At 53.4% G+C, this 57,671-nt stretch carries 52 protein-coding genes and 3 tRNA genes (2 of these 55 only partly in view); 16 read left to right on the forward strand and 39 right to left on the reverse strand.

The genetic code is table 11. From position 1 onward, the window contains the following. On the forward strand, positions 1–136 hold the 3' portion of the coding sequence (locus D5085_16210; GenBank protein ID QEP44541.1) for a peptidylprolyl isomerase. The gene continues 275 nt to the left of window position 1, outside the view; 136 of the gene's 411 nt are visible here — the last part of the coding sequence; its start codon lies off the left edge, out of view; it ends in the stop codon at positions 134–136. Between the two features lie 60 nt (positions 137–196). Here D5085_16210 and htpG read toward each other — a convergent pair whose 3' ends face one another. Beyond that, complete coding sequence (gene htpG, locus D5085_16215; GenBank protein ID QEP44542.1) at positions 197–2,113, reverse strand: molecular chaperone HtpG; 1,917 nt, start codon at positions 2,111–2,113, stop codon at positions 197–199. 156 nt (positions 2,114–2,269) lie between these two features. Here htpG and D5085_16220 point away from each other — a divergent pair, with 156 nt between their 5' ends. The 3 genes from D5085_16220 to D5085_16230 all read left to right on the forward strand — a co-directional run bounded on the left by D5085_16220 (position 2,270) and on the right by D5085_16230 (position 5,146). Next, on the forward strand, positions 2,270–3,901 hold the full coding sequence (locus D5085_16220) for an alpha-D-glucose phosphate-specific phosphoglucomutase (GenBank protein QEP45196.1): 1,632 nt from the start codon (positions 2,270–2,272) through the stop codon (positions 3,899–3,901). Between the two features lie 24 nt (positions 3,902–3,925). Further along, positions 3,926–4,327, forward strand: a complete 402-nt coding sequence (locus D5085_16225; protein QEP44543.1) for a BLUF domain-containing protein — start codon at positions 3,926–3,928, stop codon at positions 4,325–4,327. A 99-nt stretch (positions 4,328–4,426) separates the two neighbouring features. Beyond that, complete coding sequence (locus D5085_16230; GenBank protein QEP44544.1) at positions 4,427–5,146, forward strand: hypothetical protein; 720 nt, start codon at positions 4,427–4,429, stop codon at positions 5,144–5,146. 3 nt (positions 5,147–5,149) lie between these two features. Here D5085_16230 and D5085_16235 read toward each other — a convergent pair whose 3' ends face one another. Then, positions 5,150–5,908 carry a hypothetical protein gene (locus D5085_16235; GenBank protein ID QEP44545.1) on the reverse strand — a complete coding sequence of 253 codons (759 nt, stop codon included), beginning with the start codon at positions 5,906–5,908 and terminating at the stop codon, positions 5,150–5,152. A 101-nt stretch (positions 5,909–6,009) separates the two neighbouring features. On the opposite strand from D5085_16235, the gene D5085_16240 reads away from it, so the two are divergent. Together D5085_16240 and D5085_16245 are read left to right on the forward strand one after the other, a co-directional pair. Further along, positions 6,010–6,453: a hypothetical protein gene (locus D5085_16240; protein QEP44546.1), complete on the forward strand. Its 444-nt coding sequence runs from the start codon at positions 6,010–6,012 to the stop codon at positions 6,451–6,453. Beyond that, positions 6,450–7,499 carry an IS3 family transposase gene (locus tag D5085_16245; protein QEP44547.1) on the forward strand — a complete coding sequence of 350 codons (1,050 nt, stop codon included), beginning with the start codon at positions 6,450–6,452 and terminating at the stop codon, positions 7,497–7,499. The genes D5085_16240 and D5085_16245 overlap by 4 nt, the downstream gene beginning before the upstream one ends. A gap of 341 nt (positions 7,500–7,840) precedes the next feature. Here the strand turns inward: D5085_16245 and D5085_16250 are convergent, their stop codons facing one another. The 7 genes from D5085_16250 to minC form a co-directional block, all read right to left on the reverse strand. After that, entirely contained in the window at positions 7,841–8,695 is an 855-nt protein-coding gene (locus D5085_16250; GenBank protein QEP44548.1) for a response regulator, read from the reverse strand. Next, positions 8,658–10,139: a PAS domain-containing protein gene (locus tag D5085_16255; GenBank protein QEP44549.1), complete on the reverse strand. Its 1,482-nt coding sequence runs from the start codon at positions 10,137–10,139 to the stop codon at positions 8,658–8,660. Before D5085_16255 ends, D5085_16250 begins: the two co-directional genes overlap by 38 nt. Positions 10,140–10,151: 12 nt before the next feature. Further along, entirely contained in the window at positions 10,152–11,645 is a 1,494-nt protein-coding gene (locus D5085_16260) for a response regulator (GenBank protein QEP44550.1), read from the reverse strand. A 58-nt stretch (positions 11,646–11,703) separates the two neighbouring features. After that, a complete protein-coding gene (gene plsY, locus D5085_16265; GenBank protein ID QEP44551.1) occupies positions 11,704–12,303 on the reverse strand; it encodes a glycerol-3-phosphate 1-O-acyltransferase in 600 nt (199 codons plus the stop codon). A 9-nt stretch (positions 12,304–12,312) separates the two neighbouring features. Beyond that, the gene (gene minE, locus D5085_16270; protein ID QEP44552.1) at positions 12,313–12,591 is read right to left on the reverse strand and encodes a cell division topological specificity factor MinE; all 279 of its coding nucleotides are present in this window, start codon (positions 12,589–12,591) and stop codon (positions 12,313–12,315) included. Further along, positions 12,592–13,401: a septum site-determining protein MinD gene (gene minD / locus D5085_16275; GenBank protein ID QEP44553.1), complete on the reverse strand. Its 810-nt coding sequence runs from the start codon at positions 13,399–13,401 to the stop codon at positions 12,592–12,594. It lies immediately after the preceding gene. Positions 13,402–13,566: 165 nt separating this feature from the next. Next, entirely contained in the window at positions 13,567–14,343 is a 777-nt protein-coding gene (gene minC / locus D5085_16280; protein QEP44554.1) for a septum site-determining protein MinC, read from the reverse strand. A 111-nt stretch (positions 14,344–14,454) separates the two neighbouring features. Here minC and thiS point away from each other — a divergent pair, with 111 nt between their 5' ends. The 3 genes from thiS to trmB are packed head-to-tail and all read left to right on the forward strand — an operon-like array spanning position 14,455 to position 16,142. After that, the gene (gene thiS / locus D5085_16285; GenBank protein ID QEP45197.1) at positions 14,455–14,655 is read left to right on the forward strand and encodes a sulfur carrier protein ThiS; all 201 of its coding nucleotides are present in this window, start codon (positions 14,455–14,457) and stop codon (positions 14,653–14,655) included. 17 nt (positions 14,656–14,672) lie between these two features. Continuing rightward, positions 14,673–15,455 carry a thiazole synthase gene (locus tag D5085_16290; GenBank protein ID QEP44555.1) on the forward strand — a complete coding sequence of 261 codons (783 nt, stop codon included), beginning with the start codon at positions 14,673–14,675 and terminating at the stop codon, positions 15,453–15,455. A 6-nt stretch (positions 15,456–15,461) separates the two neighbouring features. Then, positions 15,462–16,142, forward strand: a complete 681-nt coding sequence (trmB, locus tag D5085_16295; protein QEP44556.1) for a tRNA (guanosine(46)-N7)-methyltransferase TrmB — start codon at positions 15,462–15,464, stop codon at positions 16,140–16,142. Here the strand turns inward: trmB and D5085_16300 are convergent. The 4 genes from D5085_16300 to D5085_16315 all read right to left on the reverse strand — a co-directional run bounded on the left by D5085_16300 (position 16,139) and on the right by D5085_16315 (position 19,851). Next, positions 16,139–16,570 (reverse strand): hypothetical protein, encoded by a 432-nt coding sequence (locus D5085_16300; protein ID QEP44557.1) that lies wholly within the window; start codon positions 16,568–16,570, stop codon positions 16,139–16,141. The two genes, trmB and D5085_16300, sit on opposite strands and share 4 nt — an antisense overlap. 314 nt (positions 16,571–16,884) lie before the next feature. Beyond that, on the reverse strand, positions 16,885–17,457 hold the full coding sequence (locus D5085_16305) for a hypothetical protein (GenBank protein QEP44558.1): 573 nt from the start codon (positions 17,455–17,457) through the stop codon (positions 16,885–16,887). A gap of 10 nt (positions 17,458–17,467) precedes the next feature. Beyond that, entirely contained in the window at positions 17,468–18,961 is a 1,494-nt protein-coding gene (locus D5085_16310) for a hypothetical protein (protein QEP44559.1), read from the reverse strand. Positions 18,962–19,002: 41 nt separating this feature from the next. Next, positions 19,003–19,851 (reverse strand): flagellin, encoded by an 849-nt coding sequence (locus D5085_16315; GenBank protein ID QEP44560.1) that lies wholly within the window; start codon positions 19,849–19,851, stop codon positions 19,003–19,005. Positions 19,852–20,045: 194 nt separating this feature from the next. Here D5085_16315 and D5085_16320 point away from each other — a divergent pair, with 194 nt between their 5' ends. From D5085_16320 to D5085_16335, 4 genes are all read left to right on the forward strand, one after another. After that, entirely contained in the window at positions 20,046–20,885 is an 840-nt protein-coding gene (locus D5085_16320; GenBank protein ID QEP44561.1) for a cytochrome C biogenesis protein, read from the forward strand. Positions 20,886–20,957: 72 nt separating this feature from the next. Beyond that, positions 20,958–22,196 (forward strand): HlyC/CorC family transporter, encoded by a 1,239-nt coding sequence (locus D5085_16325; protein ID QEP45198.1) that lies wholly within the window; start codon positions 20,958–20,960, stop codon positions 22,194–22,196. A gap of 18 nt (positions 22,197–22,214) precedes the next feature. Beyond that, positions 22,215–22,850, forward strand: a complete 636-nt coding sequence (locus D5085_16330) for an FHA domain-containing protein (GenBank protein ID QEP44562.1) — start codon at positions 22,215–22,217, stop codon at positions 22,848–22,850. After that, a complete protein-coding gene (locus D5085_16335) occupies positions 22,850–23,209 on the forward strand; it encodes a PilZ domain-containing protein (protein QEP44563.1) in 360 nt (119 codons plus the stop codon). The genes D5085_16330 and D5085_16335 overlap by 1 nt, the downstream gene beginning before the upstream one ends. Positions 23,210–23,217: 8 nt before the next feature. Here the strand turns inward: D5085_16335 and D5085_16340 are convergent, their stop codons facing one another. The 4 genes from D5085_16340 to D5085_16355 form a co-directional block, all read right to left on the reverse strand. Continuing rightward, positions 23,218–24,147 (reverse strand): alpha-E domain-containing protein, encoded by a 930-nt coding sequence (locus tag D5085_16340; GenBank protein QEP45199.1) that lies wholly within the window; start codon positions 24,145–24,147, stop codon positions 23,218–23,220. A 2-nt stretch (positions 24,148–24,149) separates the two neighbouring features. After that, positions 24,150–25,610, reverse strand: a complete 1,461-nt coding sequence (locus D5085_16345; GenBank protein ID QEP44564.1) for a circularly permuted type 2 ATP-grasp protein — start codon at positions 25,608–25,610, stop codon at positions 24,150–24,152. Between the two features lie 116 nt (positions 25,611–25,726). Further along, complete coding sequence (locus D5085_16350) at positions 25,727–28,882, reverse strand: EAL domain-containing protein (GenBank protein ID QEP44565.1); 3,156 nt, start codon at positions 28,880–28,882, stop codon at positions 25,727–25,729. A gap of 7 nt (positions 28,883–28,889) precedes the next feature. Beyond that, entirely contained in the window at positions 28,890–29,777 is an 888-nt protein-coding gene (locus D5085_16355) for a phosphate/phosphite/phosphonate ABC transporter substrate-binding protein (GenBank protein ID QEP44566.1), read from the reverse strand. Positions 29,778–30,083: 306 nt separating this feature from the next. On the opposite strand from D5085_16355, the gene D5085_16360 reads away from it, so the two are divergent. Together D5085_16360 and D5085_16365 are read left to right on the forward strand one after the other, a co-directional pair. After that, the gene (locus D5085_16360) at positions 30,084–31,673 is read left to right on the forward strand and encodes a response regulator (GenBank protein QEP44567.1); all 1,590 of its coding nucleotides are present in this window, start codon (positions 30,084–30,086) and stop codon (positions 31,671–31,673) included. Between the two features lie 6 nt (positions 31,674–31,679). Continuing rightward, the gene (locus D5085_16365; GenBank protein ID QEP44568.1) at positions 31,680–32,432 is read left to right on the forward strand and encodes a hypothetical protein; all 753 of its coding nucleotides are present in this window, start codon (positions 31,680–31,682) and stop codon (positions 32,430–32,432) included. 4 nt (positions 32,433–32,436) lie between these two features. Here D5085_16365 and D5085_16370 read toward each other — a convergent pair whose 3' ends face one another. The 20 genes from D5085_16370 to D5085_16465 all read right to left on the reverse strand — a co-directional run bounded on the left by D5085_16370 (position 32,437) and on the right by D5085_16465 (position 55,581). Next, positions 32,437–35,097, reverse strand: a complete 2,661-nt coding sequence (locus D5085_16370; GenBank protein QEP44569.1) for a response regulator — start codon at positions 35,095–35,097, stop codon at positions 32,437–32,439. Between the two features lie 40 nt (positions 35,098–35,137). Next, positions 35,138–36,916 carry a hypothetical protein gene (locus D5085_16375; protein ID QEP44570.1) on the reverse strand — a complete coding sequence of 593 codons (1,779 nt, stop codon included), beginning with the start codon at positions 36,914–36,916 and terminating at the stop codon, positions 35,138–35,140. Between the two features lie 2 nt (positions 36,917–36,918). Next, positions 36,919–39,861: a PAS domain S-box protein gene (locus D5085_16380; GenBank protein ID QEP44571.1), complete on the reverse strand. Its 2,943-nt coding sequence runs from the start codon at positions 39,859–39,861 to the stop codon at positions 36,919–36,921. A gap of 2 nt (positions 39,862–39,863) precedes the next feature. Next, positions 39,864–40,898 (reverse strand): response regulator, encoded by a 1,035-nt coding sequence (locus tag D5085_16385; protein ID QEP44572.1) that lies wholly within the window; start codon positions 40,896–40,898, stop codon positions 39,864–39,866. A 75-nt stretch (positions 40,899–40,973) separates the two neighbouring features. Beyond that, on the reverse strand, positions 40,974–42,197 hold the full coding sequence (locus tag D5085_16390) for a diguanylate cyclase (protein ID QEP44573.1): 1,224 nt from the start codon (positions 42,195–42,197) through the stop codon (positions 40,974–40,976). Positions 42,198–42,293: 96 nt separating this feature from the next. Further along, positions 42,294–42,370 (reverse strand) — tRNA-Pro (locus D5085_16395). A gap of 45 nt (positions 42,371–42,415) precedes the next feature. Next, complete coding sequence (locus tag D5085_16400) at positions 42,416–43,453, reverse strand: hypothetical protein (protein QEP44574.1); 1,038 nt, start codon at positions 43,451–43,453, stop codon at positions 42,416–42,418. A gap of 12 nt (positions 43,454–43,465) precedes the next feature. Further along, positions 43,466–44,317 carry a phosphoesterase gene (locus tag D5085_16405; protein ID QEP44575.1) on the reverse strand — a complete coding sequence of 284 codons (852 nt, stop codon included), beginning with the start codon at positions 44,315–44,317 and terminating at the stop codon, positions 43,466–43,468. Positions 44,318–44,339: 22 nt separating this feature from the next. Beyond that, positions 44,340–46,199, reverse strand: a complete 1,860-nt coding sequence (locus D5085_16410) for a peptidylprolyl isomerase (GenBank protein QEP44576.1) — start codon at positions 46,197–46,199, stop codon at positions 44,340–44,342. A gap of 72 nt (positions 46,200–46,271) precedes the next feature. After that, a tRNA-Asp gene (locus D5085_16415) sits at positions 46,272–46,348 on the reverse strand. 12 nt (positions 46,349–46,360) lie between these two features. Beyond that, positions 46,361–46,436: transfer RNA gene (locus D5085_16420), tRNA-Val, on the reverse strand. A 25-nt stretch (positions 46,437–46,461) separates the two neighbouring features. After that, complete coding sequence (locus tag D5085_16425; protein ID QEP44577.1) at positions 46,462–46,734, reverse strand: HU family DNA-binding protein; 273 nt, start codon at positions 46,732–46,734, stop codon at positions 46,462–46,464. 124 nt (positions 46,735–46,858) lie between these two features. Then, on the reverse strand, positions 46,859–49,267 hold the full coding sequence (locus D5085_16430; protein ID QEP44578.1) for an endopeptidase La: 2,409 nt from the start codon (positions 49,265–49,267) through the stop codon (positions 46,859–46,861). A 37-nt stretch (positions 49,268–49,304) separates the two neighbouring features. Then, positions 49,305–50,591, reverse strand: a complete 1,287-nt coding sequence (gene clpX, locus D5085_16435; GenBank protein QEP44579.1) for an ATP-dependent Clp protease ATP-binding subunit ClpX — start codon at positions 50,589–50,591, stop codon at positions 49,305–49,307. Between the two features lie 72 nt (positions 50,592–50,663). After that, positions 50,664–51,311: an ATP-dependent Clp endopeptidase proteolytic subunit ClpP gene (gene clpP / locus D5085_16440; GenBank protein ID QEP44580.1), complete on the reverse strand. Its 648-nt coding sequence runs from the start codon at positions 51,309–51,311 to the stop codon at positions 50,664–50,666. A 10-nt stretch (positions 51,312–51,321) separates the two neighbouring features. Next, complete coding sequence (locus tag D5085_16445) at positions 51,322–52,614, reverse strand: trigger factor (GenBank protein ID QEP44581.1); 1,293 nt, start codon at positions 52,612–52,614, stop codon at positions 51,322–51,324. Between the two features lie 82 nt (positions 52,615–52,696). After that, positions 52,697–53,317, reverse strand: coding sequence for a hypothetical protein (locus tag D5085_16450; GenBank protein QEP44582.1), 621 nt, complete (start codon positions 53,315–53,317; stop codon positions 52,697–52,699). After that, the gene (locus tag D5085_16455; protein ID QEP44583.1) at positions 53,304–54,119 is read right to left on the reverse strand and encodes a type VI secretion system protein TssL; all 816 of its coding nucleotides are present in this window, start codon (positions 54,117–54,119) and stop codon (positions 53,304–53,306) included. Before D5085_16455 ends, D5085_16450 begins: the two co-directional genes overlap by 14 nt. Before the next feature lie 66 nt (positions 54,120–54,185). Beyond that, the gene (gene pomA, locus D5085_16460) at positions 54,186–54,944 is read right to left on the reverse strand and encodes a flagellar motor protein PomA (protein QEP44584.1); all 759 of its coding nucleotides are present in this window, start codon (positions 54,942–54,944) and stop codon (positions 54,186–54,188) included. 196 nt (positions 54,945–55,140) lie between these two features. Further along, positions 55,141–55,581, reverse strand: a complete 441-nt coding sequence (locus D5085_16465) for a cytochrome c5 family protein (GenBank protein ID QEP44585.1) — start codon at positions 55,579–55,581, stop codon at positions 55,141–55,143. 265 nt (positions 55,582–55,846) lie between these two features. On the opposite strand from D5085_16465, the gene D5085_16470 reads away from it, so the two are divergent. Then, entirely contained in the window at positions 55,847–56,377 is a 531-nt protein-coding gene (locus D5085_16470) for a hypothetical protein (protein ID QEP44586.1), read from the forward strand. A gap of 19 nt (positions 56,378–56,396) precedes the next feature. Here D5085_16470 and pyrB read toward each other — a convergent pair whose 3' ends face one another. Beyond that, positions 56,397–57,329, reverse strand: a complete 933-nt coding sequence (gene pyrB / locus D5085_16475; GenBank protein ID QEP44587.1) for an aspartate carbamoyltransferase — start codon at positions 57,327–57,329, stop codon at positions 56,397–56,399. Between the two features lie 11 nt (positions 57,330–57,340). Beyond that, positions 57,341–57,671: the 3' end of a CDP-diacylglycerol--serine O-phosphatidyltransferase gene (gene pssA / locus D5085_16480; GenBank protein QEP44588.1), read on the reverse strand. The gene runs 413 nt beyond the window's last position; 331 of the gene's 744 nt are visible here — the last part of the coding sequence; the start codon falls outside the window, past its right edge; it ends in the stop codon at positions 57,341–57,343.

The raw sequence follows: 57,671 nt of genomic DNA on the forward strand, positions 1-57,671 counted from the left end.
CCTCCCTGATGGCCAAACGGTGCCGGCAACGATTGTCGAGATCGTCTCAGAACAGGTGCGGGTCGATTTTAACCACCCCCTTGCCGGTCAGCCTCTGCTGTTGTGGCTGAGGGTAGTCGATAGAGAGTCTCGATAAGATCGGGGGCAGTGGCCACTAGGGCAGCAGCCACTTAAAGCCCCCCAACCGCTCGCCGTTTTAGGCCGACATCTCCAGCAGCATCTGATTCAGTTTAGAGACAAACAGCGCCGGATCATCAAGCTGCCCCCCTTCAGAGAGTAACGCCTGATCAAACAGAATGAGTGCTAAATCGCTAAAGCGCTCCCCCTGCTCCTTATCGAGCCGTTTCACTAACGGATGCTCTGGGTTAACCTCCATAATCGGCTTAATTGAGGGGGCCTCCTGCCCTACCTGCTTGAGAATGCGCTCTAGGTTGGCACTCATTTCGTGCTCTTCGGTCACCAGACAGGCGGGGGAGCTGGTCAGACGATGGGTCACCCGCACCTCTTTTACCCGCTCACCTAAGCTCTCTGATATCCGTTTAATTAGCGGTTCGGCCTCTTTAGCGACCCGCTCCTGCTCCTTTTTCTCCTCCTCACCATCGAGCTTGCCCAGATCGAGCTCCCCTTTAGTGACCGATTTAAGCTGCTTGCCGCTATACTCGGTCAGCGAGGTGGAGAGCCACTCATCGACGCGATCATACATTAGCAGCACTTCAATCCCCTTTTTGCGGAATATCTCCAGATGGGGCGAGTTTTTGGCGGCGGCAAAGCTATCGGCAGTAATGTAGTAGATAGGCTCTTGGCCCTCTTTCATGCGGCTAATATAGTCATCAAGGGAGATAGTCTGCTCATCGGTATCGTTGTGGGTTGAGGCAAAGCGCAGTAGTTTGCCAATCTGCTCCTTATTGCCATAATCCTCGCCCGGCCCCTCCTTCATTACCTTGCCAAACTCTGTCCAGAAGGTTTTGTAGTTATCGGGCTCCTCTTTGGCCATACTCTCTAACAGCCCTAGTACCTTTTTCACCGAACCCGATTTCATCGACTCAATCGCACGGTTGTGCTGCAAAATCTCACGCGAGATATTGAGCGGCAGATCGCTAGAGTCGATCACTCCGCGTACAAAGCGTAGATAGTTGGGCATGAGGTGCTCAGCATCATCCATGATAAAGACGCGCTTGACATAGAGCTTAATGCCGCTGCGCCGCTCTCTATCCCAGAGATCGAACGGTGCCCGCTTAGGGATATAGAGCAGGCTGGTATATTCGAGTTTACCCTCAACCCTATTGTGGCTGCGGGCGAGTGGCGCTTCAAAGTCGTGGGAGACATGTTTGTAGAACTCGTCATACTCCTCGTCACTAATCTCGTTTTTAGCACGAGTCCAGAGTGCTGAGGCCTTGTTGACCCGCTCCTCCTCTGGCACCACGGTCTCATCGGCCTCCTTCTCTTCATCGGCTGAGGGGAGCTCCTCTTTGAACATCACAATCGGCAGGGTAATGTGATCGGAGTATTTACGAATAATGGATCGTAGTCGCCAGCCATCGGCAAATTCGTGCCCCTCCTCTTTCAGGTGCAACACAATCGTGGTACCGCGTGCCCCCTTTTCGATATTCTCAATGGTATAGCTGCCATCGGCACTCGACTCCCAGCAGACGCCATGCTCGGCGGTTAAACCGGCTCGGCGGGTCATGACGGTCACTCTATCCGCCACAATAAAGCTGGAGTAGAAACCAACCCCAAACTGGCCAATTAGGTGGGCATCTTTCTGCTGATCGCCGGTGAGCTGCTCCAGAAATTGGCGCGTACCGGAACGGGCGATGGTGCCAAGGTTGGCGATCACCTCGTCGCGACTCATGCCGATGCCGTTATCGGTGAGGGTGATGGTATGCGCCTCTTTATCAAATTCGACCCGAATTTTCAGTTCATTATCGCCCTCGTAGAGAGCATCATCGGAGATCGCCTCAAACCGCAGCTTGTCACAGGCATCTGAGGCGTTGGAGATAAGCTCGCGTAAAAATATCTCCTTGTTGGAGTAGAGCGAATGGATCATCAGGTGAAGTAGTTGTTTGACCTCAGTTTCAAAACCTAAAGTCTCTTTTTGGGACTCAACGCTCATCGTAAATTGCTTCCTCTAAACATTTTTATCTGTAGAATATGGAACTGTTTACCGCCACAGATGCTGTTTGGGTTCTCTACAGCGGATAAACCCCGAAAAACAGCACTCTATCTGGGGTTACCCCTAACCGCTTTCAAGCTAACGGAGCCAGTTATGATTGAATGCACAACAGTTGCCACTCGTCCTTTTGATGACCAAAGGCCCGGAACCTCTGGGCTGCGAAAGAAGGTCTCTCGGTTTCAAATACCTCACTACTTGGAGAATTTTGTTCAGGCCGTCTTCGATACTCAACCCGCCCTCAAGGGGGCGACGCTGGTGGTTGGCGGCGATGGCCGCTTCTATAATCGCACAGCGATTCAGACTATTTTGCAACTAGCCATCGCTAATGGGGTGGCTAAAGTGATGGTCGGTAGGGGGGGCATACTCTCGACCCCCGCCGCCTCGGCCGTTATTCGCCACTACGGCGCTGCGGGGGGGTTGATCCTCTCCGCTAGCCACAACCCCGGCGGCCCCGATGGCGATTTCGGTATTAAGTTCAATGGTGCCAATGGCGGCCCCGCCACCGAGGCGGTGACGGAGGCTATCTACCAGCGCACCCTAACGCTCGACCACTACCGGCTAGCCGCCCTCTCAGCGGTCGATTTAGACCAACTGGCCAGCCTGACCCTCGGTGAGAGCACGATTGAGATTTTCGATCCGGTCGCCGACTACGCTAACTTGATGGAGCAGCTATTCGACTTTGAGGCGATTCGCCGCTGGCTAGCCGCCGGACACCGCCTCTGCTTCGATGCGATGCATGCCGTGACCGGCCCTTATGCGAAGGAGATCTTTGAAAACCGTCTCCAAGCGCCCGCAGGCAGTGTGATCAATGGTCAGCCGCTAGAGGATTTTGGCTCAGGCCACCCCGATCCCAATCTGGTGCATGCTAAAGAGCTGGTCGAAGCGATGTATGGCGATAACCCTCCCGCTCTCGGTGCCGCCTCCGATGGCGATGGCGATCGCAATATGATACTGGGGGCTAACTGTTTTGTGACCCCCTCCGATAGCCTAGCGATTTTAGCGGCCAATGCGACGCTCATTCCCGCCTATCGCGGCGGCATTATCGGCATTGCCCGCTCTATGCCCACTAGCAGTGCCGCCGATAAAGTCGCTAAACAGATGGGGCTACCCCTCTTTGAGACGCCGACCGGTTGGAAATTTTTTGGCAATCTGCTCGATGCCGATAAGATCACCTTCTGTGGTGAGGAGAGCTTCGGTACTAGTTCTGACCATGTGCGGGAAAAAGATGGCATCTGGGCGGTATTGGCGTGGCTCAATATCGTCGCGGTGCGCCAGCAGTCGGTGGCTGAGATTGTCAATGAGCACTGGCGGCAGTTCGGTCGTGTTTACTATACCCGCCACGACTATGAGGAGATCGATAGCGCCATCGCAAAACAGATAATGACCCATATTGAGGCGCAGCTACCGCTATTAAGCGGTCGTCAACTGGCCGGCATGGAGGTCGATTTTGCCAACTGCTACAGCTACACCGATCCGGTCGATCACTCGGTGAGTCAAAATCAGGGGCTGCGTATCGTCTTTAGTAACGGTGCTCGTATTGTCTATCGCCTCTCCGGCACCGGCACCGTGGGAGCGACACTGCGGATCTATATCGAAAAGTATGAGACCACGCCCGCCAAACAGCAGCAGGAGACCCAAGCCGCGCTATCTGGGCTAATTAAGGCGGCGACCGAACTGGCGCAACTGGCCAAGCTAACCGGCCGTAATGGCCCAACGGTCATCACCTAAGACAATATGTAAGGAGAAGGCTTTATGCTATACCAAATTATCTATGTCAGTACCGCTAGCCGTGAGATGCCTACCAATCAGTTAGCTGATATTTTGCAACAGGCGCGTGAAAAGAATAGCCGCTTGGGTATTAGTGGCATTCTACTCTACAATCGTGGCACCTTTATTCAGGTGCTAGAGGGAGAGAGAGCGGTCTTGAGCGAACTGCTGCGCACCATTGAGCACGATACGCGGCACTACAATCTGATTACTATTGATGAGGCCGAGATCGAACAGCGCGACTTTCCCGAGTGGAGTATGGGCTTTGGTCAGATTAGCGACTCGCAACTGGAGAGTCTGGAGGGGATAAACGACTTTATGCAGACCGGCGAGCTGCCTGCTACCGTCCATGGTGCGATTCGCGATATTTTGGACGACTTTCGTTAACTCAATCGATCCACTGGCGATAGGGTTAACGGGTAAATAGTGTTACCCTAACGCCTTCTGATTTAACTTCTGACTTGGTATAGAACATAGCTGCTACCTATGAATGATCCGCTACGCATAACCCTGATTATTATTGCCGTTCTGGTAATTTTGGCTCTGGTTATCCACGACAGGCTCAAGGCGCGTCGTCCCCACTCCATGGGGGCGAAACGGCGCCAGAAGGGACGCCGTCACGAAACGCCTGCCCCAACGGAGATCCCCTCCCCTCACGCTGAAGACGATTTTGATATTATCCTGCGGACTAAACCGGCAGCGGTGAGCCAGAGTCCCACTAAAGCTAATACTGAGACTACCTCTGAGGCTGTGGCAGCCCCTTCGCCGCCTCCCCCCTCCCCCTCCCCGCCGCCGCCTCAGCTACCCGAGGAGGTCTTAACGCTAACGATTCGCGCTAGTAGCGGCTACGCCTTCGCCGGCGAATCGCTACGGGAGATTATCGAACAGCTCGGGTTTCAGTTCGGTAAGATGAGTATCTTCCATCGTATGGACAGGGGCGAGCCGCTCATCAGTCTAGCCAACATGGTCAACCCCGGTACCTTTCCTGATGGTAATTGGGAGGAGTTCACCACCCCCGGGCTAGCTATTTTTGCCCAACTTCCAGCGACCCAACCGGGGAGTGAGTTAGTCGAGGAGCTACTACAGTTAGGCGAGGTGCTCGCTAATAGATTGCAAGCACACCTCTGCGATGGGCAGGGGCAGCCGCTAGCAGAGGATGTCAAACGGCAGATGCGGGCAGTGGCCGAACCCTATCCGCCACGATAGACGCTACTTCAGCCGCTGTAGCGCCAGATCGTAGTCGAAATGATCGACCGCTTCGGCCACCTGTCGTAGCTGCTGTCGCAGCGCCCCCTCCGGTAGCTGCTTTAACATCGACTCTAGGGTGTCGCTACTCTCAAAGCTGCTCTGCTGTAACTGCTGCCGCAATCTCTGTCGCAGCGCCTGCCACGCCTCGCTCTCAACGACAACCGGTTCGGTGATAGCTGGCGCTGGCGCTTCGGCTCGACACTTCGCCGCTACTTCGATCGCTAGCTCAGCTAGCGCGTTTTCGATGGTGTCGATTAAGGCGCTAATCACCGCTTGCCGTTGCGGTAGCTCACGACTTTCGCGCTCTAGCTCGCTTGCGGCAATCAATATCGACTCTAGCCCCAAATTACCGGCCAGCCCTTTAATGGTGTGGGCATAACGGATGGCCGCTTCGCTATCCTCACTCTGTTCAGCCTCTCGGTAGCGTGCACCAAAGTTAGCGCTATCTTGCTCGATAAATTGCCGTACAAGCTTACAAAACAGCTCCCAATTAGCCACAGTATTGGCCATGGCGGTATCGCGATTGACCCCCGCTAGCTGAGGAAAGTCGCCGTCCGCCTCCTCTGTGGCCGGTGCAGCGACGATCTGCCGCGGCTTAATCCACTCATTGAGTGTCGTCACCATCTGCTCTAGCACGATAGGTTTGGCGATGATGGCATCCATACCGGCCTCAAACGCCCGCTGCTGATCGCTCTCCATCACATTGGCGGTCATCGCCAAAATCGGCAGTCGTGACCACCGATCTAGACGGCGTATCTGTCGGGTCGCCTCGTAGCCATCCCCTGAGTGTCAAGATACCCTGAGACCACCCCTGATGAGAAATGAATGTAGAATCAGGGGGGCAACAGAGGAGATACACGATGCCCAAAGATACTACCGTTTTACCCTCCAACGAGGTTACCGACCCCGATGAAGAGAAGCGCTCCTACCGCAAATTTAGTGAGGAAGAGAAGCTTCGGATCCTAGCAGAAGCAGAGCAGTGCAAGGAGCCGGGTCAGCTAGGCGAGCTGCTGCGCAAAGAGCAGATCTACAGCTCCCATCTGACCAAATGGCGCCGACAACTGCAAGCACAGGGGCAGGCTGGCCTGAAAGGGAAACAGAGTGGTCGCAAACCGAGCCTAGACAAGCGAGATAAGGAGATAGAGCGTTTAAAGAAGGAAATTCAGCGTCTTAGCCAACGGTTACAGCAGACCGAAGGGGTGATTGCGCTCCAAAAAAAAGCCTTCAGCTTATTGGAGCAGATGAACACAGAGATAAGCTTATGAGATTAGTTGAAAAAGAGTGCCCCAGTTCGGTGAGCATAAGAGCCGCTTGCGATAGCCTAGCGCTCTCGCGTGCAGGCTACTACCGCCGACAGGCTCCGGTTGTCTCCCCCCGAGCGAGCCTTCCAAGACCCGTCGCAGCCAATGCGCTGAGTGAGGCAGAGAGGCAAGCCGTTCTGGGGCTTTTGAACAGCGAACGATTCTATGACCAACCTCCGGCAGAGATCTATGCTAGCCTGCTGGATGAAGGGAAATATTACTGTTCAATCAGTACGATGTATCGGATCCTTCGTGCTAATCAACAGACGGGAGAGCGGCGAGCTCAAAAACCGGCCAAATCACACGCTATCCCCCGATTACGGGCGACCCGCCCGAATGAGGTTTGGACATGGGATATCACTAAGCTTCCCACCACAGAGCAGGGTAACTTCTTGAATCTCTATGTGGTGATGGATCTCTACAGCCGTTTTATTGTGGCTTGGATGGTCTCAAGGAAGGAGAATAGTGAGCTCTCCAAGCTGTTAATCAGTGACGCAGCGGCTCGCTATCGGGTCGCGCTCAGTGGCTTAACACTGCATCAGGATAGAGGTGTGCCGATGACCGCCAGAGGCTATCTCGACTTGATGGCCGAACTGGGGATCACCTGCTCCCACAGCCGTCCACGAGTCAGTAACGACAATCCGTTTAGCGAGAGTCAATTTAAAACACTCAAGCAACAACCCGATTATCCTCAACGATTGACAGGAGTTGACCATGCCAGAATATGGTTTAGTGACTATGTTGACTGGTACTGTTTCCACCACCACCATCGAGGGATTGCGTGGTTCACTCCAGAGCAGGTATTTACCGGTCGTTACAAGGAGGTTAGCGAGCAGCGTGAACAGGCGCTGAAGCAGGCCTATCAGCAGCATCCGAAACGCTTTATTCATGGTGAGCCCAAGGTTAAGCAACCCCCTACTGAGGTATGGATTAACCCCGCTCTACCGGAGGAGGGGGTGGGGTCGCTGGAGGTCAACTATCCAACCCTGAATAGAGCGAAGGAGAGATGAGTGACGGTGCCGCTAGTGGGTCTATCGTCGATGGCTTTAGCCGGTTGTGGTGGCTGAATGACAGAGCGTTATCCATAGCCCGCCCCCCGGAGACCCCCTTATTATCGTAGGGGGGCGGGCTGTGGGTAACGCGGTGCAGGAGGGAGGTTCCTAGATTAGGGGTTGCAGTTCGCCTTGCAGCTCCCCCTTGCTGAAGGGCTTGGCTCTTGCGGCAAAGGGCCATGAGGGTCATGTTCGCTCCTTGTTGCGTCATGACTCAACATAGGCGAAATTTGCCGGTGAGGGCAGTGGCAATCACCGGCTAGATTTAGAGCTTTATTTTTTTAACAACTGGTCTCAAATTACTTGACAGCTTCCGCATCCATGAGCGGCATTTGGCAATCCATCAATACCCCATCAAAAGGCTCCCCTTGATTGAGCTGTGCAATCGCTTCAGCCCCGTTAGTCGCTATCGTTATCTCTGCGCCTAACTGTTGTAGCAAGGTGTGCGCGAGCTCTCTATTGGTGGCGTTATCCTCGACTAGTAGCAGATGGGCTCCGCCAAAAGTGGGTGCGACGGCCTGTGCCGATGCCAATTTAGGGTGCGGTTTGGTAGATCGTTGGGAGTGGAACAGCAGTTCGATCAGGGTGTCATAGAGCAGATTAGGGAGGACCGGTTTGGTGAGTACCGCCTGTAGTTCGAGATCGGCAGTCGCTTCGGTAAGCTCCGCCTCATTGTGGGCTGAGAGTAGAATCACCTGCGGCTGCTGACCCTCTCTTAACCGCTGCCGCATCAGGCGCACCGTCTCTAAGCCATCAATCGGCTCCATCCGCCAGTCGATAATCATCGCATCAAAGCGTCCCCCATCGGCTAGGTGGCGCAGCGCCTCTGTCCCTGAATCGACCGCTGTCACCTCACAGTCGTAGCTTTGTAGCAGGTTGAGTAAAATATTGCGCACGACAATGTTGTCATCGACAACCAGCAACCTCCGCCCCTGTAACCCCGGCGCGACAACCGAGCGCTTCTCTTCAACCATGCGCTCGGCACGAATGGTAAAGTAAAAGTTTGAACCCTCACCATAACGGCTGTTGACACCGATGGTGCCCCCCATCATCTCGCACAGCCGCTTACTAATGGTCAACCCTAGCCCCGTGCCGCCATAGTGGCGCGATACCGAGCTATCGCCTTGGGAGAAGGCCTGAAACAGATTGGCCAATCTGTGCTTCGGTCAGGCCGATACCGCTATCGATCACCTCAAACAGCAGTCCAATATCGCGCTCACTCTGCTCTAACCCGGGGTAGCGGCTAGTCTTTACCACCACACTCCCCTGCTCGGTAAATTTAATCGCATTACCGACTAGGTTGATCAATATCTGCCCTAAACGCATCGAGTCACCTAGCAGTCGCTGCGGCAGCTCTCGTTGGGTATCAAACAGTAGCTCTAGCTGCTTCTCCTGCGCCCGAATTCGGGTAATGGAGGCGAGACTATCGAGCAGCTCTTCGAGTGTAAAGGGCTGCGGATGGAGTTCTAGCTTGCCCGCTTCGATTTTAGAGAAGTCGAGAATATCGTTAATAATTCCCAGTAGCAGCTCTGCTGAGCTGTTGACCGTCTCGATATAGTGGCGCTGTCGGCTCGAAAGCTCCCCCTGTAGCGCCAGTCGGCTCATGCCTAAGATGGCATTCATGGGGGTACGGATCTCGTGGCTCATATTGGCCAAAAATTCGCTTTTAACTCGGGTAGCCTCCTCGGCTCGCTGCCGTAACTCCTTCTCCCGCAGCGCCATATCGCTTAACAGTTTGACTAGCTCGTCGGTTGAGTTATGAAAACTCTTCTCAATGCTCAGATCACGAACCACGGCGACACAGAGCTGCTCACCATGCAGTAGCATCGGCGAGAGGCGTAGCTCAACCGGAAAGGGCTCATCACGACCATACGCAACACCATTGGCACTTTTGAGCAGATAGTTCCCTTGGCTCAGAGAGGTGAGCTCTTGCCATAGCTGCGCAACATTCAGCTCGATACAGCTATCGATCTTTAGCGGCGCTGACCAACTCTGCTCTTCGGTAGCAAAGAGTCGCTGCGCTTCCTGATTACAGCTTAATAGCCGACCCTGCTGATCAAAGACCACAATCCCTTCTGGGCTGGAGTTTAATACCGCCTGATTAAAGTGGTACGCCTCACTTAGCTCTCTATCTTGCTGCTGTAGCACTTGGCGTAGATGCTTAAATCCGACCACGACTCGACCTAGGTGACCGATGGTGATACCGGGCAGTGGTGCATTGTAGTCGCCTAACTCTAACTTTTCGAACGCTTGGTAGAGCGCCATCAGTGGGTAAGTCACTAATTTGCGCAAAAAAAGCATCAGCACCAGCGAGACCAGAGCCATCATAAAGACTAACTGGAGCAGCCAGAACCATTTGCGCTGCGCTAGTACCTGCTCAAACTGCGTTTGAGAGAGCTGTTGAAAATCGTGCAGCAGCTCAAGATGGTTAAAGGGAAACCAGACCCACCAAAAAAAGAGCAAAATGGAGCTAGTAAGCGCGATTAGTGTTAGCAGCAGTCGCCCCCGCAAGGAGTTCAGCGGGCGTCGTAAAAACGGTTTTAACTCCTCTAAAGTTACCCGACGATGAGAGGGGGGCCGACTCTCACGGTAAAGCATGGTCGGTAGCGGTTAGTGGCGAGGCAGGGAGAGGGTAAAGGTTGTCGCGATCGCATCGCGAATCTCAAACTGTACCTCGCCTCTCAATAGGGTCGCAATCTGCCGAATCAGATAGCAGCCAAGCTTTGGGTGCGACTCAGTTCTCCCCCCCTGCGATCGCTCAAATAGCCGCTTATGCAGCGCTGCCGGAATCGCGCCTTGGTTGTCTATCTTAAGTTCTAGCTGCTGCTCTGTTCCTTGTAGCTGTAACGAGACTCGAGTTGAGTCTGGGGCGGCCTGAGCGGCATTGCGCAGGAGGTTCATTATCATGCCGTAGAGTAGCTGTCGATCACAGCTCATAGTGTAGTCGCTACCGTCGGCAACTTTAAACTCAAACCGCAACGCTTTGGACTCAAACTGCCGCTCTACAAAGCGCAGCGTATGCTGTACTACCCGTTTTAAGTCGATTCTCTCTCGCTGTAACGGAATTTTACCCTGTTCAAGTTTATAGAGATCTATCGTCCTTAGGGTCATATCAACCAGTTGAAAGATCGACTGCTCCACAATCCCTACCGCCGAGTCGGGGGTTAGGTCGATGAGCGCCCGCAGGGCATCTTTTAACAGCGGATTGGGGTTCGCCTCGGTCACATAGGCCATATCCCCCTTTAGGCGGGCGTTCTCTAACAGCATATCGAGCTGTTCGCGTCTATCTTCGTGGGCGCGACTAATACGCAGCTGGTTGCGCACCCGCGCTTTAAGCACCACCGGACTCACCGGTTTGGGAATATAGTCGGCAGCACCTATCTCTAGCCCTTGGGCTATGTCGGCGGAGGAGGTGCGGCTGGTAAGAAAGATTACCGGAATGGCGGCCCACTCCTCATTCGCCTTGAGCCGTTTGCAAAGTTCAAAACCGCTCATATTGGGCATCATGACATCAAGTAGAATGAGATCGGGAGTGGGTGGGGTGGCGACAACTCTTAGCACCTTACTCCCCTCATTCGTAGCACGAATATTAAACTCCTCTTTGAGGATATTGCCGATGAGCTTAATGTTGCTCGCAGCGTCATCGACTAGCAGAATCGTCGGCTTCTCACTCTTAGCGAGAGAGGGCGCTCTCTCCTCCGCCACGGCAGCAGCGGGTGCGAGTAGTTCCCCCTTAGTCAGCCCCTCCATTCGCACCACTTGCGCTATTTTTTGGGCAAACATTTTGGCGGTAAAAGGTTTGACCAAAAAGCCGTTCACGCCTAGTTTAACCATCTCGTTTAAGAGCTTACGACTCCCTTCTGAGGTCATAATCAGCACTTTCGCCTGCACCGACTCCGACTCCTCACGCAGGTAGCGCAGCAGCTCGATACCGGAGAGTTTTGGTAGGTAGAAGTCGATCACGACTAGATCGAACGGATGTTTGGCTAGTAGGTTCTTCGCCTCCTCGCCATCTGCCGCTAGCTGAGTCCCCTGTATCCCAAGACGGCTTAATGTCTGTTTTAGCAGACTTCGTAGCTGCTCATGCTCAGTAACCACTAGCATGTTCAAATTTTGTACCGACACTGTAATGCGACTATCCCTTAAGTTTTCATCGTGTTCATTATCGACCCAATGCCCCCTCCTGTCCAGAGAGGAGGTTACGAATATTTTGCCGGTGGCGCAGTAGTAGTAGTAGAGAGATCACGACAAAGAGCTGCCAGATGATGGCCGGCTGTTCGAACCACCAGCCGTAGAGGGGGGTTAGCAGGGCGGCAATGAGCGCCGCTAAAGAGGAGATACGAAACAGCTTCGCGACTACCAACCAAGTCAACAGCGCAGCGAGTGCCACCGGCCAGGCGAGCACTAGGATCACCCCAAACGCGGTTGCTACCCCTTTACCGCCCCGAAAACCGAAAAAGAGCGGCCACAGATGGCCGAGCAGGGCGGCTAGGCCGACGGCGGCGAGCTGGGGATCAGAGAGACCGAGCGCCAGCCCCACTCCGACCGGAATCACCCCTTTCACCATATCGCCTAATAGTGTCACCGCCGCCGCCTTTTTACCGCCAATGCGCAGCACATTGGTCGCCCCCGGATTGTGAGAGCCTTGGGTACGCGGATCGGGCAGACCCATGAGCCGACAGACGATAATCGCCGCCGATAGTGAGCCGATTAAATAGGCCGCTAGCGGCAGCAGCAGCACAATTGCTGAGAGTTCGACCACCCTTCCCTCCTAACGAGCTGGAGGATCATCGGGCAGAGTCACATTGACCTCCAGTACTTCATAGTTCTCTTTACGGCCCATATTAATCTGCACATCATTGTCGTTATCAAATTTGACATACTTTTTGATAACATCAATGATCTCTTGTTTAAGCTGCGGCATAAAGTCGAGATGTCGCGAGCTTCGCTCTACAGCAATCACCATCTGCAGCCGCTCTTTAGCGACTCTAGCGGTACTCGTCGGCGGCTGCTTGGAGCCAAATATAGCTTCAAATATTGGTAACGGCATCTATCGTCCCATCAGTTTTTGCAAAATGCTCTTCTTGGATGGAGTCAAAAAGCGCATTGGCCGATCTTCCCCCAAGTAGCGGGCGACAATATCGTGATAGGCCTGCCCCGCATCCGATTTGTCGTTTAAAATCACCGGTGTTCCAGAGTTGGAGGCGTTGAGTACCGCCTCCGACTCGGGAATAGCACCGAGCAGTGGAATACTTAAAATGTCGGTAATGTCGTCGGTGCTTAACATCTCCCCCTCTGCAACTCGGTCGGGGTTATAGCGAGTGACTAGCAGATGGGTCTTCACCCGCTCTCCCCGCTCGGCCTTGCGTGATTTGCTGTCAAGAATCCCCAAAATTCGATCTGAATCCCGCACTGAAGAGACCTCAGGGTTGGTCACGATGAGCGCCTCATCGGCAAAATAGAGCGCCATATAGGCCCCATGCTCAATCCCAGCCGGCGAGTCACAGACGATATAGTCAAACCCCTCATTTTCGAGATCGCGCATAGTTCTCTCGACCCCCTCCGGCTCAAGGGCCAGTTTATCCCGCGTCTGCGATGCCGGTAAGATGTAGAGATTCTCGACCCGTTTATCCTTAATCAGTGTCTGATGCAGATTGGCATCGCCTTGAATATAGTTAATAAAATCAAAGACAACTCGCCGTTCGCAGCCCATAATTAAGTCGAGGTTACGCAGGCCGACATCGAAATCGATAATGACCGTTTTATGCCCTTTCAGAGCCAGCCCAGTTCCAAAGGCGGCACTAGAGGTGGTTTTACCAACCCCCCCTTTACCGGAAGTCACCACTATTTTTTTGGCCAAACTAGATATCCTCCACTGTATAGACAGCACAAAATTGACACTGACGGGTTAACTGTCTCCAATTTTTGCCCGCTCTATCGATATAGTATATCAATTTGACGCCCGGGGTTAAAATGGCGAATGGAGAACCCAACCAAAATTGCTCCGCAGCCTTAGCTGTCGAGACTAAATCGATTTGACAATAATTCTATCATCTTCAAGAAAAACCTGAGTCGGTTCGGCCCGATGCTGGCTGTTATCTTCGAATAGCTGGTAACTTCCGGCAATGGAGACTAGTTCAGCCGCCATATTGTGGCAAAAGATACGCGCTAAGCTATCCCCCTTCACCCCAGCTAGCGCCCGTCCGCGCAACGCCCCATAGATGTGGATACAGCCATCGGCGAGCACTTCGGCACCCGCGCTGACCGAACCGACGATAATCAGATCCCGCCCCTGATCGGCGTAAACCTGCCGTCCAGAGTGAACCTGCTGCTCCACAATTTTGGCCGCATACTTAACCAGTGGCTCCTGAGCGGGTGGGGGGGCAATCGTCGCCTCTGTCTGCCCCTCGTTGCGTCCGATGCGCCCCTCTAGGACTCCTATACCGGCCGCAATTGCGCATCGGAGCTGATGCGGATTGCCATTACGCACCGCAATCGGGATCAATCCTTTCAGTTTTAACAGCGAAAAGAGCGCTGAGGCGTCAAAACTGGTCGCATCCTCCTCCTCGCTCACCGGCTGTAGATCGACGATCACTGGGGTGTTATTAAACATCTCCGGTGCCCTAGTTACCTTCTCTTCTAGGTGCGCCTCAATCGAACCGATATCGAGTCGATTGATTCGCAAAATAGTCATCGGTTCCAGCCCCCCCTTCAGGATAAACGGAACCTCGCTCTTCTCTGACATCATGACTCTAACTCTTCCAGTAGTTAAACGACAGGTTGGAGACTCGCTCCAGCCCATGACGGTGGCGCCGACTCACCTTTAGCGCACCGAAGCGCTGTTCATAGAGCAGCAGCTTTGTTATTCTTGCCGCCAGATTATAGCAACCCTCACCGACAGATAGTACCAATGATCACATTTCAGTTGAACGGACAACCCCATCAGTGTGAGGCAGAGACTAGCCTTGCGGCCCTACTGCAGCAGCTAGGCCTAGCCGAAAAACGGCTTGCAGTGGAGCTTAATGGCGATGTCGTGCCTCGCTCCCGCTTTGAGCAGACCCTACTTAAGGCCGATGCGGTGGTCGAAATTATTCATGCCATAGGCGGCGGTTAAACCTAAAGGAGTTCCCCATGCCATCTGATACGCTAACCATAGGCCAACGCCAATTTAGTTCACGGTTAATGACCGGTAGCGGCAAATATCGCGATCTCGAACAGACGCGAGAGGCGACCGAGGCGGCTGGTGCCGACATTGTCACCGTAGCGATTCGCCGTACCAATATCGGCCAAAACCCCGACGAGCCGAATCTACTCGATATCCTCCCCCCCGAACGCTATACCCTGCTCCCCAATACCGCCGGCTGTTTTAGTGTCGAAGAGGTGCTGCGCACCTGCCGTCTAGCACGAGAGCTACTCGATGGCCACACGCTAGTTAAGCTAGAGGTGCTCTCCGATCCCAAGACTCTCTATCCCGATATGTCGGCAACGCTAGTGGCCGCCGAGCAGCTAGTGGGCGAAGGCTTTGAGGTGATGGTCTATTGTACTGACGATCCGATTATGGCCAAACGGCTCGAACAGCTCGGCTGTGTCGCGGTGATGCCGCTCGCCGCCCCTATCGGCTCGGGTCTTGGTATTATTAACCCTTTTAATATTCGTACTATTGTCGAAAACGCCTCGGTGCCGATTATTATTGATGCAGGTTTAGGCACCGCCTCTGATGCGGCCCGAGCGATGGAGCTAGGGTGTGATGGGGTATTAATGAACAGCGCCATCGCCACCGCCGACAATCCGGTATTGATGGCCTCGGCGATGAGAAAGGCGGTAGAGGCGGGACGGGAGGCATTTCTCGCCGGCCGTATGGCCAAACGACGCTTCGCCTCCGCCTCCTCGCCGTTAACCGATCTCTTCTTTTGAGCTGTTTTGACGGTGCTGCGCCCCATTCGTTCGTTTGTGCGCCGTGAGGGGCGTTTTACTCCGGCGCAACAACGCGCCTTTCGCGACCACTGGGGGCAGTATGGGATCGATCCTACCGCCTCCCCCTTCGAACCGACACACTGGTTCGCTACCGAGCAGCCGCTAACGCTGGAGATCGGCTTCGGTCGGGGCGAGTCGCTGCTAGCGCAAGCCTTGGCAGAGCCTAAGGTCAACTTTATCGGTGTTGAGGTCTATCGCCCTGGAATGGGCAGACTACTCGCGCAGTTAGCCCAAGAAGAGGTTGAGAATGTGCGGCTCATTCATGCCGACGCGGCCGAACTACTAGCGCACTATTTTTTAGCGGGGTCGCTTCAGCGCTTGCAGCTCTTCTTTCCCGATCCTTGGCCTAAAAAACGCCACCATAAACGGCGCTTGGTGCAGCAGCCGTGGCTCTCGCTAGTACACCGAGTACTGGTCTCTGGCGGACTACTCCATCTAGCAACCGACTGGGAAGAGTATGCCCTGCAGATGCAGGCTGAAATAGCACGCCATGACGGATTTGAGAACAGCTACCCTGAGAGCGGCTTTGCCCCCCGTCCGCCATGGCGTCCTGTGACCAAATTTGAGCAGCGAGGTCTCAAACTTGGCCACCAGATCTACGATCTACTCGCTACAACACGAGACTAGGCAGCGATTGCTCTCTCGGCTATTGGAAAAAAGTCGTTCGATTCAGCCTCAATCCTTTTCAAGATGACGCTAAACATATCGGTGGTCTCCTGAATAAACTCCTCTCGGTTTTTATCCTTTACCTTAGAGATGCCGTTTTTACACCAGCGCTTCTCATACTGCATAAACAGCTTTTTAATTTCGCGCGAATTCTCCTTAAAGCGACCGGCGAGCTGCTGAATATCGTGATCAGAGTGAGCTAACATCTGCGCATAAAGAGAGCTCTCCTCTAAAGTCAGGTGGTTTTTAATGTTGTCACGAAAGCTATCAAACATCTCATGGCAGAGCGTAGTCTGACAGACACTCGGCTCCTTAATTAAGACATTTAATACTCGACACAACTCATCGATATGCTGACTCTGTTGTTGTAACTGCTGTAGTGTACCCATAGGATTGTTCCTCTACTGATTGTATAAAATTTAGAATATGTTCAAGTATTAACCGGCAACTATCAGTTGCAAAGTGATATTGGCCACTAAGACTATCCACTCTATGTGGCACTGTTATTTCAAACAGATGACGATTGCTGTCATCTTTGCGCTTGGTAAGCGACATCAGTTATAACGGGTATTTCCGTTAAATACAAGGAGTTTTTGGAAAGAGCTAGGGGAAATCGCACCAACGCTAGTTGAGCCTAATTCGTGGACTAAACAGCTTAAAAATAACAGACTAGCGGCTATGTGTTATTGGCACAGTAGGCCGCTCAATTATCGGCAGCCCCCTGGTTAATCCACTCTTTTAACAGGGCAATCTTACCGCTATCGTACAGAGCGTAGCGGTTAATATCGTGCAGATTGTAGCTCACCTCGCACCCTAGCTCACTGGCGATAGCATCAGCGACTTCGGCGACCATAACAGCGACGACTAAAGATCGATCGGCTCTGCCTGGGTGAATCAGCGCTAGCTGATGACAGTCGCCACTACGCACCGCTTGCCACGCCGGATAGTCCGCTGCCACGGTTTTAGCGACCGTTGCTGCATAGAAGCGCTCTTTGGTCTGCATATCTGGCCCTAATTCGCTAAAATCGCCCGCCATCGGGTTATGGCAACTAAAGCCACAGCCAGAGAAGAGCACCTGCCACATCTGTTCATAGCGCGGTTCGGTTAACTCCCTCTGACCAAACTCAACCTTAGCTGGCCGCTCAATTTTCGCCTCTGGGGCGAGCCACTCCTCATCACTCTCGGGCGGGGAGTCGCGCAATGTTTGGGTCACCACTATCGCCACGACCCCCACAGCAATCGCTACCCCTGCCCAAAGTGGAGCTAACCGACTCATGCAGATCTCCTCACCCCGAACCAAGTACCGCTTCGACTCTGCCGCGATAGTTAGGCATCGACTCCCCTACGCGGGCGTTAATATAGGTCGGATCACAGATCACAAACCGCTTGCCTTGGTGTTGCAGGCTATCTCCTGCCACCGAAGTGGTAAAGTGGACGGCCGTCGCCATGTGGCCGGGGTATTGAATCCCGACCACCTCAAGCCCTAATAGCCGAGTCACTAGATGGCGAAAGAGTACCGCTCGATCTTCGCAATCGGAGGCGGGGTAGCTGAGTGTCTGCTGCGCAAAGAGATAGCGCTCGCCACCAAACTGATCCTCATCGCGCATATAACGAAAGGCAGTTTGAACAAAGCGCAACAAAATATTAACCGCCTCGACTTCACTCTGGCCGGCGATAATCTCCTGTAGCCGAGTTAGCATCGACTGCTCCGCCTCCTGATCCACCGGTGCCTGAAATAGCACCGATAGCCCTACCTGCGGATAGGTATCGTAGTACTGCACTAGGCTAGCATTAAAGGCGACCGGAACCTCGTAACTGCGCTCCCCATAGCGAAAACTGAGCAGTCGAGCCATGGGCGTCTCTCCTAGCTGTGGTGGTTGGATGGTGGCAATGGTCATCTTTCGCTCTGCCTGACTAAAATGACCCTTGTAGATTCGCAACGACCCCGGCTCATCGAACACATCGAGCGTGGTTAGATTGTAGTAGCGCTCCCCCTCCAGCTTAAAGTAGGGGATGCCGTACACCTCATCGGTGACAACCGCTAGTAGATAGACAGTGTCACGGTTATAGCCAATTTTGACCTGATAACCGCTCTGATTTAGCAAAAACCAGCTCAACAGGCGCTGCTGTAGCGCGGCATCCTGTAGGGTTAGCGTGTACTGCTGTACCAGTAGATAGTAGCCCCAATCGTTCAAATCTAGCGCCTCAGCCTGCCGTTTCAGGCTAGCCACGATGGGAAGATAGTCGCTTCCCGATAGCTGTTGCCAGTAGCCTCCTAGGGTGCGATTATCGATCTCCCCGGTTAGCTGATAGCGATCTAGGCCGCGTTTTGGTAGTACCATCTCGGTACCGAAAAAGCGCACTCGCATCTCATCGGCGGTGACCGCCGTAGCGCTCTCTACCTTCCGCTGCGACTCAAGGGGCTCCGCCTCGGCCGACTCAAAGGCGCTAAAGTAGTCCCCTAACAGCCGCCGAAGGTCGATATCGTGCAGCTCCGTCGGTGCCTCTATCGCCGCCGCCACCTCACGCTCACGAGGTTCGGGTTCGGCGATCGGTGCCTCGGTCAATTTTGGTACAGTGTAGAGCTGCTCTGCCTTAAAGGCCTCAAACTGCCGCCACTCTTGCTGTAGTTGGTCGGCAAACTGCTGATTCACCGCAGCCAGATAGCTCTGAAACGCCCCCACCTGCCCCTGAAGGTAGCGCTCATAGTCGCTCTCCCCTCTTCCCACCATCGGCCATAAGGTGGCGACCATAGCGGCTACTGTCAACAAACGCAGCATGAACTACTCCTTAAGGATAAGAAAGTCTGTGATGAGAACGACTACCTTAGCAGTGATAGGGCGCTCTCCCGCGCCACATTGCCCTGCACTAGCATCGCGGTAGCGCTATCTTGCAAAATACCCGCCCGCACTAGCGCGGCGGTCTCGCTGCCATAGTCGGCATCGGCTAGCCGTCCACTCGCCGCTGCGTTAACCTCATTGGCGCTCACCCGCTGTTGGTAGGCCGAAGCGAGACGACTCTGATCGGCTCCGAACTGCGCCTGAAACGAGGAGATTAAATCGGTCGCCCCGTCACGACTCTCCATCGCCGTTGAGGCTCCGGTTAAGGTGCTGATATCGGCTGTCATTAACGCCACCATCTCCGCCCGAGCGGCAACATCAATGGTATTAACTCCTAGAGATTCGCCCCTATCGGCACCGGCCTGCACATCGACCGTCCCCTCATTCGCAAGGAGTGAGATGCCGTTAAATTCGGTACGACCGAAGATATCGCCGATATTTTGCTGCAACTGCTGAAACTCCGCCTGTAGATTGGCTCGATCGCTATCGTTCAGGCTCCCATTCGCCGCCTGCACCGCAAGCTCGCCCATCCGGCTAACCGACGCATTGACCTGCGCTAGGCTATTTTCCGCCACCTGAGTCAGCGAAATCGCATCATTAATGTTGCGCGTTGCCTGCGTATCACCGCCGAATTGAGCCGCCATACGGGCAACAATGGCGAGCGCCGCCGGATCATCGGCAGCTTGGTTAATACGGCGCCCTGAACCGATGCGCTCCATGGCGCTCCCCTGCTCTCTTTCGGCACGATAGAGCGGTGCAGTGGATGAGAGTGGGCTGTTTGGATTAATCATAGCGATAACTCCTCGCAATTGGTAATGACAAGATTGCATCAACGATCTCTACCGCTCATTATAGACCCTATTGCGCCAAAAAGTGCTAGAGAGTGACTACTCTTTGTCGATAGTGGCTAACTCGGCAATAAATGGATTGAGAAAAACGGGCACTGGCGGTAAACTTCCGCCTCGCTCCATAGAGCAATTAACAGACTATCACCGTTGCACTACTGACATTTAGGAACTACGATTTGCCAACCATTGCGATCACTGCTATTGCCGTGCTGGCCTATCTACTGGCCACTTTATCGCTCTACCTGCGTCTAGTGAACTCATCGACCGCTAGCGCTATCGCCCAGAGCCGCTATCGCGGACTACTCTCGCACCGCTTTGCGCTAACGACACTCCTCTTAGCGCTGCTGCTGCACGCCACCGCTCTTTGGCAGCAGATAGAGCCCTTAACCACGCTCAATTTAACCCTCTTCTACGCCCTCTCGCTCGCCGCTTGGTCGATTAACCTTTTAGCGCTCATCCCCCCCGTCTGTAGCCGTACCGATACCCCCGGGCTCATTACCTACCCCATCGCGATGCTCTCGCTACTGTTAGCCGCTACTTTGTCGGTTGAGGAGAGTCACCTAGCGTCGCTAGCGGCCGGCGTTAAACTGCATATCTTTCTCTCTATTTTGAGCTATAGTCTGCTTAGTCTGGCGGCACTACAGGCACTACTGCTCGCCTTTCAGGACTCGTTGCTGCGCCGTCGCCGCTTTTTACGCGCTATCTCCCTCTTCCCCCCCCTTGAACGGATGGAGTCGAGCCTATTTCGCACGATTGGACTAGGGTATATTCTGCTAACCGCCTCGCTCTTAAGTGGTGCTACCTATCTTGAAGATATGGTGCAGCAGCATCTGATCCATAAAACAGTGCTCTCAATCGTCGCTTGGCTCATTTTTGCCACCCTACTCTGGGGGCGGCTCAGTCGTGGCTGGCGTGGTGCTACGGCCATTCGTTGGACTCTGGCAGGCTTTATCGCTCTACTACTCGCCTATTTTGGCAGCAAATTTGTGCTAGAGTTACTGCTTAACCGCCCCTGAATAAAGGATCCCCAACTCTTGTTAAATGAAGTCTCCATCAGTACCCTACTCTCGGTTCTGGTCGTGCTAATTATGGTCTCAGCCTTCTTCTCCGGCTCCGAAACTAGCATCTTCAGTCTCAACCGTTATCGACTTAAACATCTGCGCAATAAAAATCACCCCGGTGCCACCCGCGCCTACGATCTATTGCAGCGCCCCGACCGCCTTATCGGTATTATTCTGCTCGGCAATAACTTTGTGAATATCCTCGCCTCCGCTATCGCTACCATTGTCGCTATACGGCTATTAGGTGAGAGCGGTGTCGCCGTCGCGACTCTGGTACTGACGGTGGTTATTCTACTCTTTGCTGAGGTCGCCCCCAAGACAGTCGCTGCGCTCTATCCAGAGCGATTTGCCTTTCCGGCCAGCTTTTTACTCAAACCGCTCCTTAAAATCTTCTATCCGTTAGTCTATGTCATTAATGCCATCGCCAATACCATGCTCAAGCTAGCTGGCCTAAGTGTGGAGCATGGCCAAAACCAGAGTCTAAATACCGAAGAGCTGCGCACAGTGGTGCATGAGGCGGGCAGCTCTATCTCCGGCAACCATCGCCGTATGCTACTCAATATCTTCGATCTGGAGAATGTCACTGTCGAAGATATTATGGTGCCCCGCAACGAGATTGTCGGTATCGATCTGGAGAGTTCGCTCGAAGAGATCCACCACCTGCTAATTAACTCACAACACACTCGCCTGCCGGTCTATCGCGGTGATATCGATAATATGGTCGGCTTTATCCACCTGCGTAAGGTGCTCTCACTGAGTAAACGCCAAGAGATTAGCAAAGAGGCAGTGGAGCAGATCGTCAGACCCACCTACTATATTCCCGAATCGACCCCGCTAAGCCGCCAGCTCCTCAATTTTCAGCGTGAGCACCACCGTATCGGGCTAGTGGTCGATGAGTTTGGCGATATTCAGGGATTGGCCACGCTAGATGATATTTTAGAGGAGATTGTCGGCGAATTTACCACCGATCCCTCCAGTAATATTCGTGAAGTGCATCAGCAGAGTGACGGCACGCTACTGATTGATGGTACAATTTCGATTCGGGAGCTCAACCGTCTGCTCCACTGGGAGCTCAATACCAGCGGCCCGAAAACCCTAAATGGCAAGATATTGGAGTATATGGAGACGATCCCTGAACCGGGCACTAGCCTGTTACTCGATGGCTACCCGATAGAGATCATTCAAACCAGTCACAATATTGTCAAGACTGTTCGTATCGATCCGGGGCTAGCTCGGGTTGTCTCGCCTGTGACCCTAGGTCACTAACCTGTCTGGAGAGTCCTCTTGAGAAAGTTAACCCTCTATTTTAAAGATAAGAAGCTGGAATCCCATCCAGTTCATGATGGTACTCTGATAGGACGAGACAGTCGCTGCGATATTGTTATCGACAGTCTCGCTATCAATAAGCAGCACGCGCGGCTCGATTTTATCGGCAAAACCGTCTCGATCGTCAATCTCGGTAGCGGCTTTCAGATCAACGGTACGCAGCAGCAGACTAGCGCTCTGCTACAGCCGGGGGATGAGATCGGTATCGGCAAGCATACCCTCCTCTATCAGGAGGAGGAGTCGTTCAACGACGAGCTATCCGAGCCACAGCACGATCCGACGGCTAACAGCGATGATAATGAGAGTGGCGTGCTACATCGCACAAAGCCGCAGGAGGCCTTTTTACAAATTATGAATGGTGCTAATGTAGGCAAGACCATTACCCTCAATCGCAATATGACCAATATCGGTAAGGCCGGAGTCCAGGCGGCGGTGATTATTCGTCGCGATTCGGGCTTCTATCTCTCCCACCTCGAAGGGAAGAGTTCGCCGCAGGTCAATGGGAGGGCGATTGGCGACAACAGCCATCAGCTCGAAAATGGCGATCAACTACAGCTTGGCAACATTAAACTGCTCTTTACTCTAGGAAGTTAATGATCGAAAAACGCAATTTTAGCCGCATTAAGGTCGATGCCGACGCCGTGCTGAGCGTTGCCACCCACCACTACCGCTGCCACATTATCGATATTTCGTTAAAAGGGGCGCTGCTAGAGCTAACCGATGAGGCTGCCGCTCTTAAGCCACAGATGGGCTGCACCCTACAGCTACAGCTCGCCGATAGCGATATTGTGATCGAGATGGCAGGCCACCTCGCCCACATTCATGCCCCCACCGTGGGTATCTGCTGCGAGAATATCGATCTCGACAGCATTACCCACCTAAAACGGATCGTTGAGCTCAATTTAGGTAGCACCGAGCTACTAGAGCGGGAGTTAAAAGAGCTGATTGCCTAGTCAGCCAGCTACTTCAAAAAATAGGTCTCGCTAATGGCCTGATTGATCTTAATTAGCGCCAGCTCTAACTCATCAATAAACTGGTGTAGCTGCGCCTGATCCATCAGATCGGGGTGGGAGATCTGAATCATCTCCAGCATCTGTGCCACTCGTAACAGTGGCCTATCCCGCTTCGGCAGCCGCTGCAGACAGCCGTTGACCTCAGAGACGGTATGGTAGAGCGCTCGCGGAAAGAGCCGCTCTTTAAACAGAAACTTTAGCACATCAAAGCGCCGCACCCGTGACTGCATCGCCCGCCGATAGGCCTGATAGGCAGAGAGCGACTTTAACAGCGTCATCCACTGAATATTCTCAAAAGTCGCTAGCTCCTCCTGCCCGGTCTCAGGGAGTGTCGTTACCGAGCGAACATCGATAATTCGTAGTGTCATATCGGTGCGCTCTAAATTGCGCCCCATCTTTAAAAACTCATACCCCTCATCGTGAATCATCGTACCGGCTAGCAGTCCGGTAATCTGCTGCACCCGACTGATAATCTGATTTAAGTAGTCGTGACGATAGCGACGCTCAATACCGCGATAGGCGCTATCGCGAGCATAGATCCGTAGTTCGTTAATCTGCTCCCACGCCTCCTTAGGCAGATAGTCGCGCACGGTACGAATATCCTCTCGCGCCGCCTCTAGTGACGATAGCATGGAGCCGGGATTCTCGGGATCGTTAAGTAAGAAGGTGATCACCGAACGCTCATCGTACTGCTCATAGCGCTGGCAGTAGAGCTCATCTGCACTGCCGATGGTGATCATCGGCTTCCACCCCGGGCGCAGCTTCAGTGGCAGATCCATGAGTAGATTGCTATTGACCAAGATCAGTCTAGCCCCATTTTCGACCCGCTCCAGATAACGCGCCATCCAGTAGAGGTTCTCTGCAACACGAGACAGCATCATCACTCACTCTCCTCCACAATCCAAGTATCCTTGCTTCCCCCCCCCTGCGAGGAGTTCACTACCGTTGAGCCGCGACGCATCGCTACTCGGGTTAAGCCCCCGGTGGTAATGGCCACACTCCCCTCCATACCGCTCAAAATAAAGGGGCGCAGATCGATGTGTCGCGCCTCAAAACGGTTCTCAATCACCGTCGGGGTGGTCGAGAGACAGAGCATCGGTTGGGCGATATAGTTGCGCGGGTTTTTATTGATTAGCTGCCGAAACTGCTCTCTCTCCGCCTGCTCGGCATGGGGTCCGATGAGCATGCCATAGCCACCCGACTCGTTAGCCGGTTTTACCACTAACTGCTCTAAGTGGTGCAGCACATAGTCGCGCTGTTCAACATCGTCACAGAGGTAGGTCGGTACATTATCGATTAGCGGCTCTTCGTTCAGATAGTAGCGCACCATGTCGGGAACATAGGCATAGACGACCTTATCATCGGCCACTCCCGCCCCAGGGGCGTTCACTAGCGTCACCCGACCCGCCTTCCAAGCCCGCATCAGCCCCGGCACCCCGAGCACCGAGTCGGGGTGAAACAGCTCCGGGTCGAGAAAGAGATCATCGATGCGGCGATAGATCACATCGACCCGCGCATGGCCGCTAATGGTGCGCATATAGACGCAGTCATCGTCACCGACCACTAAATCGCGCCCCTCTACTAGCTCTGTCCCCATCTGTTGGGCCAAATAGGCGTGTTCGAAATAGGCCGAGTTGTAGATGCCGGGGGTGAGCACCACAATTTCGGGTCTCTCCTGCCCCTCCGGTGCCATCGAACAGAGCATATCATAGAGCTGTGAGGGGTAGTCATCGACTGGCAAAATGGTATGCTGCTCAAACAGCTCTGGGAAGGTGCGCTTCATAAGGTGGCGATTTTCGAGCATATAGGAGACGCCGGAGGGGACACGCAGATTATCCTCCAGCACATAGACCTTGCCCTGATCGTCTCGTACCAGATCGCTGCCACAGATATGGGCCCAAATATGGCCCGGGGGGGAGACGCCGACACACTCAGGGCGAAAGTTACTAGAGCTATCGAGAATATGGCGCGGGACAATTCCCTCATTCACAATCTGCTGCTGGTGGTAGAGATCGTCGATAAAGTGGTTCAGCGCCCTAACCCGCTGCCGCAATCCCGCCTCAATCTGACGCCACTCAGAGGCGGCAATAATGCGTGGAATGACATCGAACGGCCAGGCACGGTCAATACTGCGCCCCTCATCTTCTGAGTAGAGGGTAAAGGAGATCCCCATCACCTGAATCGCTAAGTTAGCGGCATTAATTCGCTCACTCAGCTCGATATCGGTCAGACGGTTAAAGTACTCTCCTACCTGCCTAGCCGCAGAACGAAACCGCCCCTGAGTATCAATTAACTCATCAAAACAGCCGTTACTACGGTAGTGGTGCCATCGCTCGTTCATGGGGGTAAAACTCCTTTAACCGCTCTTAAACGGCTGCCAATATCAAACATGTCGTGGGAGTTTCAAATCATAACCCCGATTTATGCTTTTGTCATTATCGATAACGACTTTGGAGGCTATCGCAGTAACTTCTCCAGCGCTGCTAAGAGTTGATCTCGCTGCTGTTGTAGCTGTTGTAGCTGCTGCACCTGTTCGACCTCTCCCTCTCCTTTTTGATGCGACACCTGTTGCAATAGCGCTATCGCCCGCTGGTGGATAGCGGTATGCAGTTTTATGATATGGGCAGTCGTTGCAGCATCGGTATCGGTGTAGGGTGCTAGCCCCTGTGCGGCCACCCATTTACCAAAACGGCACTGGTGCGGCTCCAGAGCTGGGGGGGACGGCTGCTGCTCTAGCAGATGGCGCTCTAGGGCGCTTATCCAAGCGCGATGCTCTACCATCGCAAACAGCAGAGGTAGTTCGTGACGCTCTACCCGTCTTATCTGAGCACAAGCGGCATCGTGCTGCCACTGCGCTAGCCACTGCGCTACTGCTGCAGCTGGCATCGGTCGAGAGATCGCATACCCCTGCCCTAATAGACAGCCTAGCCTTAGCAACATCTCGCCATGGGCACGAGTCTCCACCCCTTCAGCAATTAGCTGGCGCTGAAACGACTCGGCTAGGCCAACAATCCCCTCCAAAATCGCCAAGTCATCGACACTCTCCAACATATCGCGCACAAAGCTCTGATCGATTTTAAGGAGCTGCGCCGGTAGCCGCTTCAAATAGGTTAACGAGGCGTATCCGGTTCCAAAATCGTCCAGCGCAAAGGTGACCCCAAGCGCCTGGCAGGCGTCAATCGTCGCTGAAACGAGCGAGATATCCTCCAACGCACTCGACTCCAACACCTCTAGCTCTAGCTGGATGGCGACATCTGGATGGCGTGTAAGTGCTAATTCGAGCTTATCGACAAAGTCGCGTTCCAGAAAGTGGCGTCCGGCAATATTGACACTAACCGGTAGCTTGATCCCCTGCCTCTGCCACTGCTCCATCTGCGATAGCGCACTCTCCACCACCCACTCACCGACCTCAATAATTAACGAATGGTTCTCTATCTGTGGTAAGAAGGCGGCCGGTGGCAGTAATCCCCGCTGCGGGTTCTGCCACCGAATGAGCGCCTCAAAACCGATCACTTCCCCGCTGTGCATATTCACCTTCGGCTGATAGAAGAGCACAAACTCCTGCCGCTCTAGCCCTTGGCGAATCCTCTCTATCGACTCATGCCGTCCTCGCATTTGGCGGTCGTGCTCGGCATCAAAGAGATGGTAGCGATTTTTGCCCTGCTGTTTGGCGATATACATCGCCTGATCGGCCTGTCGCAACAAGAGATCCGCATCGACCTCTTCGTTCTGCGGATAGTAGGTCACCCCTAGGCTGGCCGATATCTGTAGCCGACTCCCCTCAATCTGCATAGGCTTAGCTGCAGCGTGCAGCACACGCTGCAATAGCGGCAGACAGTCATCACATGGCTCGACCTCCAGCAGCACCGCAATAAACTCATCGCCACCGATACGGGCGAGTGTGTCCCCCTCTCGTAACGCCGATTTCATCCGCTGTGATAGCTCGACTAACACCCTATCGCCGATAGCGTGGCCGTAGTTATCGTTAATCTGCTTAAAACCATCCAGATCAAGATAGACCACCGCTAACCGACTCTGATGGCGCTGTGAGTGCGCAAGCGCCTGTGCCATGCGATCGTTGAGGAGGACTCGGTTCGGCAGGTGGGTTAACGCATCGTAGTGGGCGATATGCTCTAGCTGCTGCTGATGCTGCTTTAGTAAGGAGATATCGGAAAAGAGCGCCACATAACGACTAATCTGACCATGGTCATCATAGATGGCACTAATCGTCAGCAGCTCTGGATAGACATCACCGCTCTTACGCCGATTCCATATCTCGCCACTCCACCGCCCCTGCTCTATTAAAGAGCACCACATCGCCTGATAGAAGCGATGGCTATGGCGACCGGAGGCAAGAATGTGGTGAGTTTGACCGAGCACCTCTTGGCGCGAATAGCCGGTAATACGGCTAAAGGCGCGGTTGACATCGATAATAGTCCCCCTCGCATCGGTAATCGAAATTCCTTCGCTCGCATGTTCAAACACACTCGCCGACTGCCGTAGCTGCTCCTCTATCTGCTTGCGTTCAGTAATATCACGCACCAGCGCCACGATCTGCTCTCCTCGATTGAGCACCATCTGTCTTAGATTGACCTCAACCCAAAATAGGGTGCCCTCTAGCCGCCGCGCCTGCCAATCGAAGCTCTGCGGCCCGTCAGTTCGCACGCGAGCGATATGCGCTAGCGCCTCTTTAAGTGAGTAGGGCGGATGGTTGCTGCTCATCTCCGCTAGAGTGAGAGTTAACGCCTGCTGCCGACTACAGCCATACATTTCACACATACGACGATTGACATCCAGCACCGCCCCGGTATCGGCATCAAGGATAAAGATAGCATCGCCTGCGGCATCAAAAATGGCGCGAAAGCGGTTCTCACTCTCGGCTAGCGCCTCAACCCGCTCGCGCACCATGCTGGTCATCGCGTTAAAATTATCGGCCAAGATACCGATCTCATCCTGTGTCGGCACCTCAATTGGCTGACTATAGTTCCCAGCACTAACGCGGCGAGTTGCCGCAAGTAGCTGAGCAAGGTGGCGCGTGAGTAGATAGCCCGCTGAGGTCAGCAGCAGTAGCGAGAGAAATATTTCCAGCGCTGCAATTATCAGACTCTGTGTTAAGACCCGCCCCCGCAGCGTCAACAGCGCCTGTAGCGAGAGCCCGAAAGCCACCCGACCTACTTCGGTATCTCCCGAAAGGGTCAGGGGCGTGACGGTATCATAGGTTAGATCGTCTAGCGCCTCGGCCACGGAGCTATCAATATCCCCCACCTCATGCCGCGCGATGCTACCGCTATGAGCTAGCAGCCGACCGCGCATATCGTAGAGAGTGAGATAGCGAAACTCACTCCTCTCGCCCCCTGAGAGCTGCGATAAAATCGCCTCAATCTCGCTATGATCGCGCTGAAACACCAGCCCCGCTAGCGAAGCGTTCAACAGCGGCGTCAGCGACTCTAAGCGCATCCGCGTCTGCGAGTCGAGCGCCTCGCTAACTAGCCGATAACTGTTCGCTAGCAGCAGCGACAACATTATCGCCTCAATGATAAGCGCGGTAACGACCAGTTTAAGGCGAATAGATCGCTGCCACGGCAGCTTCTCATCATGGTTAACCTCTGCCATGATCGCGTCAGTGCGGTAACGCTTTAAACAGGCGAAGTACGCCGGTAAATGGGTCGAGTGAGCGCATCGTCTCCTCGTCTAACGGGCGAAAATCGATCTGCCCCGTCGTACTAAAATAGCGCTGCCCCGCGGCACTCGTGGCAAAAGAGAGCAGCGCCTGCCGTAGCTGCCGATAACGAGCCTCCCCTAGACGGGGATGGGAGAGGAGTAGAAATCCGGGCACCGACTCGGAGCGATAGATCTCCTTGAGCGCCGCCCTCTGAGCCTCTGGGGCTCGTTGCCATAAGATAGTACCGGTCGCCCCCGCATCGGCCTCGCCGCGCACGACCGCCTCAATGACATTAGAGAAGCTGGCGGTCTGAATAAACTCCACCTCCCGCTCCAGTTGCAAACCACGCAGCGCCAAGGCGTGGTTAACTAGCTGATAGGTCATAGAGAGCTTCGCGCCAATAGCCAGTGAGTGGTGTTTCAGATCATCTAGCTGCTGCAGCGCCCCCTCTTTACGAGTCACGACCAGCACCTCAATCCTCCATCCGCTCTGCGCTAGCGGCTGAAAGGCGCTCTGCTTCTGCGCCAGCCGCCCTAGGTGGGGGGCGGTAAAGATCAGATCATAGTCGCCCCCTCGTGTCCTATCGATAAAAGCGTTAAAGTCGGGGGCAGAACGCAACTCCACTTCTCGACCTAACTGCTGCTGTAGGTAGTCGGCCAGTGGCGAGAAGTAGGTCACAATCTCACTCGGTGAGAGATAGGGGTAGATCCCAAAGACCAACGACTCACCCGGCGGCTCTGTCGCGGCCCATGCCGACGACCCCCACCCCAAACCCAACAACAGCCAAAGCAGCGCTAGGCTGCGGCGCAGATACGGCTCCATCTCCCCCCTCCTTCGTAATGCCATTCACTCGTGCCCCCCTTTGTGCTCAGATGGCCAAACGATAAGCACAGCCCCCTGCGGTAATGCGGGGACAAACTTTTTTTCAATCCTCCAATATTGCCACACCGACGCGATAATGACTACAGCCCCAGCTATCAATTTTATCCGTAAATAAAAATTATTTTTAACCCCAGATAAGTCAAGAGGGCTAACCCTCCCTCCAGCGTCGAAAAGCTCTTTTGACAGTGAAAGCCCGATTAGTTACCATTGGCTACCCCTAAAGGTTGACACAATTTCAATGTTATAACACTTTAACTATACGAAAACGACATGAGTGATTCTCCGCTGAATGAGACCCCGAGCACCTCTCACAATATCGAACTAAATCAGTTACATATCTTGCTGATAGAGACCCACCAGACGACTCGAATCAGCATTAAAAACCAGCTCTATAAGATGGGTATTCGTGATATCTCCCAAGCTCAGAGCTACGATGAGGCTAAAAAAGTGATTAACCGTCAGGAGTTCGAACTTAGTGCCATCGTCTGCGACTGGGATCTGGGCAATACCACCGGCCTAGAGCTCCTCAAAGAGCTGCGTGGCGGTGAGCGATACCGCTCGATTCCCTTTCTACTCATGGCCGCCACCAAAGTCAAAAGTGATATTATTCGCGCCATACAGGCGGGGGTCAGCGGGGTTATGCTCAAACCCTTTAATGGCAAAACCCTGCAAGAGAAGCTACACCAACTCATCTATAGCCCCGAAAAGCGCCCCCTTTCGACCCGCTCCCCACAAGCAAAAGCTGACACAAACACCGCCCCCTCCCCCCGCTCCCCCCAAGAGAAGCGGAGCAAAATTTTGGTAGTCGATGATCAGCCCGACAATATTATGCTTATCGGCGATATTCTACAGGCTGACTACCGAGTTGTCGCCGCCACCGATGGCGAGAAATTTCTGCAAACAGTACAAAAAAATCCCGATATTGAGCTCATCCTACTCGATATCATGATGCCGAAAATCAATGGTATCGATGCCTGCCGCGCCCTAAAGAGAAGACCAGAGTTTGAACACATTCCGGTGATTTTTGTGAGCGCACTCTCTGATGTCATTGATCTACAAAAAGGTTTTGCCGCCGGCGCGGTTGACTACATAACTAAGCCGATTGAGCCATCGATTCTACTCGCTCGGGTCAAGGCCCATATCCACCTCAAACAGAGTATGGATAGCATGAAAAACGAGGTCGATACCCTAGCAGAGACCGCGCGGCTACAGCTCGAAATGGAGCAGCTACACCACATCAACATGAAAAAACCGATCGCCGATCTACTAACCCGCACCCTCCGTCTTAGCAAAAGTCGCGGTATCGATGAGGAGGCGCGACGGGAGCTAGAGCAAATCGGCCAAGACGCTAAACAGCTAATGCGTCAAGTCAACCGCACCCTAGTCCTGACCCAAATCGAAAATAACAGCTACCAACCCGACTGCAACTTAGTCAACTTGCGTGAAGTCATCGAGACGGTAAGTAGCGAACTAGCCAAATCGTCCCCCCTCAAACCCCAACTGAGCTGCCAAGGAGAGGGGATCATTCGGGCAGAGCAGCTACTGTGCCAATCCATCATCGAAAATATACTCCTTAGCGCCCTGACCATCGCGCCCAATCCAGCGACGATAACGATGCAGCTACAGGGGCTAAAAAAAGGGCAGCAGTTTACGGTGACAGTGCCAATCCTGCTCCACCGCACCCTAGTGGAGGAGTTTTTCCAGAAATTTACCCACGAAAAGGATGGCCTGCCGGGAAAAGCCTACTCCGCCCAACAGATGGCCAGACTACACGGTGGCGATCTAATCCTAGAGCAGCAGGGTGAGACGACACAGCTACGGCTAACACTGCTAAATAACCCCACGATCTGCCGCGATTAACCCGACATGAGCCCCACCCCCTCCAACTACTATTCGGTGCAGGTGACTAAAGTTAACCCGTACCACCTCGACATTCTCACTATTCAGCTCGAAAGCGAGCTACAGTTACCCCCTAAAGAGCTAAGAGAGGGCTTAGAGCATCCACCCTATCTCCTCCCCATTGAGTTTGACTCCCTCGCCCAAGTCCGGCAGATCTGTCGCAAGATCAAAAATCACGGCTGTAAAGTAGCGGTAGAGCAGCACTACGATTTCGATAGTTTAGATATCGACAGCGATACCGAAGGGGACGGCTCGGAACCCTCCCCCTCACCGTGGCCAGATCGACTCTGGCGCTGGATGAGGTGGCTGATAGCGGCACTTATCATTGTAGCCGTTGGGGTTGGAAGTTGGCTGCTGCTACCAGACGATCCGCAGGAGGACTCGACAGCACAACCGCAGAGTAGCCCCCGCGCCCCCCCTCAGCCTCCGCCATTTTTATCCCAATCCGATACCGATCTCTCGCTATCAGAGCTCTTTACTCGAATCGACGAGCAGCAGCTCTCCATCACTGAGCGCCAAAACTACTCAGAGCACTATCAACATCAGGCAGAGGAGAGTATGCAGCAGATGGTTGGTTTTCTCACTTTTGCAATCGCCTTTAACCCCAATAACTACCGCGCTTGGAAAAAATTACACCACACCTATCTCACCATGGGCATGAGCGTTAAAGCCGATGAAGCCGATGAGATAGTCAGCCGCTTTCCGGTGGTTCCTGAGTAGCTCTTTATCGTGACAATAGCTGCTCAACCCCCACCAGCGCCTCCGCTAGCGCCTGCTGTAGCTGCTGCTGCATAGGTTCGATCTCGGCCCACGCCTGCCGGCGCAGCGCCTGCTCTAACTGCTCTGCTGCTAGGGAGAGCTTAACCGCGCCTAGTGTCGCCGCTAGCCCTTTCAGAGTATGGGCAGCGCGTACCGCCCCCTGCAGCTCCCCTCGCTGATAGTCACTCAAACAGCTTAGCCGCAGCTCCTCTGCTCTCGGTTTAAACTTCGCTAGCAGTTTAAGATAGCGCTGCTGTTTACCGCCTAAATAGCGCAACCCCGCCTCAATATCGAGCCCGGTGACTGCGTTAGGCAGCGGTTCAGCATCCAGAACAGACTCCACAACAGCAGGCGCTAGCCCCCGACTCGCTAAGTCGGGCAGCCATTTGGCCAGCATGCTATAGAGCTCTACCGGTGCTATCGGCTTGGTTAAATAGTCGTTCATACCAACCGCCATAGCTCGCTCATAGTCACTTCGCATCGCGTTTGCCGTCATCGCGATCACCGGTAGGTTGTCCCATCTAGGATGGCGTCGAATCTCCTCTGTGGCACTGTAGCCATCCATTACCGGCATCTGACAATCCATTAACACAATATCAAAAGAGTGCTGTTGTAGCTGCTGCAGCGCCACGGCACCCTGTTCGGCGATCACGACATCGACCCCCACCTCAACCAAAATATCGGTCGCTAGCTCCCGATTGAGCTCATTATCCTCCACTAACAGCGCCTTCGCCCCTTGTAGGTTACGAAACAGGGCCTCCTCCCCTAAGGCTAACTGCGATCGTCGGGGCGAGAGCTCCCCCATCTGCCGCTGTAACACCACGGTAAAGTGGAACTTAGAGCCCACCCCTAGCTCACTCTCTACCCCGATCTCGCCTCCCATCAACTCAGTTAGCCGTTTACAGATCGCCAGCCCAAGCCCTGTACCCCCATAGCGGCGGGTGGTACTGTTATCGGCCTGTTGAAACGGCTGAAATAGCTCGCTCAACTGCTCCGCACTTATACCGATACCGCTATCGGTGACACTAAAACGCAGCCTCACCTGCGTCTCACTCGCCTCCCCATCTAACGCCACCTCCACTTCGACCACGCCGCCGCGAGGGCAAAATTTAACCCCATTGCCTCCTAAGTTATTGAGAATCTGCAACAGCCGCAGCGAGTCTCCCACCAAACCTACCGGCACCTCCTCGGCTAGAGTCACCGTGAGGATCACCCCCGCCTCCTCAGCCCTAAAGCCGATAATCTCCTTAAAATCCTCCAGCAGATCTTCTAGCCTAAAGGGTATCTGCTCTAGCTGTAACTTACCCGCTTCGGTTTTAGAGAAGTCGAGAATATCGTTCAAAATGCCCAACAGGTTAATGCCGGCGCGGTGGACTTTGGCCATATAGCTCTGCTGTTTGACCCTATCGCGACTTTTGCAGGCCAGATCGGCCATGCCAATAATCGCATTCATCGGGGTGCGAATTTCATGGCTCATATTGGCTAAAAAGAGGCTTTTGGCCCGACTCGCGCTTTTGGCCTGCTCTATTGCAACCATTTTTTGCTGCAGTAGCTCCCCTAAGTCGTGATTAAGTGCCGAAATCTGCTGCTGTTTGTCCAATATCTCCTCTTCGTAGGCTAAAAAGGCCTGCTCCAGAGCAGCTAGCTCATCGCCCCCTCCATAGGAGACAACCCGTTTGGTTTTTGAAAGGATGAGCGTCGTGGTTCGCTCTAATCTGCGGGTTAAGTAGCGGGTAAAGATAACGGTGATAGCTAGTAACAGTATCAGCGTCAGTAGCACTAGTAGCTGCAACTCTTGACTTAACTTGGTTAACTCCTGATCAAAGTAGCGTTGTGGCACCATTTTATAGAGCTGGGCATCAAAGGTTTTATAGTGTACCGGCTCAACAAAGTTCCAGAACCGTTGCCCATCAAGTGTTAGCTGTGTCGCGCTGCGCCACTGCGGCTGCTGCAGTAGCTGTGTTGTCAGCGTCTGCTGGCTTAGCTCAACATGTTGGGTCTCAAATGCCAACAGAATAGTCGTCTCAACTGGCGAGCTGATGATCATCTTGCTCTGGACTTGCTGCAATAGAAAGGTTGCTAGTAGCACCCCCTGATACGACCCCACTCGATCAGCGCGGTAGGGGAGCGATAGATCGATAACTAGCTGTTCGGTAGAGTGATCAAAATAGGGCAAGCTAAAGTAGATCCCCCCATTTAGCAGCGGATGGCGAAAACGGGGATCATTAAAATAGGAGAGCTGCTGTTGTTGCCGCAATAGGGCATCGGGGTGCACCTCCGAGACAGTTAGCCACGCCCGACCTTGCAGGGAGAGCGCCTGTAACTGAATCAGCGCCTCATCGGCACCAATAAAGGAGAGAAAGTCGGCGCGATTGGCAAGGTGGTCTGCCTCATTTAGACGGGTAAAGGTCGTTAACAGCTTGAGCGACTGTTCAAATCGCTTCAATTCGGTTAGTAACTCGTCTCGGTGAAGGCGATTTTGCACCTCAACACTATTGGTCAGCTCCCTAAAACTCTCTTGTTGATAACTCTGTCGCAAAAAACCGAGTAGCATCAAAAACACGAGAAATAGCGGCAGTACAATACACAGCAGAATTTGGTGACTAAGTCTTAAGCCGCGACTCACCCTTCCCCTGCTCCCATTGAACACAGCACCACTCTCAAAGTTATTGGTTGATAATGATGTGTAGTTTTTCGCTCACCGTATCGGGCAACTTAACTCCCATCCGTTGGGCGCTCTCTAAATTAATCAGATAGTCAGCTTTGAGATAGCGATTATTGAGCTGCTGAGGCGGTATCTTCTTGAGCAGTATGGCGTTACTCATCTCGACTAGGATATCCATCATTCGTTGCAAATCTGGAACCACGCCATAGAGTAGCCCCTGCTCAACATCGTGCCGAGTTTGGGCCACGACGGGAGTACGGTGCTGCCACTGCCACGCCACTAGCTTCTGAATATCGGCCCGTGGCAGGGAGGAGGGAAAGAGCAGTAGCAGATCGACCCGCTGGGTTAGCTGCTCTAGTAGGGGGTCGATATCGTGCTGATAGTGGACAATCTCTAGCGCCATCTGCTGCGCCTGAAATAGCTGCCGAGACTCGATACAGTCAAGACGGGAGGCTAACGCCTCATCTGCGTGAATAATCCCCACCACCCGTTTAGTCTCCGGTTTGACGCTATGGATAAACTCAGCTAGCGCCTTAAACGATGAACGATAGAGATAGACAATCGCCTTTTCATCCTCCTCACCCTTTGTAGCTGGAGAGTACAGAGTGACCCCCACCGCGGGTTGTGACCCCAAATCGGGCAACATCCCCTCAAGGACATTCCCAGTCAACAGAATTAAATCGGCCGTTACCGTCTCTATCTCATCAAAGTAGTCGAGGGTGAGATTCTCTTTGATACGATAACCGCTCTGTGCCATCTGTTGCAGATAGGCGTCAACCAACCATTGAGGAGAGCGGTTCGCAAGCGCCACCCGATAGTGCCCCTCAATAAGGGGAGCCGCCGCCTCCGCCGCCAGCGCAGTCTCAAGCGGCTGGCTAGCGATCCCGATAATGTGCGAACTCTCTACAAACTCGGGATTTAATTTGATCTGTAGCGCATCAGCCGCCCTCAAATTGACCCAATTGTCGGCCGAAAAGTAGCTCAGTGGTAGATCTTTGGCCGCTCTACCGTTAAGCATACTCTCCATGTAGTCAACCAGTTGTACTGCGATCTGTTGATAGTTGGTGGTATAACCGGCCACCAGCCCCATCTCGACATGTGTGGCAACTTGGGTTATCACCGGTATCCGATAGCGGTGCTGTAGCTCGACAAGCAGCGGGATTAGCGGCGTCGGTACTGAGGGGGGAAAGAGAAACACCACCTCGTAATGGGTTGCAATCTGCGCCATCAGCCGCTCTAAATCGGCCGCATCGCGATAGGTCTCAACCGCCATATTTAGCTTAATCTCCTCTGCCGCCTGTAGATATTGCTGGGTGTGTTGAGTTAGTCCTGACGAGTCGTTATAGATAAGCACCGCGCGGGTGACCCCCTCCACAATACGGCTCATATCGTCAAAAGCCTTCTTTAGATGGGCGGTACGATAGACTCCGGTCACCCTCTCCTGCATCTCCTTAGGGATGGCATAGGAGCCTTGCATAGTCAAAAAGAGAATCGGTACTTGAGGCTGAATCTCGTAGAGTTGGGTAATTCGATCACCGGAGGAGTAGAAGATATCGACGCCCGCCTCAATCGCCTCTGCCGTTGTGTTATTGAGATCAAACGCAATCGTGGTGAGGTTCTCCCCCTCAATATAGCCGCGCTTGCGCAGCTCAATGGCTATCTGGTCGTAGATAGGTGCCGAATGCTGTTTGGGTATCCCTAACCGAAACGGTGCCTCGGCCCAAAGCGGCGGCGACAGCAGCCCCACTATCAAACAGAGTAGGGTCATCAATCTATCCATTCTCAGCCTGCCCCTAAGTTGTCAAGGTATAAAGTTGCCATGGCCTCATTTTTGTACAGCGCATGGCTCAGCTCGCCGATAATCGCCAACGCCTGCTCAAATTCAAACTCCTCCACTGCCCGCTCTAGCCGCCGATAGTCGCTAAAATCGAGACTCGATTTGAGTGTCGCCAAGGCCTGATCATCGACATCGGCACGCAGTAGCACCGTCTCAAGCTGCTGTAGCGCAGCCACAATGTCGCGCTGGTCGATGGTTGGGGAGGTGGTTAATGTCGTCGCTACAGCAGGAGTGGCCTCAGCGAGCCACGACTGTAGCTGCTGCCACTGCTGCTGCCATAGCTGATAGTGATCAGGTTGTGGTGGTCGCGCCGCTGCTGCCCGCTGCTGTAGGCGGTTAAACAGCTCGTTGAGACTATCGAGAGCTAAGTTAGCGCTCACCCCTTTGAGGGTGTGGCAGAGAGCGGCCAGCTCATCCCACCGTTGCAGCTCACTTAGCTGCTGCAACTGTTGTGGCAGCGGTTGGTAGTCACGACAGAAGCTAGAGAGCGCCCGACAGTAGGCCACCTCATCACCCCATAGCGCTAATCCGCGCTGATAGTCGAGCCCCGCCATTGGGGGCTGTTTCTCCCCGCCACCATCTTCGGTCTCTAGCGGCTGCCGGCAGTAGCGCTGTAGTAGCCGATTTAGGCAGCTAAAATCGATAGGTTTGGTCAAAAACTCATCGGCACCGGCTGCCTGCGATAGCGCTCTTTGTTCCGGCATCGCATTAGCCGTTAGCATCACAATCGGGGTTTTAGGTCGCGTTAACTGCGACTCTAGTTGGCGAATGCGCCGCACTGCCTGTAACCCATCCATTTTCGGCATCAACATATCCATTAAGATCAGATCGACCGGCTGCTGCTGCCACAGCTCGACAGCCTGCTCGCCATCATTAGCGATCACAATCTGGTGCTGTTTTAGGCGTCGGATTATCAGTTCGCGATTGACGGCAATATCCTCCGCTAACAGCAGGGTGAGTGGGTATGATGTCTCACACGCTGCCCCGTCAATATCGCTATTCGGCAGAGAGAGCACATCGGTTTCCGCCCTCGGTAGCGGTAGCTCAAACTGAAAGCAGCTCCCCTTGCCCAGCTCACTCTCAACCCAAATCCGTCCCCCCATCAGTTCGACTAGATCGCGCGAGATGGTCGTGCCAAGACCACTGCCCCCATATTGGCGGCTAATCGACTCATCGGCTTGGGCAAAGCGTTCAAATATTCGCTCTAGCCGCTTCGAGTCAATACCGATGCCGGTATCGCTCACACTAAAATAGAGTCTATCCGCCACCTGTGTCGGTTTGACACCAATGATCACCCCGCCTTTGGTGGTAAATTTGACCGCATTCACTGCTAAGTTAAGGATAATCTGCCGCAAACGGGTCGGATCTCCCACCACACAGTCACTCACAGCGTGATCGATCCACAGTTCAAAATAGAGCCCCTTCTCTTGCGCTTGAATGGCTGCGATACTCCGCACCTCGTCGAGTAGCTGTTGCAGGCTAAAGGGGAGCTGCTCTAACTCCAGCTTGCCCCCCTCTAGTTTGGAGAGATCGAGCACATCATTCAGCAGTGTTAACATCAGTTTGGCCGCTGTCGCGATGGTCGTAAGCTGTTTATGCTGCTTTGGCCGCAGCGGCTCCTCTAGTAGTAGATCGGTTAGGCCGATAATCGCATTCATCGGAGTCCGAATTTCGTGGCTCATATTGGCAATAAAGGTCGATTTAGCTCGATTAGCCTCCTCTGCCGCCTCTTTTGCCAGCGCTAGCTGCTGCTCTACCTGCTGCCGTTCGGTCACATCCTGTACGGTGCCGATAAGACGCACCATCTCGCCGTTCGCCGAAAATTGCGCCTCGCCCCGCTCATGTACATAGCGGACTTCGCCATCAGGACGAAGGATGCGGTGAACGACCTCATGTACCCCGCACTGCTGCGCAGCGCTCTCGCTACTAGAGACTAGCGCTCTATCATCGGGGTGGATCGACTGCTCAAACAGCTCTATTGAGGGGGTAATCGCGTAGGGCTCATACCCAAAGATGCGGTAGATTTCGGCCGACCACTCTAGCTCCCCCGTCACTAAATTGGCCTGCCAGTGGCCCAAATGGGCCATCTCTTCTGCCTGTAGTAGCGCTAGCTCGGCCATTTTCCGTTCGTGGATATCAAGCACCACCCCGAGCATATTTTGCGCCTCGCCAGCACGGTTACGGATCACATCGCCCCGCTCTTGTACCCAGTACACCTCGCCACTAGGCCAGAGCACTCGGTGCTCGATATTATAGATCGCCCCCTCGCTAATGCAGCGATTAACCGCCTTTACCACTCGGTCACGATCTTCGGGGTGAATCGCCTGCAAAAAGTTCTCATAGCTAGTCTCCAGCTCGCCGGAAGGGTAACCAAATAGTGAGGCGATTCGCTCCGACCAGTAGAGCTCGCCGGTAGCGATATTCCAGTCCCAGGTGCCGATATTGGCAAATATCTGGCTTCGTCTAAGCCTATCGGAGAGCTTTCGTGCCTGCTGCTCCATCTGTTTAATGCGGGTGACATCGGTTCGAATCGAGATGTAGCGGTAGGGGGTACCCTCCTCGGTGACAAACGGTACGATAGTCGATTCGACCCAGTAGAGTTGACCATTTTTAGCTCGGTTACAGATCTCCCCTTGCCAAATCTGGCCACGACTGATGGTCTGCCACATCTGACGATAGAAGTCGCTATCGTGGGTGTTCGATTTGATTAGGCGATGGTTCTGTCCTAATAGCTCCTGGCGACTATAGCCGGAGATTTGGCAAAAGAGTTCGTTAACCTGCACAATGGTGCCGCCAGCATCGGCGACACTGACAATGGTATGGTGGTTAAGCGCCTGTAGCTCCTGCTCCCACTCTTCACTAGCCTGCTGACGGGAGGAGAGGTTCAAGGCTATCTCTCCACCCCTTCAATCCAGCGCGAACGGATCTCGATAACCTCTGGTAGATGGTCAAGCAATCGTTTAACTAATTGAGGATCAAAGTGCTCCCCCGCCTGATCCTGTAGCAGCTCGACTGCCTTCTCTAACGGCCACGGCTCCTTGTAGGGGCGACGGGTGGTGAGGGCATCAAAGACATCGGCCACTGCGACAATGCGCCCCTCTAGTGGAATAGCCTCTGCCGCTAGCTGCCGCGGATAGCCTTTACCGTTCCACTTTTCGTGGTGAGTTAGGGCGATATTTTTCGCCATTGCAAACAGCTCTGAGTCGGAACCGACCTGTTCGATAATCTCCGCCCCAATCTGCGGGTGCTCTTGAATCACTGCAAACTCCTCGGCCGTCAAACGCCCCGGCTTTTGCAAAATATGGTCAGGAATACCAATTTTACCAATATCGTGCATCGCGGCGGCGTTAAGCATCAGTTCGCAGCTATCGCTGTTCCAGCCAGAGACCCGCGCTAATAGCTCACTATAGCGTGACATCCGTTGTACATGCATACCGGTCTCGTTATCTTTAAACTCAGCCGCTTTGCCGAGCATAATGAGGCTCTTAAAACGGGTATCGCGCAGTTCGTGGTGCTGATTACGCAGCTGCTGCCGACACTGCTGCTGCTGCTGGAGCAGCGCTAAATGGGTTTCGACCCGCCGCCGCACAATCGCCGGTCGTAGCGGTTTGGTAATGTAATCGACGGCACCGAGCTCAAAACCGCGCGCCTCATCGCCAATATCGTCTAACGCTGTGACGAAGATGATGCCAATCTCTGAGGTACGGTGATCGTGTTTAAGTCTATCGCAGACGGTAAAACCATCCATCTCCGGCATCATCACATCGAGCAGAATTAGATCTGGCTGCTGCTCCAGCGCATTATGGATCGCTTCACTACCCGATTTGGCAAACATTAGCGTATATTGATCTTTTAATATCTGTCGTAATAGGTGTAGATTGCGTGATTCATCATCCACGACCAATATTTTACTGCTGGTGCTCATAGCTGTTAAATGCTCTCTCTACTGATCTTGACTTGCCAAAACGCATGGTAACGCTTTTATTGCCTTTACCATAGTCTAAATCGCCTCTATGATCTGATTTTTACCACCCTTTTTCGCATCGTACATCATATTATCAGCACTGGTTAGAATGTCGTCAAATGTAGCTCCATTATGAGGGTAATAGGCGATACCGATCGACACACCCACTTGACACGCGATACCCTGCTCCTCTAGGCAAATCGGCCGGTTAATAACTGCCAATATCTTTTTTGCAACGGTAAGTGCTGCCCTATCCTCTTTGGAGATATCAGCCACAAACAGGGTAAACTCATCCCCACCGAGGCGGGAGACCATATCTTCGCTACGAATCATTGCTTTCAGTCGATTGGCAATTTCGAGTAAAACCCGATCCCCAGCCTGGTGACCATAGTTATCATTCACCGCTTTAAATCCATCTAAATCGAGAAAAAAGAGCGCCGCCGATCCCCCTTTTCGCTGTAGATGAGATAACCTTTGGGTCACATAGGTGGTAAACATTGAGCGGTTAGGCAGTGCGGTTAGCGTGTCGTGAGAGGCCAGAAAGTCGAGCTCACGGGTGCGTTCAGCCACCCGCTGCTCTAACTCCTGCTCAAATTGATCGCGCCGGTTAATCTCTAGTTTTAGATGCTTAGTGACCCATAGCGCTAGGGCAATACTGCTTAAAATCCCACTCGCTAGCAGTAGCAGCAACTCAATCGTCGCCGTCATTATCTGGCTACGCATTGACTCCGCCACTTCGCTAATTAGCTGCCGCTGTAGCGCAATAAACTCCTCCATCAGCGCCATCGCCCGCTCCTGAGAGGGGAGTGACTGTTGCCAAAAGAGGGTGTAGGCGGCCGCAAACTCCTCTCCTAGCAGCAGTTCAGAGATTTGAGACTGAACTCTGCCGGTATTGAGTGTTTGGGTATGTTGCCGCTCTAGGAGCTCTCGCTCCCGCAGGCTAAGTGGCATCGACAAGAGCCGCTCGCGGTTGGCAAAATAGTTGGCCATCACAGTGCCCATATCCATTAGTAGCTGATCGAGTGCAAAGGGATCTTTGACCAACAACATATTTTGTATCGCTAGCGAGCGCTCGCGGGCCATCTTTAGCTGCGACCCCATTAAATCGATCTTAGTGTAGTGATCGTGAATCACCACCTCCACCTGTCTATCGAGCCGGTTAATGACCCAAAGAGAGATAACCGTTAGGCAGAGAAAGAGCGTCACCAACCAGACAAAGACCAGATTAATCGATCTAATTGTCGCTTGAGTAGTGCTCATGCAACTAGCCGCTTTGTGATCTCAAGCCGAGAAGCCAACAGAGGAGTGTATGGCATAGCATGGTGGTTAACTATGTTATTTAAATTATATTGTAAATGGTCGGGGTGGAGGGATTCGAACCCCCGACCCACTGCTCCCAAAGCAGTTGCGCTACCAGGCTGCGCTACACCCCGAAAAAGAGCCGCAATTCTAACTAACCTCCCCGCTATTAGCAAGATTTAATTGCGTTTTTGAGCGCTAAGTTCAGCCGCTATCATGACGGGGGTTAAAGATTGAACATCGTCACGATTAAAACAGACCACACCACCACATAACTCATACCAAGCCGCCCCCCCACTCCACTTCGCTAGCGGGCGTGTTCCCTGATAGCGGCGAGGGAACAGATATAGCCTATCAGGTCGGTAGAGTAGGTTGTAACTGACCCCCTGTTCATGAAGGTGTGCAATCGCTCGCCACCCCTCCTCGGCGCCACTGAAACTCATCACCTCTGTCGGGTAGGGATCGCTGCCGCCATGATGGCACCACTGCCTTGACTCAACAGGTAACGGCGCTTGGCGCACAAAGAGCTGAACATGGAGGTGATTGACCGAAGCAAAGGCTCCATAGCTGTTATATCCCCCCCCTATGCCGGTGATCCTCTCTCCTAGCCATCGCATGACCCCCCACAGATAGTTATGATCGGCCTCGGTCAAATATTGTGCCGCCTCTCGTTGCCGTTCAGGCACTAGCAGCAGGTGGTAATCGATAAAAGGAAATTTGTTATAGAGCAGATCGACCGCTCGCCCCTGTAGCTCCCCCTGCCATAGAGTTTCGGCGCGTAAGAAGGGTCGGTTAAAGTGGAACCCTTGCGCATCAAACGGCTTGTGGTTGGTCACGACTCTCTCTTTGGCCGCACGAGGCGGACGCAACGCCCGTAACGGGTTAAACTGTAGCTCCCACCGACCACACTGGTGCGTTTGAGCCGGCTGCAAAGCCGTCAGACCGATAGCCATGAGCTTTAAAAATACCAACACATCGTCCTCACTCTCGCTCAAAGAGAGGCCCCGACGCAACTGCTGGCGCAGGGTATCGGCCTGGCGCTCAAACAGCGGCACGAGGGAGGGGCTTAAGGAGCGCCACAACGCCGGCTGTTGAATCGCATTAGCTAACACCAAAATCGTGGCACCAAGGCTCTGCTGCTCGGCTACTCGCTGTAGCTCTGCGGCAAAGGTGGCACTCAGTTGGGCTAAATCAGCAAATAGCTGCTCCTCGGTCACAAAGAGGCCCGTTTAAGTGGGGTTGAGCGGAAACGGTAGCGTGACAGCGGTCGAAAATCCGGCCGCATTACGGTGCCCTCCGCCACCAAAACGGGTGGCGATTTCGGCCACATTCACCCCCTGTTTGCCGTTTGAGCGCAGTGACCAGCTACGCTTATCAACCATATCCTGATAGCTAGCCGCAAAGGGGCGCTGCTGCGACAGCTCGCCTAACAGTTCGCTAGTAATCTCAGACGGGGCATTGACTACCGGCACTCGATAGCCGCAAATGTCGGCCTCAAACGCCCGCCGTTTGTATCGTTCAACCATCTGGCTGCGAAAGCGATTGATCACCGCCCCCTCCTGCTGTAGCTGTTGGCGCATGGCGGGCTGCGCCATCCACTGCTGCCAACGGGCGATTTCAAACGGGTAGGAGCTGAGCGCGGTAGTCACATCGATACTCTCTGGTCGCGTAAAGCGCCATAGATCTCGATCCTCAATATCGAGCAGTAGCTCCGGTACTGCGCTATGCGGATGAAAATAGCGCCAACTGAGCGTAGCGCCCGACTGCTCCATATCGAAATGGAGCCGCAGGTTATCGATCTCAGACTCTAATCCAGCCAAATCCTCTGCTGCGCTAAGGTGGTGATCGATAATCACCACCTGCTGGCTCTGCTGGCATAGCGTTCGCAACACCTCTCGCTTGTAGCTAAAGTCGAGCAGATAGAGAGTTCGATTGGCGACATCGGGCGGCAGATCACCATGCCGACCCTCAAATAGTTCACACCCTTCGGTGCCAAAATGGGCGACAGCAGCGCAGGCCGCCCCAAAACCATCGAGGCAGTTAGCGTGGTAGATAAGTAGGGGGGAGATGGTAGATAACATGCTATTTCGACTAGAGTTAACGCTACTGCGGAATCACCACTTCCGCTTGGCTACGGAGATAGTCGAGCGTTGCTTGCAGATCGTACTCACTCAGCGCCTGCTGCAATCGTGTCAGCTGCGACGGCCCCTCTGCCGGCAGTTCGGGAGTGATCACACGGTAGAGCGCCACTACCGCCTGACGCCCATCGGCCAGTTCGATATGGTCAAACAGCGGCGCCTGCTCTGGGTGCGGTAGTTTAAATAGCGCCCGAACTAGTTCCGGATCGGGTTCAGTAGCGCTACGCTTGAGCGCCTCAATCCGCTCCCAACTCAGCGTAGGATCAAGCTCACCGCCCTGCGCTAACTGCTGCTGTAGCTTAAGCGCCTCCTTTTGGGCCGTCTCAACCGCCTGCTGCTGACGCAACTGCTCTAGGATTGTGGTTCGCACCTCCTCTAGCGGCTGCTGCTGTTCGGCGATGCGCTCATTCACTCTCACCACAACAATATGATTTTTATCTAGCTCCACCACTTCGCTGTTATAGCCGTTGAGCAGTACCTCATCATTAAAGGCCGCTTGGCGCACCGCGCCAATATCGGTGATCCCGCCGCCCCCCCGATGACGGGAGAAGAGTTCGCTAGTTTGAATCTTTAAACCGATCTCTTCAGCGGCAAGCACCAGTGAATCGGGGTGTTCATAGGCCAAATTGGCCAGCTTATCGGCCAAATCGTAGAACTTCTCATCGGATCGTTGCTGCTGAATCTCCTGCTTAAGTTGATCTTTCACTTCAGCAAAGGATTTACTCTCCCCGCCGCGAATCTCATTTAGCTTGATAAGGTGGTAACCAAAACTGCTCCGTATCGGTTGACTAATCTCACCCGCTTGCAGGGTAAAAACTGCCTCTTCAAAGGCATCATCCATCACCCCACGACCAAAAAAACCCAGCTCACCCCCTTGAGAGGCGGAGCCTGGATCTTGTGAATGGGTTTGAGCTAGGGCGGCAAAATCGGCCCCCTGCTGTAGCTGCTGATAGAGCTCTTCAGCCTGTGCTTTCACAGCAGCCTCATCGCCTCCTACCTCTAGCAGAATATGGGCGGCAGAGCGCTCCTCTTCGGTACGGTAGTTGAGCTTTTGCGCCTCATAGCGGCTCTGTAGCTCCGCCTCTTCCACTGCGATATCGACAGCGAGATCGGCCTGATTAAGCTCCAGATAGTTGATCGAGATCCGCTCTGGCGTGCGATAGGTGGGCAGATTCTGCTGATAGAAGGCCTCAATATCGGCTTCAGCCACCTCTGTCTGCTCTAAGTAGCTCTGTGGCTGCAACAGTAGATAGCCGACATCGCGCTGCTGATGCTGTAACTGGTAATAGGCGGCCGCTTCGGTGGGGGTAATAAAGGCGCTAGCGTGGATGCTGTTACGAAACTGCTGCTGCAACATATCTTGAGCCATCTGCCCCTCAAAATAGGCCGGCGACATCCCTTGTCGAGCTAACAGGGTCTCATACTGCTGTGGATCAAATTGACCCTCGTTATGAAATAGCTCAATCGCACGAATCTCCTGCGCTAACTGTACCGCCCCGATCCGCATCTGCTGTTTAGCAGCCTGCTGTAATACGATCTCATCCTCAATCAGTCGTTGCAAAATTTGCTGTTTCATCGCCTGCTCAGAGAAGAGATTAGCCGGCAGCTCGCCACCGAACATCTCCTGCAGCCGAGTGCGCTGGCGATAGTAGGCGCTCTCTAGCTGGCGTTTGGTAATCTCACTTCCATTGACTGTCGCAGCCGGCAGATCTTTCCCGCCACCCATATATTGATTGAGTCCAAACAGCGCGAACGGAATAATAATTAACCCCACAATCACCCAGGCGATCCAGCTCTGTGCCCGATTACGAATAAAGTTCAGCATATAGGTTACACTCTCTGACTCTGCGTTTTTTTGAGACAAAAAAAAGGGCGCAACAGATGCGCCCTTTGAGTTTGGCGGAGCGGACGGGACTCGAACCCGCGACCCTCGGCGTGACAGGCCGATATTCTAACCAACTGAACTACCGCTCCAAAACATTAACTTGGTGGGTGCTGCAGGGATCGAACCTGCGACCCTCGCCTTGTAAGGGCGATGCTCTCCCAGCTGAGCTAAGCACCCAATCTTTACTCCAACTCAATGACGGCTATTTTACCGCATCCTTTAACAGTTTACCAGCTTTAAATGCAGGAATTTTTGCTTCGGGTATATTAATCGTCTCCCCACTAGACGGATTGCGGCCAGTACGGGCCGCACGAGTACGAACTAAGAAGGTTCCGAAGCCAACCAGACGGACTTCATCCCCCTCTTTTAAGGCCGATATAACGGCGGCCGTCATGCCATCAATCGCTTTACCGGCTGCCTCTTTTGATATATCGGCATGTTTGGCAATGGCGTCAGCGAGTTCAGATTTATTCACAGATAATCCCCCTGTTTTAGTAATAAAATTTCAGTAATCAAATAGGGTGTACCGCAGCCGCACCCCAGTTATGAGGCCATTTTATACCAAGTCGGCTAAAAATGTGTCAAGAAGTTTGCCCATCTCAGTGAGTCTGTATCGGCAGGGAGGCATGTTCTCTGCGTGTCATCTCAGCCCCCTCCTGCACAGCCATATCGATATCATCGAGTGGAATCGGCTCGCGGGTCAGCGCTAAGCGAATGACCTCATCGATCCAGCGTACAGGGGTAATCGTTAGTGAGCCTTTGACATTGTCGGGCACATCTTTCAGGTTACGCCGGTTCTCCTCTGGAATAATAACGGTTTTAATACCACCCCGATGGGCCGCTAGCAGCTTCTCTTTTAATCCCCCAATCGGCAACACTTCGCCACGAAGGGTAATTTCGCCGGTCATGGCCACATCCGCTTTAACGGTAATGCCCGCTAGCGCCGAAATTAGCGCGGTGCACATACCGATACCGGCACTCGGCCCATCCTTAGGGATCGCTCCCTCTGGGACATGGATATGGATATCGCGATTTTCGTAGAAATCGGCCGCAATACCGAGTGCTGCCGCACGGCTCCTAACGACACTAATCGCGGCCTGAATCGACTCTTTCATGACATCGCCTAGCTGTCCGGTGATGGTATGTTTGCCTTTACCAGGCATCACCGCAGTCTCAATCCGTAACAGCTCGCCACCGACTTCAGTCCAAGCTAAACCGGTCACTTGGCCGATCTGATCGTGCTCATCGGCTAGGCCGTATCGGTGGCGCTTAACCCCCAGATATTCCTCCAGATCGGCCACCGCAATCACCGCTGTCTCAGAGCTCTTCTGCTGCAATACCCTACGAACGACTTTACGACAGAGTTTAGCGAGCTCCCGTTGCAGATTGCGCACCCCCGCCTCACGGGTATAGTGGCGAATAACGGCCATCACCGCCTCGTCGGTAATCTCCATCTCCCCCTGCTTGAGGCCGTTAGCCTGCTGCTCTTTGGGAATCAGATAGCGACGAGCGATATTTAGCTTCTCATCTTCGGTGTAACCGGCAAGACGAATCACCTCCATTCTATCGAGTAGCGGCGCGGGAATTTTCATCGAATTAGAGGTGGCGATAAACATCACATCAGAGAGATCATAATCTATCTCCAGATAGTGATCGCTAAAAGTGTGGTTCTGCTCCGGATCAAGTACCTCTAGCAGTGCTGAGGCTGGATCTCCACGAAAATCAGCCGACATTTTGTCGATCTCATCTAGCAAAAACAGCGGGTTACGAGTACCAACTTTGGTAAGATTGTGAATAATTTTGCCGGGCATGGAGCCAATGTAAGTACGGCGATGGCCACGAATCTCTGACTCATCCCGCACCCCACCGAGTGCCATACGGACAAATTTACGGTTTGTCGCTCGCGCAATCGATTCGCCAAGCGAGGTCTTACCAACCCCAGGCGGCCCGACCAAGCATAAAATTGGCCCTTTAAGCCGCTTCACCCGCTGCTGTACCGCCAGATACTCTAAAATGCGCTCTTTCACCTTCTCCAGACCGTAGTGATCCTCGTCTAAAATCGCCTCAGCACGATTGAGATCGTGGCGCACCTTGGTTTTTTTGCGCCACGGCAGCGAGACTAGGGTATCGAGATAGTTACGCACCACGGTCGCTTCAGCCGACATAGGGGCCATCATCTTCAGCTTGTTAAGCTCAGAGTTAGCTCTCTTTTTCGCCTCGTCACTTAGGCCACCCTTCTCGATCTTCTCCTGAAACTCCTCGACTTCACTAGTTCCCCCCTCATCGAGATCGCCCAGCTCTTTCTGAATCGCCTTAATCTGCTCATTCAGATAGTACTCGCGCTGGCTCTTCTCCATCTGCTTGCGGGTTCGACCATGAATCCGTTTGACCATCTGTAGCTTATCAAGCTCCTGCTCAATCAGATCGAGCAGTTCAGAGAAGCGCTGCTCAATATCGACAATTTCTAAAAGGCGCTGTTTCGCATCAATATCGAGCTCCATGTGGGCAGCAGCGCTATCAATGAGACGACCCACTTCGTGAATCCCCTCTAAGGTGGTAAGAACTTCAGCGGGAATCTTCTTATTAAGCTTCAGATACTCTTCAAACTGAGATAGAACCGCCTTAATCATCCCCTGCGCATCGCCACGGATCGGGCCGCTCTCCCCCATCTCAGCCACAGTCGCTTGATAGAAGCTCGCGGTCACATCAAAGTTGAGAACTTCAATCCGCTGTTTACCCTCGACTAGCACCTTAACCGTCCCATCGGGCAGACGCAGTAGCTGCAAAATATTGGCTAGCGTTCCGACACCATAGACCTCACTCTCCGATCTCGGGCTCTCCTCAGAGGCGCTCTTTTGAGCCACCAACAGCAGTTTTTTATCGGCAGCCATCGCTGCCTCTAGTGCTCGAACCGACTTATCCCTACCGACAAAGAGGGGAATAACCATGTGGGGAAAGACGACGACATCTCGTAGCGGCAACACGGGCAAAGTACGGGAGTGGGGCATGGATTCTACTCTCTTATCAACTCTCTATTACAAAACATTATCCGGAGTGGGCAATCGCGGCTAAATTACTCTCTTTAGATTCATAGATTAACAGCGGCTCTGACTCACCCTCGACCACCGACTCATCGACCACAACTCGAGTCACATCGTTAGCTGAAGGGAGCTCATACATCACATCAAGTAGAATCGCCTCCAGTATCGACCGCAATCCACGGGCACCGGTTTTGCGCTTAATCGCCTTTCGCGCAACCGCCGTCAGTGCCGCTTCACGAAACTCAAGTTCAGCATTTTCCATCGAAAAGAGTTTGTGATACTGCTTAGTTAAGGCATTTTTCGGCTCGGTGAGAATACGAATTAGCGCCTCCTCGTCGAGCTCTTCGAGCGTCGCGTGTACCGGTAAGCGGCCAACAAACTCTGGAATGAGGCCATAACGAACTAAATCTTCGGTTTCGACCTCGTAGATCACATCCGATAGCTGCTTCGACTCCTGTTTGGTCTTGACATCCGCCGAGAAGCCGATCCCCCCCGTCTCGGTTCGAGCACGAATCACTCGCTCCAGACCGGCAAAGGCACCGCCACAGATAAACAGAATATTAGAGGTATCGACCTGCAGATAGTCCTGCTGCGGATGTTTGCGCCCCCCCTGAGGCGGAACAGATGCGACAGTCCCCTCAATTAGCTTCAGTAGCGCCTGCTGCACCCCCTCACCAGAGACATCGCGTGTAATCGATGGGTTATCGGAGCGGCGGGAGATTTTGTCAATTTCATCGATATAGACAATCCCCGTCTGCGCCTTTTCGACATCATAATCACACTTTTGTAGCAGTTTTAGAATAATGTTTTCAACATCTTCGCCTACATAGCCGGCCTCGGTTAGTGTGGTGGCATCGGCAATGGTAAAGGGGACATTAAGCATTCTCGCTAGTGTCTCTGCGAGTAAGGTTTTGCCGCAGCCGGTCGGGCCGATGAGCAGAATATTGCTCTTAGAGAGCTCTACCTCATCTCTTCTACCCTCATTGCTCTGCAGCCGTTTATAGTGGTTATAGACCGCTACTGAGAGAACTCGCTTCGCCTGCTCTTGACCTATCACATAGTCATCTAAGATCGCCTTAATCTCTTTCGGCTTCGGCAGCTTACGCTCGCCATCCGCTTCAGCACTCTCCTCCATCTCTTCACGAATAATATCGTTACAGAGATCGACGCAATCATCACAGATAAACACCGACGGGCCGGCAATCATCTTCCGAACCTCGTGCTGACTCTTGCCACAAAAAGAGCAATAGAGCACTCGGCCGCTATCCTCACCGTCGTAGTTACCAGCCATCCTATAACCTCCACACAAAAATTAACATAACCGCAACATTGCCCTTTAAGGGGACAAAATCAAGCCGACACTCTACTTCTTCTTCTCCGCCTCAGCTTCAACCGCGCGGCGCTCTAATACCTTATCGGCCAGACCATACTCAACCGACTCTTCTGCATTCATATAGTTATCTCGGTCAGTATCTTTCTGAATCTTCTTCATCGTCTGACCGGTGTGGTGGACTAAAATACGGTTGAGCTCTTCACGAGTCTTCAATATCTCCCGAGCGTGAATCTCGATATCGCTCGCCTGCCCCTGGTAACCGCCTAGCGGTTGGTGAATCATCACCCGACTGTGGGGCAGCACGAACCGCTTTCCGGTCGCACCACCGGCGAGCAGTACCGCCCCCATGCTGGCCGCCATCCCCATGCACATCGTACTGACATCAGGTTTAATAAACTGCATTGTGTCATAGATGGAGAGCCCAGCACTCACCGAGCCGCCGGGGGAATTAATATAGAGGTAGATATCTTTATCGGGATTTTCCGACTCCAGAAAGAGTAGCTGAGCCACGATCAGGTTAGCCATGTAGTCCTCTACCTGTCCGACAGCAAAGATAATTCGCTCTTTAAGTAGCCTAGAGTAGATATCGTAGGAGCGCTCTCCGCGTGCAGTCTGTTCGACAACAATAGGGACGAGCGCCGACTGAATTTCGGCAGCAGAGGCGTGGGGAAAACTCATAATGGCTCCATTACAGATTGTTAACTAGCTTTTCAAATGACGACTGAGTGGTGGTGACCTGGCAATTTTCAAGCACCCAGTCGATCACCTGATCCTCTATAACGGCCGATTCAATTTGGTTCATAGACTCCGGATGAGAGCGGTACCAGTCGATAATCGCCGTTGGCTGCTCATAGGCGATGGCGATCTCCTGTAGCTTATCGTCAACCCGTTGTCTATCGATCGCGATATTGTTAGCACGAATGATCTCGCCTATCAAAATACCCAATTTAACTCGGGTTCTGGCCGCCTCGGTATAGGCCGAAGCGGAGAGTTTAAAATCACTACCCTCAGGCATAGTCATGTTCTGCTTCGCCTGCTCTAAAAGCAGTTGAGTCTCCTGCTCAACCAAGGAGGTTGGGGCGGTGATAGGGTTTAGCTCCAGTAACTTACCCAGCACATTTTTCTTAACTTGCTGACGAATACGCTGCTTTAGCTCTCGCTCCATATTGGCTCGAACCTCGTTGCGTAGCTGCTCTAGCGAACCATCTTCGATACCAAACTTTTTCGCGAACGCCTCATCCAACTCAGGCAGAGAGGGGCGCTCAACCTTGTGGACAGTCACTTGAAAGTGTACCGGCTTACCGGCGACAGTGGTGAGGCGATAATCGTCGGGAAACTGTAGCTCCAGCGTCAGTTCACGACCCGCTTCGCCCCCAACTAACCCCTCTTCAAAACCGCTAATCATCCGCTTACCACCGATGGTCACGACATAGTTCGAGGCGCGGTTACCACTAAACTCCTCACCATCAATCGTACCGTGAAAGTCAACAGTGAGTCTATCACCGTCGATAGCCGCCTCACTAATCTCCTCCCAGCTCGCCTGCTGTTTGCGCAGGGTTTCGAGCATCTTATCGAGGTCGGCATCGGTCACCTCAGCCTCTACCCGCTCGATCTCAATGCCCTCAAGGGGGGCTAGCTCCAGCTTAGGTAAAATCTCAAAGGTCGCCACATACTCAAACTGATTCCCCTCCTCCTTGAACTGGCTGAATACGGGCGTATTGACCGGCCGTAACTCCTCCTGATGCAGCGCCTCAGCAAAACTTTGTTGAATTAATTCACTGGTAATTTCGTTACGAATCGAAGCGCCATACTGCTGTTTTAACACCCGAAACGGCACCTTGCCCGGACGAAACCCCTTCATCCGCACCGTCTTTCCCATCGAATTAAGACGACGTTCGAGCTGTGCTTCAACTCCTGCATCGGGAATTTGGACAGTTAATTTTCGTTCGATATCTCCCGTTGCTTCAACAGAAACCTGCATAGATGGAACTCCTTAAAAACAGAATAGTAGGGCAAAAACGGCGGCCATTATAACGATTAATAGGGTGCACCACTAGCGCTTTTCACGCTAACGGGGGTTTGTGTTGAGCTCTTTGGGCTAACTGCTGCTGCTGCACCTGCATCACATGGTGCTGAATTAGCTGCTGGTCGTCATCAAACAGATACTCAAACTCCATGCCGGTACGCCATAGCGACTCCTCTGGCTGCCATAGTGAGTAGATCACCTTGGCCACCACTTGTAGCGGCAGCCCGATAGCGGGTAGCTCTAGCTGCAATAGTAGCTGAGAGTCTCGCTCTAGCGGCTGCTGAAGCAGTAGCGCCATACCGCTAGCGCTCAAATTGACGCTATGGTGACCTCGGTTAGCAATATCGTTGTGCCGCTGATGGCGTTGGCGCATCGCTTCAACCTCACCCCGCAGAGCGTCTATTTTGCTATTTAGCCGCATCAACAGTTCACCTAGGTCGGGATAGTGCTGCTCGACACGGTGCAGCCCCTGCAAAATCGCCTGCTCCTGCTGCAACTGCTCACCGGAGAACTCTCTTACAGCTAGGTAGTCGGTGCGAATTGCGTCAATCTCAGCCGCAGTTACCTCTCTCCAACCCACAGAGAGCACACTATCTACCCGAAAATGGCGGCGACGATTTTCCAACGCTAGCTTGTCAATCGCTCTAATTAGGCGCAATCACCAGCTCAACGCGGCGGTTAATGGCACGATTCTCTTCGCTATCGTTCGCCACTAGCGGTTTGGTATCGGCTAACCCCTTAACCTCCATCTGATTCTCCCGCAGCAGCCCCGACTGGAGCATAAATTGCAGGACTGAGACCGCTCGCGCCGAAGAGAGCTCCCAGTTAGAGCGAAAACGGGCGGTACTAATCGGCACATCATCGGTATGGCCGTTGACCACCACTCGACCATCGAGTGAGGCCACCTCTTCGGTAATCCGCTCCATAGTCGGTAAAAAGTCGTTCATTAATGTGGCCGAACCAGAGGGAAAGGAGCCGTTCTCTTTAATGCGGATAATCACCTTATCCTCTACGGTCTCCACCTCGACTAAATCCTGCTCAATCTCCCGTATTAGCTGCTGCTGTAGCTGTGCTGCGGTCTCCTCCGCCTTGCGTTCGGCCGCCTGCTGCGCCACCACTTTAGCTTCCGCCTCGGCTAATAACTGTCTCGCTCGCTCCATCTCCGCTTCGCTAAACTGTTTTCCCCCCTCATTAGGAGTCAGTTCGATATTCGGCTTCTCTATGGTCGTCGTCTGCTTGACCTCATTAATGGGTGTCGGTTGCGGCTTACCGGGGCTAAACTCTTGCGCAATAATGCTAGTCCCTTTCGGGGTATCTTCCGCCTTGACCTCCCGCTGCACCCCAAACGCCTTCTCTAGCGATCCGGCCACCATTTTGAACTTTTGCGCCTCGATCTCCGAAAAAGAGAGCAGCAGCACAAAAAAGCACATTAACAGCGACATTAGGTCGGCAAAGGTCATCACCCAAGGCGGTGCCCCGGGTGGGGGACACTTCGGACAATCGCAACTCTCTGACACAGCTCTGCTCTACTCCTCTTCAACCTTGCGTTTAGAAGGGGGGAGATAGGTAGCGAGCAGCTCTTTGATAATGTAGGGGTTGTGCCCCGCCTGAATCGACTGCAGACCATCGATAATTAACGATTTGATCCGCTTTTCGTCTGCCGCACGCAGCCCCAACTTATCGGCCGCAGGCAGGGCGAACATATTGGCGATCATCGCGCCATAAAGGGTGGTCAGCAGTGCGACCGCCATCGCCGGTCCAATCGCTTTTGGATCATCCATATTAGAGAGCATCTGCACCAGACCAATCAAGGTACCTATCATCCCCATCGCTGGCGCATAGTCGCCAAACCCTTTAAAGATGGAGGCCCCTAGCTCATGTCGTTCACTAGTCTGCTGCATATCCTTCTCCATCACACTGCGAATCATCTCCGGACTATGGCCATCGACCATCATCTGAATCCCTTTTTCTAAAAACGGATCCGAGATTTCGCGCCCCTCTAGCGCCAGCAGCCCCTCCTTACGGGCTATCGCCGCCATCTCCTCAATCTCCTCTACTAGCGTATCAGTGCTCGGCAGCTTGTTAAATAGCGCTTTCATAAAGACCTTCATGGCACCAAAAAACTGCGCCATACTGAACTTCATCATCACTGCGCCAAAAGTTCCCCCTAACACAATGAGCATTGAGGGCGGGCTAAGAAACATGCCTGGACTCGCACCGAGAACAATCGCTGCAATCATGACCACCCAAGCCCCTAACAAACCAACTAATGTTGCTAAATCCACCCTCTCATACTCCAACTATTCAGAGAATCCCACCCGATACCCGCAGGCACACTCAACAATAATGCCACATTTGCAACTTAATCGTCAGTCGTCAGCAAAAACTTTAACCCCAAAAAGGGCTGGGGCGGCTACAGAGTTAATTCCACTGACCGGTCCGCAGTCACCTATCAACACAGCCATCGCGGCTGTTCAGCACTTACTGGCTCTGCGACACCATATACTCAATCGCAGCCATCAGATCATCATCTGAGCAGGTACCACAAGTGCCCCGTGGCGGCATCGCCCCCTTGCCGCTAATCGCAGTCGCTAGCAGCGCCTCCATCCCGAGTGCGATTCGGGGTGCCCACGCCTCAACATTGCCTAAGAGCGGTGCCCCCGCCGCGCCAGTCGCATGACAAGCAAAGCAGGAGGCTTGATAGATCGCCTCACCCGATCTCGCCCCTCCGGCGGGCGCTGCCGGCTCTGCGGCCGCAACAACGATAGGATCACCGGTATTGAGTTTACCCACCGGGGCGATGCGCAAGGCAACCGCCTCAGGGCTCATATCGCCACTACTCGAAGGGAGGTAGGCAGTCGTTATCAATCGACTTAACCCAGCCAATACCAGCGCCAAAACAACAAAGATAGCGATACTCATCCCAAAATTCGTTGACTCTTTTTTCACAGCACACTCCAAAAATAAGCTTTATAAATAACGGTGCCAACCCAAACCGGACACCACACCACACCGGCAGAGGCACGCCCCCTGCCAACCGTTGTCGGCGATTATAGCAAATATCAGCAAAAACGAATATGAAACCGTTTTGAAGTTAGCTGACAGCTCGGCGCACAGATAGGTTTAATTAACTAGCCAATCTCGTTACAATCGGGTTTTTCCATCCACCACTACGGAACTCAAACCCATGGCCGACAAAGATACCCCCCCCAAAACCGAGCACAGCACCGAGGATCCACTGCTAAAGGGGTACCAGCAGCTACTCGACTCAATTGAGACGCAAAATCGACAACAACCCCTGACTCAACGAATCGACACAGCGCTAGAGAAGCTATCAGAACTGACCGAACTGACCCGAGAGGAGATAGATCACCTCGGCGACTACCTAAAGCGGGATCTCCACGCCGTCGTCCACTACCTGCACGAAACGGGCAGCGAGCTAGAGAGCTGGCTCCAGTTCGACATGGCACTTATTGAAGAGCGGCTCGCCGATATTGTGGCTCAACTCGCCGATCAGACCCAACTACAACTCTCACAACAACTCAACTATTTTGCCACTGAGGCTGAAAAGAGCCGCAATATCCACACTGGCCAAATTGTCACCCTCGGTACATTGGAGTGCCAACAGTGTCGCCATTCGCTCCACTTCTACAAACCGGGACGAGTCCCCCCCTGCCCCAAGTGCCACCACAGCCACTTTCAACGCACCACCTTTTAGCCCTGCCCCTCCCCAAGACTCAATCCACCCCTAGCAGCACCCGCTCAAGGAGCGCCATACGCATATAGAGCCCATTACGCACCTGCTGAAAATAGCGAGCCCTAGAGTCGTGATCGACTTTATAGGGGATCTCCTCATTGCGAGGCAACGGATGGAGAATAATCGCCTCCTGCGGTAGTAGCTGCATCACCTCATCGGTCAAAATATACTGCCCTTGGGTCGCCTGATAGAGCTCCGGCTCATCAAAGTACTCCTGCTGTAGGCGGGTGGTATAGATCACCTCGACATCTTCAGCCACATCGACCAGTTGACGACTCTCCTCAACCACCACCCCACACTGCCACAGATGCTCTAGCAGCGCCCTAGGCATGGTGACCGACTCAGGAGAGACCAGATAGATCTTTCTGACAGGATAACTAGCTAGCAGATAGGCGAGTGAGTGGATCGTGCGGCTATGTTTTAGATCACCGACTAGGGCGATACCCAAATTATCGATATTACCGAACTGTTTGCGAATAGTGTACATATCGAGCAGCGCCTGGGTCGGATGCTCACCCGGCCCATCACCGGCGTTAATTAAAGGCACCGGACTGACCCGTGCGGCCCGCTTCGCCCCCCCCTCCTTGTGGTAGCGCAGCACCACCACATCGCCGTAGCAGGCGACCGTTTGAATCGCATCTTCAAGCGACTCCCCTTTGGCATGGGAGGAGAAGTGCAATGCATTTTCGGTCGAAATATAGTGCCCGCCAAGACGCGACATCGCCGCCTCAAACGAGAGCCGAGTGCGAGTTGAAGGCTGATAGAAGAGGATCACCATCACTCGGTTAGCCAAGGTATCGGTGACGCCATTACGGAGCACCAACTCCTCCATCTCATCGGCACTAATAAAGAGATCGTTAAGCTCTGCGACCGTAAACTGTGCGGCATCAACGACATGATAGGGGGTAGCCACTTCGATACTCCTCAATGATACTTGCGCTGACGACGCACCTTTAATCGCATCACCACCGTCAGCACCGGCCCCGAAAAGAGATAGATCACCACCGCAGCGAATAGCACCTGTGGAGGATCGATAGAGATCAGCACAAACACCATCACCACCAAAATCAGCGCGACAAAGGGGATACGGTGGCGCGGATCAAAATCTTTAAAGCTATAGTAACGGATATTACTCACCATGAGCAGCGCCGCTAGCAGCGTGACCACTAGCGCCACCCAGCTAATATCGACCCCCGATAGGGCGTAATCTGAGCCGACCCAAACCATCCCCGCCACAGTCGCCGCCGCCGCAGGA

This window comes from Ectothiorhodospiraceae bacterium BW-2, assembly GCA_008375315.1.
Lineage (GTDB): Bacteria > Pseudomonadota > Gammaproteobacteria > Thiohalomonadales > Thiohalomonadaceae > BW-2.

Bases quoted from the DNA above. Each gene is read 5' to 3' on its own strand.
- D5085_16470 (QEP44586.1), top strand. From the start codon at position 55,847: ATGGCCGACAAAGATACCCCCCCCAAAACCGAGCACAGCACCGAGGAT.
- D5085_16445 (QEP44581.1), bottom strand. From the start codon at position 52,614: ATGCAGGTTTCTGTTGAAGCAACGGGAGATATCGAACGAAAATTAACT.
- D5085_16360 (QEP44567.1), top strand. From the start codon at position 30,084: ATGAGTGATTCTCCGCTGAATGAGACCCCGAGCACCTCTCACAATATC.
- clpX (QEP44579.1), bottom strand. From the start codon at position 50,591: ATGGCTGGTAACTACGACGGTGAGGATAGCGGCCGAGTGCTCTATTGC.
- D5085_16345 (QEP44564.1), bottom strand. From the start codon at position 25,610: ATGAACGAGCGATGGCACCACTACCGTAGTAACGGCTGTTTTGATGAG.
- D5085_16290 (QEP44555.1), top strand. From the start codon at position 14,673: ATGCCATCTGATACGCTAACCATAGGCCAACGCCAATTTAGTTCACGG.
- D5085_16230 (QEP44544.1), top strand. From the start codon at position 4,427: ATGAATGATCCGCTACGCATAACCCTGATTATTATTGCCGTTCTGGTA.
- D5085_16240 (QEP44546.1), top strand. From the start codon at position 6,010: ATGAATGTAGAATCAGGGGGGCAACAGAGGAGATACACGATGCCCAAA.
- clpP (QEP44580.1), bottom strand. From the start codon at position 51,311: ATGAGTTTTCCCCACGCCTCTGCTGCCGAAATTCAGTCGGCGCTCGTC.
- D5085_16390 (QEP44573.1), bottom strand. From the start codon at position 42,197: ATGAGCACTACTCAAGCGACAATTAGATCGATTAATCTGGTCTTTGTC.
- D5085_16355 (QEP44566.1), bottom strand. From the start codon at position 29,777: ATGGCATTACGAAGGAGGGGGGAGATGGAGCCGTATCTGCGCCGCAGC.
- minC (QEP44554.1), bottom strand. From the start codon at position 14,343: ATGGGCTGGAGCGAGTCTCCAACCTGTCGTTTAACTACTGGAAGAGTT.
- D5085_16305 (QEP44558.1), bottom strand. From the start codon at position 17,457: ATGAGTCGGTTAGCTCCACTTTGGGCAGGGGTAGCGATTGCTGTGGGG.
- D5085_16335 (QEP44563.1), top strand. From the start codon at position 22,850: ATGATCGAAAAACGCAATTTTAGCCGCATTAAGGTCGATGCCGACGCC.
- D5085_16325 (QEP45198.1), top strand. From the start codon at position 20,958: ATGGTCTCAGCCTTCTTCTCCGGCTCCGAAACTAGCATCTTCAGTCTC.
- D5085_16410 (QEP44576.1), bottom strand. From the start codon at position 46,199: ATGCTGAACTTTATTCGTAATCGGGCACAGAGCTGGATCGCCTGGGTG.
- D5085_16260 (QEP44550.1), bottom strand. From the start codon at position 11,645: ATGCTAGTGGTTACTGAGCATGAGCAGCTACGAAGTCTGCTAAAACAG.
- D5085_16405 (QEP44575.1), bottom strand. From the start codon at position 44,317: ATGTTATCTACCATCTCCCCCCTACTTATCTACCACGCTAACTGCCTC.
- D5085_16340 (QEP45199.1), bottom strand. From the start codon at position 24,147: ATGCTGTCTCGTGTTGCAGAGAACCTCTACTGGATGGCGCGTTATCTG.
- htpG (QEP44542.1), bottom strand. From the start codon at position 2,113: ATGAGCGTTGAGTCCCAAAAAGAGACTTTAGGTTTTGAAACTGAGGTC.
- D5085_16385 (QEP44572.1), bottom strand. From the start codon at position 40,898: ATGAGCACCAGCAGTAAAATATTGGTCGTGGATGATGAATCACGCAAT.
- D5085_16365 (QEP44568.1), top strand. From the start codon at position 31,680: ATGAGCCCCACCCCCTCCAACTACTATTCGGTGCAGGTGACTAAAGTT.
- D5085_16310 (QEP44559.1), bottom strand. From the start codon at position 18,961: ATGCTGCGTTTGTTGACAGTAGCCGCTATGGTCGCCACCTTATGGCCG.
- D5085_16315 (QEP44560.1), bottom strand. From the start codon at position 19,851: ATGCAATCTTGTCATTACCAATTGCGAGGAGTTATCGCTATGATTAAT.
- D5085_16430 (QEP44578.1), bottom strand. From the start codon at position 49,267: ATGCCCCACTCCCGTACTTTGCCCGTGTTGCCGCTACGAGATGTCGTC.
- D5085_16455 (QEP44583.1), bottom strand. From the start codon at position 54,119: ATGACCTTTGCCGACCTAATGTCGCTGTTAATGTGCTTTTTTGTGCTG.
- minE (QEP44552.1), bottom strand. From the start codon at position 12,591: ATGCCGTTACCAATATTTGAAGCTATATTTGGCTCCAAGCAGCCGCCG.
- D5085_16465 (QEP44585.1), bottom strand. From the start codon at position 55,581: ATGAGTATCGCTATCTTTGTTGTTTTGGCGCTGGTATTGGCTGGGTTA.
- D5085_16245 (QEP44547.1), top strand. From the start codon at position 6,450: ATGAGATTAGTTGAAAAAGAGTGCCCCAGTTCGGTGAGCATAAGAGCC.
- D5085_16375 (QEP44570.1), bottom strand. From the start codon at position 36,916: ATGGATAGATTGATGACCCTACTCTGTTTGATAGTGGGGCTGCTGTCG.
- D5085_16350 (QEP44565.1), bottom strand. From the start codon at position 28,882: ATGGCAGAGGTTAACCATGATGAGAAGCTGCCGTGGCAGCGATCTATT.
- D5085_16300 (QEP44557.1), bottom strand. From the start codon at position 16,570: ATGGGTACACTACAGCAGTTACAACAACAGAGTCAGCATATCGATGAG.
- D5085_16225 (QEP44543.1), top strand. From the start codon at position 3,926: ATGCTATACCAAATTATCTATGTCAGTACCGCTAGCCGTGAGATGCCT.
- D5085_16255 (QEP44549.1), bottom strand. From the start codon at position 10,139: ATGCTTTACCGTGAGAGTCGGCCCCCCTCTCATCGTCGGGTAACTTTA.